Source organism: Streptomyces minutiscleroticus (assembly GCF_014650875.1).
Taxonomy (GTDB): Bacteria; Actinomycetota; Actinomycetes; order Streptomycetales; family Streptomycetaceae; genus Streptomyces; species Streptomyces minutiscleroticus.
Window position 1 is genome coordinate 56,894 of the sequence record NZ_BMVU01000008.1, and the last position, 55,268, is coordinate 112,161.

52 protein-coding genes and 10 pseudogenes (2 of these 62 running past the window's edge) are annotated in these 55,268 nt (G+C 71.0%); 33 read left to right on the plus strand and 29 right to left on the minus strand.

What is annotated here, in order from left to right:
* The 3 genes from IE271_RS11915 to IE271_RS11925 form a co-directional block, all read left to right on the plus strand.
* Positions 1 to 440 carry the 3' end of a hypothetical protein gene (locus IE271_RS11915; RefSeq protein ID WP_229919274.1) on the plus strand. Its footprint begins 889 nt before the window's first position, so only the last 440 of its 1,329 coding nucleotides appear in the window; the start codon falls outside the window, past its left edge; the stop codon is at positions 438 to 440.
* Between the two features lie 9 nt (positions 441 to 449).
* Positions 450 to 1,007, plus strand: a complete 558-nt coding sequence (locus tag IE271_RS11920; RefSeq protein WP_190190227.1) for a GNAT family N-acetyltransferase — start codon at positions 450 to 452, stop codon at positions 1,005 to 1,007.
* A 636-nt stretch (positions 1,008 to 1,643) separates the two neighbouring features.
* Positions 1,644 to 2,318 carry a GGDEF domain-containing protein gene (locus IE271_RS11925; protein ID WP_190190228.1) on the plus strand — a complete coding sequence of 225 codons (675 nt, stop codon included), beginning with the start codon at positions 1,644 to 1,646 and terminating at the stop codon, positions 2,316 to 2,318.
* A gap of 379 nt (positions 2,319 to 2,697) precedes the next feature.
* Here the strand turns inward: IE271_RS11925 and IE271_RS11930 are convergent, their stop codons facing one another.
* The 4 genes from IE271_RS11930 to IE271_RS11945 form a co-directional block, all read right to left on the minus strand.
* The gene (locus IE271_RS11930; RefSeq protein WP_190190229.1) at positions 2,698 to 3,330 is read right to left on the minus strand and encodes a DUF3618 domain-containing protein; all 633 of its coding nucleotides are present in this window, start codon (positions 3,328 to 3,330) and stop codon (positions 2,698 to 2,700) included.
* Positions 3,306 to 3,764, minus strand: coding sequence for a phage holin family protein (locus tag IE271_RS11935; RefSeq protein WP_229919275.1), 459 nt, complete (start codon positions 3,762 to 3,764; stop codon positions 3,306 to 3,308). The genes IE271_RS11930 and IE271_RS11935 overlap by 25 nt, the downstream gene beginning before the upstream one ends.
* 5 nt (positions 3,765 to 3,769) lie before the next feature.
* A complete protein-coding gene (locus IE271_RS11940) occupies positions 3,770 to 4,459 on the minus strand; it encodes a hypothetical protein (RefSeq protein ID WP_190190230.1) in 690 nt (229 codons plus the stop codon).
* An 873-nt stretch (positions 4,460 to 5,332) separates the two neighbouring features.
* Positions 5,333 to 6,499, minus strand: coding sequence for a hypothetical protein (locus IE271_RS11945; RefSeq protein ID WP_190190231.1), 1,167 nt, complete (start codon positions 6,497 to 6,499; stop codon positions 5,333 to 5,335).
* Positions 6,500 to 6,545: 46 nt separating this feature from the next.
* Between IE271_RS11945 and IE271_RS11950 the strand changes: the two genes are divergently transcribed.
* The gene (locus IE271_RS11950) at positions 6,546 to 6,752 is read left to right on the plus strand and encodes a hypothetical protein (RefSeq protein ID WP_190190232.1); all 207 of its coding nucleotides are present in this window, start codon (positions 6,546 to 6,548) and stop codon (positions 6,750 to 6,752) included.
* A gap of 372 nt (positions 6,753 to 7,124) precedes the next feature.
* Positions 7,125 to 9,437, plus strand: a complete 2,313-nt coding sequence (locus IE271_RS11955; RefSeq protein ID WP_190190233.1) for a 2OG-Fe(II) oxygenase — start codon at positions 7,125 to 7,127, stop codon at positions 9,435 to 9,437.
* Positions 9,438 to 10,118: 681 nt separating this feature from the next.
* Here IE271_RS11955 and IE271_RS11960 read toward each other — a convergent pair.
* From IE271_RS11960 to IE271_RS11975, 4 genes are all read right to left on the minus strand, one after another.
* Complete coding sequence (locus tag IE271_RS11960) at positions 10,119 to 10,604, minus strand: WapI family immunity protein (protein WP_190190234.1); 486 nt, start codon at positions 10,602 to 10,604, stop codon at positions 10,119 to 10,121.
* Positions 10,605 to 11,799: 1,195 nt separating this feature from the next.
* Complete coding sequence (locus tag IE271_RS11965; RefSeq protein WP_190190235.1) at positions 11,800 to 12,117, minus strand: hypothetical protein; 318 nt, start codon at positions 12,115 to 12,117, stop codon at positions 11,800 to 11,802.
* A gap of 422 nt (positions 12,118 to 12,539) precedes the next feature.
* On the minus strand, positions 12,540 to 12,797 hold the full coding sequence (locus tag IE271_RS11970) for a hypothetical protein (protein WP_190190236.1): 258 nt from the start codon (positions 12,795 to 12,797) through the stop codon (positions 12,540 to 12,542).
* The gene (locus tag IE271_RS11975) at positions 12,794 to 13,210 is read right to left on the minus strand and encodes a DUF1622 domain-containing protein (RefSeq protein WP_190190237.1); all 417 of its coding nucleotides are present in this window, start codon (positions 13,208 to 13,210) and stop codon (positions 12,794 to 12,796) included. The genes IE271_RS11970 and IE271_RS11975 overlap by 4 nt, the downstream gene beginning before the upstream one ends.
* A 203-nt stretch (positions 13,211 to 13,413) precedes the next feature.
* Between IE271_RS11975 and IE271_RS11980 the strand changes: the two genes are divergently transcribed.
* The 3 genes from IE271_RS11980 (at position 13,414) to IE271_RS11990 (ending at position 16,804) form a co-directional block, all read left to right on the plus strand.
* A complete protein-coding gene (locus IE271_RS11980; protein ID WP_190190238.1) occupies positions 13,414 to 13,824 on the plus strand; it encodes a four-helix bundle copper-binding protein in 411 nt (136 codons plus the stop codon).
* 395 nt (positions 13,825 to 14,219) lie between these two features.
* Positions 14,220 to 15,680 carry an aminotransferase class I/II-fold pyridoxal phosphate-dependent enzyme gene (locus IE271_RS11985; RefSeq protein ID WP_190190239.1) on the plus strand — a complete coding sequence of 487 codons (1,461 nt, stop codon included), beginning with the start codon at positions 14,220 to 14,222 and terminating at the stop codon, positions 15,678 to 15,680.
* A 260-nt stretch (positions 15,681 to 15,940) separates the two neighbouring features.
* Positions 15,941 to 16,804, plus strand: coding sequence for an S-methyl-5'-thioadenosine phosphorylase (locus IE271_RS11990; protein ID WP_229919276.1), 864 nt, complete (start codon positions 15,941 to 15,943; stop codon positions 16,802 to 16,804).
* 337 nt (positions 16,805 to 17,141) lie between these two features.
* Here the strand turns inward: IE271_RS11990 and IE271_RS11995 are convergent, their stop codons facing one another.
* From IE271_RS11995 to IE271_RS12010, 4 genes are all read right to left on the minus strand, one after another.
* Complete coding sequence (locus IE271_RS11995; protein ID WP_190190240.1) at positions 17,142 to 18,479, minus strand: hypothetical protein; 1,338 nt, start codon at positions 18,477 to 18,479, stop codon at positions 17,142 to 17,144.
* A gap of 176 nt (positions 18,480 to 18,655) precedes the next feature.
* Complete coding sequence (locus IE271_RS12000) at positions 18,656 to 19,528, minus strand: methyltransferase domain-containing protein (RefSeq protein ID WP_229919277.1); 873 nt, start codon at positions 19,526 to 19,528, stop codon at positions 18,656 to 18,658.
* 242 nt (positions 19,529 to 19,770) lie between these two features.
* Positions 19,771 to 20,388, minus strand: coding sequence for a TIGR04282 family arsenosugar biosynthesis glycosyltransferase (locus tag IE271_RS12005; protein WP_190190241.1), 618 nt, complete (start codon positions 20,386 to 20,388; stop codon positions 19,771 to 19,773).
* On the minus strand, positions 20,385 to 21,167 hold the full coding sequence (locus IE271_RS12010; protein ID WP_373308752.1) for a glycosyltransferase family 2 protein: 783 nt from the start codon (positions 21,165 to 21,167) through the stop codon (positions 20,385 to 20,387). Before IE271_RS12010 ends, IE271_RS12005 begins: the two co-directional genes overlap by 4 nt.
* Positions 21,168 to 21,270: 103 nt before the next feature.
* On the opposite strand from IE271_RS12010, the gene IE271_RS12015 reads away from it, so the two are divergent.
* Both IE271_RS12015 and IE271_RS12020 read left to right on the plus strand, forming a co-directional pair.
* Positions 21,271 to 22,116 (plus strand): response regulator, encoded by an 846-nt coding sequence (locus IE271_RS12015; RefSeq protein ID WP_190190243.1) that lies wholly within the window; start codon positions 21,271 to 21,273, stop codon positions 22,114 to 22,116.
* 1 nt (position 22,117) lies between these two features.
* Positions 22,118 to 23,230, plus strand: coding sequence for a sensor histidine kinase (locus tag IE271_RS12020; RefSeq protein ID WP_190190244.1), 1,113 nt, complete (start codon positions 22,118 to 22,120; stop codon positions 23,228 to 23,230).
* A gap of 192 nt (positions 23,231 to 23,422) precedes the next feature.
* Here the strand turns inward: IE271_RS12020 and IE271_RS12025 are convergent, their stop codons facing one another.
* The 3 genes from IE271_RS12025 to IE271_RS12035 are packed head-to-tail and all read right to left on the minus strand — an operon-like array spanning position 23,423 to position 26,253.
* Positions 23,423 to 24,424 carry an NAD-dependent epimerase/dehydratase family protein gene (locus IE271_RS12025; RefSeq protein ID WP_190190245.1) on the minus strand — a complete coding sequence of 334 codons (1,002 nt, stop codon included), beginning with the start codon at positions 24,422 to 24,424 and terminating at the stop codon, positions 23,423 to 23,425.
* Between the two features lie 9 nt (positions 24,425 to 24,433).
* Positions 24,434 to 24,970, minus strand: coding sequence for a hypothetical protein (locus IE271_RS12030; protein ID WP_229919279.1), 537 nt, complete (start codon positions 24,968 to 24,970; stop codon positions 24,434 to 24,436).
* Positions 24,967 to 26,253 (minus strand): molybdopterin-dependent oxidoreductase, encoded by a 1,287-nt coding sequence (locus IE271_RS12035; RefSeq protein WP_190190246.1) that lies wholly within the window; start codon positions 26,251 to 26,253, stop codon positions 24,967 to 24,969. Before IE271_RS12035 ends, IE271_RS12030 begins: the two co-directional genes overlap by 4 nt.
* Positions 26,254 to 26,337: 84 nt before the next feature.
* Here IE271_RS12035 and IE271_RS44325 point away from each other — a divergent pair.
* Positions 26,338 to 26,547 (plus strand): annotated as a pseudogene (locus IE271_RS44325) (hypothetical protein); the annotation flags it as partial.
* Here IE271_RS44325 and IE271_RS12040 read toward each other — a convergent pair.
* Complete coding sequence (locus IE271_RS12040) at positions 26,468 to 27,961, minus strand: glycosyltransferase family 39 protein (RefSeq protein WP_190190247.1); 1,494 nt, start codon at positions 27,959 to 27,961, stop codon at positions 26,468 to 26,470. The pseudogene IE271_RS44325 and the gene IE271_RS12040 sit on opposite strands and share 80 nt — an antisense overlap.
* Before the next feature lie 128 nt (positions 27,962 to 28,089).
* Between IE271_RS12040 and IE271_RS44450 the strand changes: the two genes are divergently transcribed.
* From IE271_RS44450 to IE271_RS12055, 4 genes and pseudogenes are all read left to right on the plus strand, one after another.
* Positions 28,090 to 28,383, plus strand: a complete 294-nt coding sequence (locus IE271_RS44450; protein ID WP_506005291.1) for a response regulator — start codon at positions 28,090 to 28,092, stop codon at positions 28,381 to 28,383.
* A gap of 174 nt (positions 28,384 to 28,557) precedes the next feature.
* Positions 28,558 to 28,770, plus strand: a complete 213-nt coding sequence (locus IE271_RS44455) for a winged helix-turn-helix domain-containing protein (RefSeq protein WP_506005290.1) — start codon at positions 28,558 to 28,560, stop codon at positions 28,768 to 28,770.
* On the plus strand, positions 28,757 to 30,232 hold the full coding sequence (locus IE271_RS12050; RefSeq protein ID WP_190190248.1) for a sensor histidine kinase: 1,476 nt from the start codon (positions 28,757 to 28,759) through the stop codon (positions 30,230 to 30,232). Before IE271_RS44455 ends, IE271_RS12050 begins: the two co-directional genes overlap by 14 nt.
* A gap of 48 nt (positions 30,233 to 30,280) precedes the next feature.
* Positions 30,281 to 30,571, plus strand: a pseudogene (locus tag IE271_RS12055) (sensor histidine kinase); the annotation flags it as partial.
* A 2-nt stretch (positions 30,572 to 30,573) separates the two neighbouring features.
* On the opposite strand, the gene IE271_RS12060 reads toward IE271_RS12055, so the two are convergent.
* Entirely contained in the window at positions 30,574 to 31,041 is a 468-nt protein-coding gene (locus IE271_RS12060) for an NUDIX hydrolase (RefSeq protein ID WP_190190249.1), read from the minus strand.
* A gap of 277 nt (positions 31,042 to 31,318) precedes the next feature.
* Between IE271_RS12060 and IE271_RS41915 the strand changes: the two are divergent.
* Positions 31,319 to 31,486: pseudogene (locus tag IE271_RS41915) on the plus strand (IS5/IS1182 family transposase); the annotation flags it as partial.
* Positions 31,487 to 31,557: 71 nt separating this feature from the next.
* On the opposite strand, the gene IE271_RS12065 reads toward IE271_RS41915, so the two are convergent.
* Both IE271_RS12065 and IE271_RS12070 read right to left on the minus strand, forming a co-directional pair.
* On the minus strand, positions 31,558 to 32,475 hold the full coding sequence (locus IE271_RS12065) for an NAD-dependent epimerase/dehydratase family protein (protein WP_229919280.1): 918 nt from the start codon (positions 32,473 to 32,475) through the stop codon (positions 31,558 to 31,560).
* Positions 32,476 to 32,502: 27 nt separating this feature from the next.
* Positions 32,503 to 33,372: an alpha/beta fold hydrolase gene (locus IE271_RS12070; protein WP_190190250.1), complete on the minus strand. Its 870-nt coding sequence runs from the start codon at positions 33,370 to 33,372 to the stop codon at positions 32,503 to 32,505.
* A 73-nt stretch (positions 33,373 to 33,445) separates the two neighbouring features.
* Here IE271_RS12070 and IE271_RS12075 point away from each other — a divergent pair, with 73 nt between their 5' ends.
* Positions 33,446 to 33,916 (plus strand): MarR family winged helix-turn-helix transcriptional regulator, encoded by a 471-nt coding sequence (locus IE271_RS12075; RefSeq protein ID WP_190190251.1) that lies wholly within the window; start codon positions 33,446 to 33,448, stop codon positions 33,914 to 33,916.
* A gap of 407 nt (positions 33,917 to 34,323) precedes the next feature.
* On the opposite strand, the gene IE271_RS12080 is transcribed toward IE271_RS12075, so the two are convergent.
* Both IE271_RS12080 and IE271_RS43910 read right to left on the minus strand, forming a co-directional pair.
* Positions 34,324 to 34,845, minus strand: a complete 522-nt coding sequence (locus IE271_RS12080) for a DinB family protein (RefSeq protein WP_229919281.1) — start codon at positions 34,843 to 34,845, stop codon at positions 34,324 to 34,326.
* A gap of 90 nt (positions 34,846 to 34,935) precedes the next feature.
* Positions 34,936 to 35,393: pseudogene (locus IE271_RS43910) on the minus strand (Tn3 family transposase); the annotation flags it as partial.
* Between the two features lie 368 nt (positions 35,394 to 35,761).
* Between IE271_RS43910 and IE271_RS44330 the strand changes: the two are divergent.
* Both IE271_RS44330 and IE271_RS43915 read left to right on the plus strand, forming a co-directional pair.
* Positions 35,762 to 35,974 (plus strand): annotated as a pseudogene (locus IE271_RS44330) (IS256 family transposase); the annotation flags it as partial.
* A pseudogene (locus tag IE271_RS43915) lies at positions 35,969 to 36,118 on the plus strand (IS256 family transposase); the annotation flags it as partial. The pseudogenes IE271_RS44330 and IE271_RS43915, both read left to right, overlap by 6 nt.
* Before the next feature lie 47 nt (positions 36,119 to 36,165).
* Here IE271_RS43915 and IE271_RS12095 read toward each other — a convergent pair.
* Positions 36,166 to 36,718, minus strand: a pseudogene (locus IE271_RS12095) (phosphotransferase); the annotation flags it as partial.
* Here IE271_RS12095 and IE271_RS43920 point away from each other — a divergent pair.
* From IE271_RS43920 to IE271_RS12140, 9 genes and pseudogenes are all read left to right on the plus strand, one after another.
* A complete protein-coding gene (locus IE271_RS43920) occupies positions 36,718 to 36,948 on the plus strand; it encodes a glycoside hydrolase family 97 C-terminal domain-containing protein (protein WP_373308754.1) in 231 nt (76 codons plus the stop codon). The pseudogene IE271_RS12095 and the gene IE271_RS43920 overlap by 1 nt on opposite strands.
* Before the next feature lie 1,051 nt (positions 36,949 to 37,999).
* Positions 38,000 to 40,246 (plus strand): MMPL family transporter, encoded by a 2,247-nt coding sequence (locus tag IE271_RS12105; RefSeq protein ID WP_190190254.1) that lies wholly within the window; start codon positions 38,000 to 38,002, stop codon positions 40,244 to 40,246.
* Positions 40,247 to 40,263: 17 nt separating this feature from the next.
* Positions 40,264 to 41,655 (plus strand): streptophobe family protein, encoded by a 1,392-nt coding sequence (locus IE271_RS12110; RefSeq protein ID WP_190190255.1) that lies wholly within the window; start codon positions 40,264 to 40,266, stop codon positions 41,653 to 41,655.
* Positions 41,656 to 41,710: 55 nt separating this feature from the next.
* Complete coding sequence (locus IE271_RS12115; protein WP_190190256.1) at positions 41,711 to 42,427, plus strand: response regulator transcription factor; 717 nt, start codon at positions 41,711 to 41,713, stop codon at positions 42,425 to 42,427.
* Positions 42,424 to 43,953, plus strand: a complete 1,530-nt coding sequence (locus IE271_RS12120; RefSeq protein WP_229919282.1) for a sensor histidine kinase — start codon at positions 42,424 to 42,426, stop codon at positions 43,951 to 43,953. Before IE271_RS12115 ends, IE271_RS12120 begins: the two co-directional genes overlap by 4 nt.
* 110 nt (positions 43,954 to 44,063) lie before the next feature.
* Positions 44,064 to 44,342 carry a hypothetical protein gene (locus IE271_RS12125; RefSeq protein WP_190190330.1) on the plus strand — a complete coding sequence of 93 codons (279 nt, stop codon included), beginning with the start codon at positions 44,064 to 44,066 and terminating at the stop codon, positions 44,340 to 44,342.
* A 402-nt stretch (positions 44,343 to 44,744) separates the two neighbouring features.
* Positions 44,745 to 45,617, plus strand: coding sequence for an esterase/lipase family protein (locus IE271_RS12130; protein WP_190190257.1), 873 nt, complete (start codon positions 44,745 to 44,747; stop codon positions 45,615 to 45,617).
* Positions 45,618 to 45,908: 291 nt separating this feature from the next.
* Positions 45,909 to 46,126: pseudogene (gene tpg, locus IE271_RS12135) on the plus strand (telomere-protecting terminal protein Tpg); the annotation flags it as partial.
* Positions 46,127 to 46,730: 604 nt separating this feature from the next.
* A complete protein-coding gene (locus IE271_RS12140; protein WP_190190258.1) occupies positions 46,731 to 47,105 on the plus strand; it encodes a hypothetical protein in 375 nt (124 codons plus the stop codon).
* Between the two features lie 350 nt (positions 47,106 to 47,455).
* Here IE271_RS12140 and IE271_RS12145 read toward each other — a convergent pair whose 3' ends face one another.
* Entirely contained in the window at positions 47,456 to 47,686 is a 231-nt protein-coding gene (locus IE271_RS12145) for a hypothetical protein (RefSeq protein WP_190190259.1), read from the minus strand.
* A 72-nt stretch (positions 47,687 to 47,758) separates the two neighbouring features.
* Positions 47,759 to 48,778 (minus strand): hypothetical protein, encoded by a 1,020-nt coding sequence (locus tag IE271_RS12150; protein ID WP_190190331.1) that lies wholly within the window; start codon positions 48,776 to 48,778, stop codon positions 47,759 to 47,761.
* A 102-nt stretch (positions 48,779 to 48,880) separates the two neighbouring features.
* On the opposite strand from IE271_RS12150, the gene IE271_RS12155 reads away from it, so the two are divergent.
* The gene (locus IE271_RS12155) at positions 48,881 to 49,537 is read left to right on the plus strand and encodes a TetR/AcrR family transcriptional regulator (protein WP_190190260.1); all 657 of its coding nucleotides are present in this window, start codon (positions 48,881 to 48,883) and stop codon (positions 49,535 to 49,537) included.
* 87 nt (positions 49,538 to 49,624) lie between these two features.
* On the opposite strand, the gene IE271_RS12160 is transcribed toward IE271_RS12155, so the two are convergent.
* Positions 49,625 to 49,960 carry an aldo/keto reductase gene (locus IE271_RS12160; protein ID WP_190190261.1) on the minus strand — a complete coding sequence of 112 codons (336 nt, stop codon included), beginning with the start codon at positions 49,958 to 49,960 and terminating at the stop codon, positions 49,625 to 49,627.
* 52 nt (positions 49,961 to 50,012) lie between these two features.
* Here IE271_RS12160 and IE271_RS12165 point away from each other — a divergent pair, with 52 nt between their 5' ends.
* A complete protein-coding gene (locus IE271_RS12165; RefSeq protein WP_190190262.1) occupies positions 50,013 to 50,417 on the plus strand; it encodes a hypothetical protein in 405 nt (134 codons plus the stop codon).
* Positions 50,418 to 50,664: 247 nt separating this feature from the next.
* Positions 50,665 to 51,326 (plus strand): annotated as a pseudogene (locus tag IE271_RS12170) (transposase family protein); the annotation flags it as partial.
* Positions 51,327 to 51,646: 320 nt separating this feature from the next.
* Here the strand turns inward: IE271_RS12170 and IE271_RS12175 are convergent.
* A complete protein-coding gene (locus IE271_RS12175; RefSeq protein WP_190190263.1) occupies positions 51,647 to 52,072 on the minus strand; it encodes a hypothetical protein in 426 nt (141 codons plus the stop codon).
* A gap of 156 nt (positions 52,073 to 52,228) precedes the next feature.
* On the opposite strand from IE271_RS12175, the pseudogene IE271_RS12180 reads away from it, so the two are divergent.
* Positions 52,229 to 52,659 (plus strand): annotated as a pseudogene (locus IE271_RS12180) (transposase); the annotation flags it as partial.
* 18 nt (positions 52,660 to 52,677) lie between these two features.
* On the opposite strand, the gene IE271_RS12185 reads toward IE271_RS12180, so the two are convergent.
* The 3 genes from IE271_RS12185 to IE271_RS12195 all read right to left on the minus strand — a co-directional run bounded on the left by IE271_RS12185 (position 52,678) and on the right by IE271_RS12195 (position 54,870).
* The gene (locus tag IE271_RS12185; protein WP_190190335.1) at positions 52,678 to 53,130 is read right to left on the minus strand and encodes a DUF5959 family protein; all 453 of its coding nucleotides are present in this window, start codon (positions 53,128 to 53,130) and stop codon (positions 52,678 to 52,680) included.
* A gap of 301 nt (positions 53,131 to 53,431) precedes the next feature.
* A complete protein-coding gene (locus IE271_RS12190) occupies positions 53,432 to 54,085 on the minus strand; it encodes a hypothetical protein (RefSeq protein WP_190190264.1) in 654 nt (217 codons plus the stop codon).
* A 560-nt stretch (positions 54,086 to 54,645) separates the two neighbouring features.
* Positions 54,646 to 54,870 carry a cold-shock protein gene (locus IE271_RS12195; RefSeq protein ID WP_190190265.1) on the minus strand — a complete coding sequence of 75 codons (225 nt, stop codon included), beginning with the start codon at positions 54,868 to 54,870 and terminating at the stop codon, positions 54,646 to 54,648.
* A gap of 177 nt (positions 54,871 to 55,047) precedes the next feature.
* Between IE271_RS12195 and IE271_RS12200 the strand changes: the two genes are divergently transcribed.
* A protein-coding gene (locus IE271_RS12200; protein ID WP_229919284.1) for a DUF6461 domain-containing protein crosses the window boundary here: on the plus strand, positions 55,048 to 55,268 show its 5' portion. 439 nt of this gene lie beyond the right edge of the window; the window shows 221 of its 660 coding nt (coding positions 1-221); it begins with the start codon at positions 55,048 to 55,050; its stop codon lies beyond the right edge, outside the window.

The following is a 55,268-nucleotide window of genomic DNA, read 5'->3' on the forward strand; positions in this document are numbered from 1 at the left end:
GCGAACGCGTCGTTCCCGACGATCTGGACCGTCTCGGCGGCCTGTTCACCTACGCCCCGGAGAAACAGCTCTACTACACCGTGGAATCCGAAGCGCTCCTCGGACACGGCAACCCGCAACTCGCCGCGCAGGCGGAACAAGCCGTACAGGACTTCAGCGACCCCAGCGCCCCCAACTGGGCCTTCGGCGACCTCGCGGGATCGCAGTGCGACCTGGCCCTCATCCGCCTCTTCAGCGGAGACGTGGACGGTGCGGCAGAAGCAATCCGCCCGGTCCTGGACCTGCCCACCTCCCATCGCAACAACGGCATCGTCGTCTCCGCGCTGCGCGTCCGGCACGCCCTGATGAGCAGCCCCGCCCACACCGCCGCCGCGGCCCGGGACCTTCGCGCAGAGATCGAGGCGTTCCCCGTCAGCCGACCTGCGCTGCCCCGTGGGTAGAGTCCGGGCATGTATCCGGTCAAACGGTCCACCGCACGCCTCGGTCTTCGCGAACTCACCACCGACGACGTAGAAGCGGTATTCGCCATCTACGGCAGCGCCAAGGCGACAGAACACCTGTCCTTCGAGCCACGCACCCGCGAACAAGTCGGCCAGATCGTGGCCCGCTCCATCGAATCAGCCACCGCGACACCGCGCACCGAGTACGCCCTGGCCGTCGTCGAGCGGGACACCGACGAACTGATCGGGTTCGGCCGCCTGGCCACCGACCCCCACCAGCAACGCGCGGCCACGATGGGCTTCGCACTGCACCCACACGTCTGGGGAGCCGGCTACGGCACCGAAACGGTGCGACTTCTGCTGGGCGTCGGATTCGAAGACCTGAAGCTCCACCGCATCTGGGGCGCCCGGTCACCCCTCAACGAAGCCTCCGCCAAGACCATGGCCGCCGCCGGCATGGTCGAAGAGGGCGTGATCCGCGAACACGTCCTGAAGGCCGGCCAGTGGCGCGACTCCGTCGTGCACGCCATCCTCGACCGGGAATGGCGGCCACCGACACCGCTGTAGAGGGAAAACGCGCCGCGTTCAGCAGACGCACAGAATCCTCCCGGGGCTCGGTCCGAGGTGGGCGGTGCAGTACGGGGCCGGACAACGGATGAGGCCACGGACGCGGGCGTCGCCGCTGGACATGGGCGCGGTGGTGAGGCCGAACCGTGCGGGTGTGGCTCACGAGTCCGTTCGTGGCTGCCGAGCGGCACCGGGCAGCTGTTTCCGTACTCGTGGTCGCCGGCGTGCCCGCACCGCGTTCCGGACGTACCGGGGGAGGGCGGGCGGGGACAGGATCCGCGTGTTCAGGACAGGTGACGGTCGTACCGCTCGCGTTCGCGTGCTGCCCGGTATCGCCGAGGTGAACTGCGTCCGGCCGCGCCGCGCGATCGAGCGGATTACGGCGCCCGCGACACGCTCACCCCCGAGCGGTCCCGGGCACCTGCGAACGCGGCGACGGGGCAGGGGTGAGCGGCGGCCCCGAGTACTGCCGCCTTTTCGCCACGTCGACCGCAGTGCCCAGTATGCTCCCGTGTCTCGGGGCACACTCGGACACTGGGCCACGACACAGCAAGAGGCGCACTCCACGGCCCTGGACAGGTGGGAGTGCGCCTCTCCCCTTTGCCCCGCCCACCGGACGAGAACGGAGAGTCCATCATGCCTGTCACCACCGGCTTACGACCCTACCCGCGCACGCTCGTCTTCACGGCGGCCGCCGTGCCGCTGGCTCTGGCCCTGCTCGCCGACGACATGCGCGTGCGCCGTCGGCTGGACGCCGCCCGCAAGGATCCGCTCACCGGACTGCTGCGGCGCGAGGCCTACACCGCCCGGGCCCGGCGGCTCCTGGCCCGCCACGGCGACGACGCCACCGTGGTCATGGTGGACGCCGATCACTTCAAACAGATCAACGACCAGCTCGGGCACGCGGCCGGAGACACCGTCCTCGCCGCCTTCGGCGCCAGGCTCACGGCGTGGGCAGGACCGCGCGCCGCCGTCGGCAGACTGGGCGGTGACGAGTTCGCCGTGGTTCTGGAGCTGCCCGCCGACCGCCGCGCGCACCGTCTGCGGCAGCTTGTCCGCATGCTGCACACCCCGGTCGTCCTGGACGACGGTCGCACCGTCGACGTCGCCGCCTCGGCCGGCGCCGCGGCCCCGGACACGGTGGCCGCCTACGACCTGGCCACGTTGCAACGAGCTGCCGACGCCGCCCTGTACGACGGCAAGCACACCGGCCGCGCGGTCCTCGCGACGGCACAGCACACCATCGTGCCGTCCATCAACAACCGCCGTGCGGGCAGGCCAGGCGCGACTGCGTGGCAGCGAGCCGCATGAGCATCGCGCCGCATGAGCATCGCGCGGCCTCCGTCGAAGGACACATGCTCAAGGGGATCAGGACTGCACAGGCCTCGACCGTCCCCGTCCCCACCCCGGAGTGGGATCGGCCGCGGCGAACGCGGTGCCGGGGCCGGTCGCCGCGCTCGCGGACCGAACCAGGGACACCGTGCGCAGGACCGTGGGGCGCGACTGGCGCTGTTCGGCAGTGGGTGCGTCTGCTCTTCGGCAGCAGAACATCACTGTGCTGCCGCGTCCGCCGTGGCCGTGCACGGCCACGGCGGACGCGGGTGGCCGCCGGACACGCTGTTCGGCGGCCACCCGGACACCACCGCTTCGACGGAAGGCGGGGCCGGTGCTCGCTCAGGAGTTCAGGAGCTCAGGAGCCCTTGGCTCGGTTCCGGGCCTCCTCGGCGGTGTGCTCGCCGGTGCGGCGCAGTTCCTGGGCCCCCTCCTGACCGGACTGGCGCGCCTGCCGGGTGGTGGACCGCGCGGCCTCCTGCGCGGTGTCCTTCACGGAGGAGGCGGCCTGCCGGGCGGGCTCGCGCAGTTCCTCCGTGATCTCCTGCGCGCTCTCGCGCAGCGTCTCCTTCGCGGGCTCGACAAGCTCCCCTGAGCGCTCCCGGACACGCTGTCCCATGCGCTCCTCGGCGGGGGTCGCCGGGAACAGCGATCCGACGAGCAGGCCGGTCCCGAACGCGATCAGCCCCGCGGCGAGGGGATTGCCCTCGGCCTGCCGGCGCAGCTGCTCGGGAGCCTGGCGCGCCTGCTGCCCGAGCTGCTCGGCGGTGTCGTGCACGGTGTCACCGAGCTGGGAAGGGGAGGGGGCGGCGGACTGGACGGTGCCCATCACCCGCTCCTTGATCGAGCCGAGGCGATGCCGTGCGGCGTGTGCCTGACGGCGTACCACCCGGGGCGGGCTGACCCGCTCGGCGAGCTGGTCCGCGGTCTGCGCCAGGTGCGCGCGGGTGGTGTCGGTGTCCTGCCTCAGCCGGTCGGGTGTCGTGCCCATTTGGCGTCCTCCTTCAACGAGTCCAGGGACCGTTCGGGCGTCAGCTGCACCGCGCGCATCCGCCGGCGGCCGGCGGCGTACAGTGCCGAGCCGATGACGGCCCACACCGCGGTGACGATCAAAGCCGCCCAGGCCAGGTCGATGAGGTGCCGCAGACCGTACACGGCCGCGAGACTGCCCAGCAGCAGTGCCAGCCCGGCGGCATAGCCCGCGCCGCCGTACAGCCCCGCGGCCTTGCCGGCTTTCCCGGCCTCCTCCTTCACCTCCGTCTTGGCCAGCTCCAGCTCGTTGCGCACGAGCCGCGACAGGTCACTGGTGATGTCACCGATCAGATCCCCGACGGACGCCTCCGCACGCTGCTCCGGCAGGGGTGCGGGTGCGTTCTCGGGCCGGTCCTGGGAAGGCTGGGACCGCTGGGCGGGCCGGGGTGCCACGGTCGTCACCTCCTCTCGGGCCGTTGGGGCACGGGCGGATGGGTCGGGTGCGTCGGGGGCGGTTCATGGGGCCGTGCGGACTGCTCGGCTTCCGGACCGTCCTGCGCTTCGGGCTGCGGCCCGGCCTCGGGCAGGGACTGCCGCGCGGCCCCGGCCCGCTCCTCGGCGCCGGACTCGTCGGGTGCGCCGTTGGCCGCGGTGACGCCCCGCCCCAGACGGGATACGGCGAAACCGGCCAGCGCCGCACCGGCGAGGAACAGCCCCGGACGCCGCCGTGCGAAGTCCCGCACGTCCTCGAGCAGTTCACCGGGCCCTTGCCGGTCGAGCCGGTCGGCGAGCACGTGCCCGCGCTCGGCCATCTGCTGCACCAACGAGGCGACGGGCGACTCCGGTTTGGCGCTCTCGCTCATGTGCTGCAGGTCCTCGACCAGGTGGCGGACGGTGGAGGACAACCGCCGCACCTGCGCGCCGGACTCCTCCGAGGCCTGCTCCACGAACCGCTTGTAGAGGTCCCGGCCCTGGTCGGTGGTCTCCTGGAGCACCTGCCCGGCGCCTTCCCGGACCGTGCCCGCGACGTCCTGTCCCTTCTCCCGGACGACGCTTGCGCCGTGCTGCACATCCTCTCGGGCGGTCCGGCCGACCGCGCTCTCCTTGCTCTCCTGGTGCGGCCGCTCGGGCCCCACGGTGCGGTCCATCGCTCTCCTCCTCCGCGTACTCCGCTCTCCGGTGAGGTCGGGTCTCCGGTGAGGTCGGGTTCGCGCGCCGCGTACCCACGCGCCTGATCGAAACACTGTTCGGTGAACCCGTTCGGCAGGCTCGTAACAACGACCGGAAAGCGCCGTTTCGACAGGGCGCCGAGCGCGCCGCTTCGAAGCGATTCGCGCCCGCAGGGCGCTCACCAGCCAATACGGGGCGATGCTCGGGCGGCCGGACCAGCGGCCTGCATCGTCTGAACGGACCGCGGCGCCACCCTCGATCAGGACGTCGACCGGCTCCGCCCGCCGACTGATGCAGGCCATGTACGGCATCGGTCCGCGCCGAGCCCCCCGGCTGATGCAGTCCCTGTACGGCATGCGTCCATACCGGGCTCGCCGACTGCGGAAGTACGACACCCATACCTTCGGCTGCCGCCACGGTTCCACTGCCGACCACGGGGCCGACGCTCACCACGGCTGCCTCCAAGCCCAGCACCGTGTGGAGTAGGGGAGGCTCAGATGGCCCTGGACGATCGTGAACAGACCGGGTTGCCCGTTCGCCTTCGCCGTAGGCATCGACGAGGGCCACGGCCCCCTGCACCTCGTCCGGTCGTCAACGCCCCACTGACCGCGGCAGGGCGATGACGGCACCCGGACGCCGACTCGGGGACGGCTGTCCCGGTATTTCGCACGCGAAGAGCGTCAGTGTCACAGCGGTACCGGGCTCGGCATCGGAGCAGTACCGCGCTCGGCGCGCCCCGCGGTGCTGTTGTCGCCGAGCGGTGCCACGTCCCCGCCACGGCCACTGTGAACGACAAGCTTCCTACGTGCCGCATGTGGCGGATCCGGCGGTTCGGAGCGTCGAGTGGAAGCTCAGGGGTTGGGCACGCCGATCGCGTCGAAGCGGCGCATCAGCGCGGGCTTCCCCCGATGGGCGATGCGCAGCTCGTCGGCCCGGCGCTCGAACTCGGAAAGGGTGCCGCGGCGGGCGTGGATCTCGCGCAGGTCGCGCAGCAGGGTGACGGCGGTGTCGTAGGAGGTGGGCTTCTTCCGGGCGATCAGGTCTTCGACGTCGCGCCAGGCTTTCTCCAGGTCGCGGGCGAGGCGGTCCAGGTGTTGCCGGTGGGCCTGCGCTGCGGCGCGGGCGCGTTCCGCTTCGGCCTCGCGGTGAGCCTCCTGCTCGCGCCGGGTGCGTTCGGTGCGGTGATGGTAGGCCGCGTCCAGGAGCTCGGCGGCGCTGCGGAGCGAGACGGACGGGGCGGTGGTGAGGGAAGCCCGGTACCGGGCCAGCAGTTCCGGTCCCGGCTGAGGAGCGGTGCCCAGTGCGGCGGCCAGGAGCATGGCGTCCTTGTCCTTGGCGGGCAGGCTCGCGACGAACGCCGCGAGGGCGCGCCGGTCCGCAGCCGGCGCGGGGTCGGGCCCGCTCGCCTGAGCGGCGGCGGTCAGCAGATCGGGGTCGACCTTGAGGAAGTCGGCCAGGGCTCGCTGCGGGCCAGTGAGCGCGGACAGTCCGGCGGGGACCGGCGGCTCCGTCTCGCGGGTGTATTCCTCCTCGTCGTCCTCGGCCAGTTCCCAGACGGTGAGAGCGGCCAGCCAGGCGAGGTAGAGGGGGCGCAGGTCGCCGGCGGCGAGTTCGGCGCGCAGGCCGATGAGGGAGGACAGCTCATAGGAGGTCTCGAAGTCCCATTCCCCGCCGTCCTCGCAGTCCAGGGAGAAGTCGAGCAGGGTGTACCCGGAGCGGGTCCACACGCTGAGGGACTCCTCCAGGGCGTATGCGGAGGCCTTCTTCGCCGGGAGCACGGTGGCGGGCAGACGCAGGACGAGGCGACGGCTGCCCCAGTTCGCGTAGTACAGGTGAGCGTCGTAGAACTGCTCGACCAGTGCGGTGGTGTCCCCGCGGAAGTCGCCCCAGTGGTATTCGTTGACGAAGCGGGTCGGTGAGATCGAGGCCCGGGTGGACAGGGCCCTCACCTGCTCCAACTGTTCGGAGTTCAAAGGCCGGTCGACGGCCAGGAACTCGTAGTACTGGTACTCGCTCACGGCTCGCCATCCTATCCGCGGCCGGGCGTGTGCCGGGGTGAGGAGCATGAGCAAGGAGACGGACCTGGGCGTGCTGGTGGACGGGCTGCGACGGGATCGCCGGCGCGGCCCGCACGCCGGGCATCGCGCGTATGCGGACACCGCCTGGAGTGTCCATGGGGCGGCCGAGGAGATGGTGGAGCGGGGTGAGGCGGGGGAGGCGGTCCGGCAGTTGCGCAAGGCGGTGGACCGCGGTACGCGGGCGCTGATGTAGTGGGCGCCGATGTATCTGGACGACTCCTCCGGCAGCGTCGGGGACGCGCTGCGGGCGCTGACCGCTCTGTACGCCCGCTGTCCGCCACCTCAAGACCCTGCGCGATGTGCGCCGTGACCTCGGTACCGAACCGGAGTTCACCGACTACCTGCACGCTCTGCGCGCCGAGCACCGGCGCAGGACCAGCTTCCTTGCCCGCCTGGACAAGGCCGCACCGGGCTGACAGCGATCGGCTTCCCGCGGCGAGGCCGTATCGGCGAATCGTCCGTTGTCAAGTCGATACGATGGGTGGCGAAAGCGAGGGCATGCCGTCGGCGTCCGTGACGAGCGCCGGGCGGCGGGGAGCCTGGGAACGGGGAGGGGGCGTGGGGCATGGGGCAGGCCGCGAGGGAACGACTGGCGCGAGTACTGGGGGCAGTCAAGCCGGCGGGGGCCTTCAGCGCGCAGTTGTCGGCGCCCGCCCACCTGCTGGAGCTGGAGGTGCACGGCGTCGGCGCGATCCGGCTGCCGCTGCGCGCACCTCAGGCGAAGCAGCTGATCCAGGTGGCGCGGCCGGCCCGGTTCGGCCGGGGCGAACAGACTCTGTCCGACCCGGCCGTCCGCGACACCTGGGAACTGACCCCGGAGCAGTTCGCCATGCGTGGCACCGGCTGGGAGGGGCTGCTGGACGGCGCCCTCGACCACTTCCGCGAGGAGCTCGGGCTGCCGCCCGGCACGCGGCTGCGGGCCGAACCGCACTCCTTCCTCGTCTACGGCAAGGGCCAGTTCTTCCTGCCGCACCAGGACTCGGAGAAGGACGACTCGATGGTGGGCACCCTGGTGGTGTCGTTGCCGTCTCCGCACACGGGCGGTGAACTGATCGTCGAGCACGCGGGTGAACGCGTCACCTACCGCGCCTCGAAGCAGGACCTCACCCTCGTCGCCTTCTACGCCGACTGCCGCCACCAGGTGACCCCGGTCCGCTCCGGGCACCGGCACACCCTCACCTTCAACCTCCTGGCCGAGACAACCGCACAGGAGGCGGGACAGGACGCGGCCCGTGGTCCCGTCACCGAAGCCGCCCGCCACCTCACCGAGCACTTCACCCGCCCGGCCGCCTCCCGTTACGGCGATGGCCTGCTCGATCCGCCGAACCGGCTGGTCTTCCTCCTCGACCACGAGTACACCCAACGCGGCCTGAGCTGGAGCCGCCTCAAGGGCGCCGACGCCACCTACGCCGCGACGCTGCGCGCCGCCGCACGGCAGGCAGGGTGTGAGGCGGTACTGGCCCTGGCCGAGGTGAAAGAGACCTGGGACGCCTATCCTGCCGACGAGGACCCCTGGGGTGACGACCACGACTACTACGACGAGGAGGAGAGCGAAGCCGAGGACGCGGAGGAGACTTCGGGCGACCTCGGCGACTACCAGCTCAACGAGCTGGTCGACGACGAGATCACGCTGAGCTGGTGGACCACCCCGGACGCGACCGCAGGCGAACCGGTCACCCTCCCCGTCTCCTGGCACGAAACCTGCTCCGCCACCCCGAACTCCCGCCTGACACCCCATCACTGGGAGTACGAGGGCTACATGGGCAATTACGGCAACACCCTCGACCGCTGGTACCACCGTGCCGCCATCGTCCTCTGGCCGCGCGAGCGCGCCTTCCCCGCCCGCGCCGAGGCCGACCCGTCGGCCGCGCTCACCGAGGTGCGCACCCGCGCCGAGAACGGCGATGTGCAGGGCGCCCGCGCGCTGGCCGCCTCGCTCGCACCGTTCTGGCCGACCGTGACCCACGACACCGACCTGTTCACCGCGGCTCTCGACACGGCAGCCGTCCTCGACGCCCCCGACACCGCGACGATGCTCCTGAGTCCGTTCGGCGTCGCCCAGCTCAGCGCCGCGCACGGCACGCCGATGGCCGCCGCGGCCAGGCGCTACGGCGAGCGGTGGACGAAAGGCATCGTCACCACATGGTTCGCCGCAGAACACCACAACTTTGACCGGATCGGGTGGACGCAAGGGACCCTGCGGCCGCTGTGCGAAACGCTGCACACCGCCCAAAGCCCCGGCACGGCACGGCTCCTCGCCGCCGGAATCTGGAAAGCCGTAGCGGACGAGCTGCACAGGTGGACCGCTGCGGGAGCGGCACGGCGCGAGTTCCGCCGCCCCGCCCTCGAGGCACTGGCCGCGCCGCTGGCCGACCTCGTCGCCGTCGCCGACGAGGCGCTGCACCAGACGATCACCGGCAGCCTGCGGTCGTACCCCGACACCGTCCTGGAGTGCCTCCTCCCGGCGCTGCGCTCGGCGCAAGCCTCCGGCACCACGGCCGGCTGGGACGCCATCGCCCAGGACTGTGCGCGGCGCCTGTCCCATATCGCTGCCCAGCCACCGCGTGACCCGGCGGACTGGTCCCTCCCGGCCGCCGGTGCCGGCTGCGGCTGCGACCTGTGCGACCTGCTCGACGAATTCCTCATCTCCCGTACACGGCGAAGCCTGGAATGGCCGCTCGCCCAGGCCGGACGCCGGCACATCCACTTCCGCATCGACGCCGCAGACCTGCCCGTGAACCATGAGACCCGCCGGCAGGGCCGCCCGTACACCCTGGTGCTGACCAAGACCGAGGAACTCTTCACCCGGGCCGCCCAGGCCCGCAGACAAGTGAGCACGGACTTGGCATGGCTCACGAAGGCGTACGGCCTGGCGTGACAACCGGAGTCTTCGGCAGGCGCGGGAGGGGGGCATGTGCGCGGTTCAGCCGCCCGTGGCGTGAACATGAACGCATGCTGTTCACGTGTCCGATGCCATGATCCGTGTGCCGGCAAGGGACGGAACCGTCTTGCGGTCCTCGCAGAGTCGCGGGGGACCGCGATCCGTTCCCTGGCACAGGAATGCGCGGAGACCACTTCGACCCAGGAGGAGCGCCGGGAGCGGGCCGAGTGGACCCGCACCTACGTGGCGGAACACTTCGGCGTCGAGGTGACGGACGAGGAGAGTGCCGGGGTGAGGACGCAGGCCGGGGGATGCGTTCGCCCGGCGGACAGGCGGGCGCTGCGTGATCCAGCAGCCTCTGGTGGTGGACGCTCCCACGCTGCTGACTCCCTGGGCGACCGGCGGGTGTCGGCGCTGATCCAGCGTGCCCACTTCGAGCCCGAGACGCGCCTGTGGGCGCCGGTGCTGTCGGTCCTGGAGGCGGACGCCGACCATCCGGGGCTCGCCGAGCACGTGGGTCGGCTCAAACGTCATTCACACCGTCGACCGGAGACTGTCCGGTGGTACCGGCTGTAGCGTCGGCCACAGAACATGCGGCACTTCGAAGGCACCGGTGCGCCCTGGCGCCTGCAGATCCGAGGCGTGTTCAAGTCGATGTCAGCGAAACAAAGACGACGATCAGCGAGGTGGGAGGGCGAGCAGAGCAAGATCCCACTCGTCAGCCGCGTGAAGCAGCGCAGCCTTGTCCATCCCTACCCTCACGACGTACTGGTGGATGTCAGCCCGCTCGTCGCCCTGCTGCCACGGGGGTGCTGCCTCCAAGGACAGATGAACGTGCATGACTGCCGTCCCGTCCTCACTCCGATCGGCGAGGCTGAAGGCCACGAGCGGCTCGATGAACGACAAGTCCGGGGACAGCTCACCTTCGGCATCGGACTCGGTCACGGCCACCGCCCCCGCGGCCACCGCGCGCAGCCACGCGGCGACCTGGCGAGCCTCGTCGGTGAGCAGACACGGATCGGTGAAGGACCAGCTGCCCTCGGGCGTCCTCACCGTGCCATCGATGACCAGCCAGTTGTCGTCGTACGGGTCGCCTTGGGCCGTGGCGAACTGATAGCGCACTGGACGGAGGTCGACACTGCCGGCGAGATCGTGCAAGAGCATCGCGCCAGGATGCCACCTGCACGCCCTCGGGCGGGCCGAGGACCGCGATCGTGGAGATCCTCGCCGCAGGAACGCCGAGCGCGAGCGCCGCTTCGGCTGCTTCCGTGCCGAACAGGTCGGCCGCCGCACCGGGGACCGTATTGAGTTCTGATCAAAGGGTGACTCGGGTGAGGTCCCTGAGTCAGATCATCGGGGCGCGTAGGTGGAGGGCGGCGAGGTGGCTGTCCGGGGCCTGCCCGGCGGCCGGGAGCGGTACCAGCGGGCGGCACTTGCGGCCGTCGGCGAGGTGGATCTCGCTGGTCTGCCTGCCCCTGAAGCGGCCCAGCAGGGCGGACTTCAGCCGCAGTGGACGCCGGCGCCGGATGCGGCGCCGCTCTGCCCGTCCGCGGTCGGTGTCGGTGCCCCGGCCGGTTCGTCCGTCGACGTCGCTCCCTTCGACCGGGACTTCTTCTCGGCCGCGGCCTTCAGGGTCCCTTGCCCGGTGGCGGGCACCGCCGTCGGATCACACGGACGACGCGTGCCTGCCCAAGGATGGCAACGGCCGCGACAAGAACGGCGGCGGTGCTGGGGGTCGGCGACGGCGAAGCCGGACTGCGAAAAGCGGTCCGTCTTCTGTCAGGTGGGGAAAGCGACCGCACGGTCATGCCCAGGTCCGGTCTCCCGCGTCTGGGAGGAGACCGCCCCTTATAGCGTGAGCAAAGGCGGTGGGCTCTGCGACCTGGGGAGGTGCGCAGGACCCACCGTCCCTCCCTGCCCCTCACGCCCACCCCTCACCCGGCTCGGTGAGCGCGGCACGCTGCGGGCCGCTGCCGGTCCGCCTTCTGGTCATCCACGACCATGGCGCGCGATGCGCCCGTACGCGGCACATTCCCGCTGCTGTACTGGGCGACGGACCGGAGGGGGAACGGGGACAATCCCTGGTCTCGTCCCGGCCGGCACCGGCCCACAGCCCCGGGTGGGCTGATTGACCTGTTCAGCGCGGTCGGGGCGTACTTCTCGGTGCGGCCGCTGTCCCGGCTGCACCATCCGTCGCGGCCCAGACCCCGCTGCGCCCCCACAGGGCCCCGACCACCGGCAAGTTTCCGGCAGGCGGGTCCAGCCCGTAGTGAGCAGTCATTTCGGGCCGGGCGTCAGTGGGTGCACCGCAGCGGGGACGGGATGCCGATACCCCGTCCCCGCCCGGGCGCCTTCGCGTTCAGCGTACGGTCAGTTTCAGTGTGCAGTTCGCCGAGTCCGCGGTCACCCGGATCGTCACCTGTCCCGCGGAGTCACCTGCGACGAGTGGAACGTCTGTCGTCGCGGTGCCGTCGATGGTGCTGGTGACCCGCACCGGAGAGCCGCCGTGGAAGTCCGTTCCGGTGCCCTGCGAGTCGTCGACGAAGTAACTGACCACCGCGCCGCCCACCGGGTTGCCGTCCTCCTCGGAGACGAGACGTACGACGAGGGGAGCGAACCGCTCACCCCTTTCGACCCCCTGACCGTTTCCGGACAGCGCCTCCATGGTGTAGGTCATGTCGCGCCTCCCCTTTCCGATCCTCCGGGACATCCAGGTATCCGTTCCTGGCCCGGCTGTCGGGTGTCATCGACGACGGCTCCCAAACTCCGCGGTCCTGTCCCTACGTGACTTCAGGTCAGTTCTGCCGGGGACCTCGGAGTCGTCGGGGTCGTTCGTCGGTGGCGCCTTGGAGCCCGGCCGAAGGGTGGGCCGACGGGTGGGATGCGGGGTGCGACAGGGGACTCCCGCTTGTCGGCGGATCGATCGAGCGTTTCCTCGGGGTCGCGGAGCAGCCGGGCGATTCCGAGGCGTGCGTGCCACAGGCCGGACGTCGCGGTCCGGTGTGCCGGAACGCTCCGGCACCGTGTCGTTCCCCGGCGCCGGACCGGCAGGCGTCCGCCCTGCGCGCCGGTGCACGAGAAGGCGAGTACCGGAGCGTGTCAGCCGCGCTCCGTGGGTTTTCCTCCTGCCCGCAGTCCGAACGCGGCGACCTTGCGGACGGTGAGGACCGCGGCGGCTCCGAGGATGCTGTGCCAGGAGACGTCCGCCGCCAGCCGGATCAGCCCGGCCGCGGTCAGGAAGTCCAGCAGTACGGGCAGCGCGTGGTCGAGCCGGCGTGTGGCCGCGCCGACCGCCAGGGCGATGAGGACGCCCGCCGCCGTGACCATGAGGGCGGCCGCGGTGAGGACCGGGGTCACGCGGTGCCCTCGGTCCCGTCCGTCCCCGCCTTGTGACGGGAGCGGTCCGCGGCAAGTTCCGCGCGTTCCTGGGCGATCTCCCTGCCCAGGAAGAAGTTCAGCGCCGTACGGATGGCGGCGATGGCGGCCAGCTGGCCGATCTCGGTGAAACTCGGGGCGACCGCGGTGCGCAGCACGTCACCGGCGAGCTGGAACTCAAGGCCCAGAGCGAGGAAGCGGCCCAGGGTCAGCCGGATCCGGTTGAAGCCGTCGGTCTTCCCCCGGCCGCGGACCAGCGCTGTCGCGAAGCGGGCGAAGGCCCAGAGCGCGCCGACGAAGATGACCAGTGCGCCCGCCGTCTCCACCAGCCGCACCAGTACGCCGATCGCGTCACTCAGCTCGGACTCGGGCAGCAGTTCCATGGAAACGGTCATGCGGGGCGATTACCCGGGGGCTGTTCCCCTACCCGGTAGGGCGGCCGAACGGCCCTCCAACAGCTCAATCGGTCCATGTCCATAGGGAGCGGCGCCCGGTTTCGGCGGTGGGCAAGGGTGAGACTCCTATGCGGAACCACCTCGCGCGCTGCGTGGCGCCCTTTCCGCCACCGTGCGCATCACGGACAAGGAGACGAGGGAGCATGACGACATTCGTCAAGGAGATGCTGGACGCCTACCCAGCCGATCTGGGTGGTGTTGACAGCGAGGCACTGGCGAAGTGCGTCGAGGAGTGCGTCGCCTGTGCCCAGGCGTGCACCGCGTGCGCGGACGCCTGTCTGTCCGAGGACATGGTCGGCCGGCTCACCAAGTGCATCCGCACCGATCTGGACTGCGCCGACGTCTGCACCGCCACCGCCGCGGTGCTCTCCCGCCACACCGGCTACGACGCCAATGTCACCCGGGCGGTCCTGACCGCCTGCGCCACCGCCTGCAAGGCCTGTGCGGACGAGTGCGACCGCCACGCCGGCATGCACGAGCACTGCCGCGTCTGCGCGCAGGCCTGCCGCGACTGTGAGCAGGCATGCAACGAACTCCTGGCCGAGCTCGGCTGAGGTCCGTCGGTACGTCGTGCCGTGGCCCGTGGCCCGTGGCCCAGCAGTGCGGTGCCGTCCCGGTGACCGCCCCGGGCACTGCATGCGTACGGGCCCTACCGGCCCGTCTCTGCGGACGGGCGTCACCGCGCCGGCCGTGAAGCCGGCCGGCGGTGCGGCAGCGGCGTCCGGCCGTTAGGTGGGACATGCCGTGACCGGCGGGCGGCCGCGGTCCGGCTTCTGCGGATGCGAAGTCGCAGAGGGCAGGGCGGTAGCCGGAGGGCGGGTCCCCCGCCGCCCTGCTGTTGTTTCGATCTCCGGGTCCGTGCAACCCGGTCGTAGCGGCGGACGCCGGACCCGTACGGGCTTCGGCGGTGATGAGGTGTGCCGTCGAAGAGACTTTCGAGGAGGGCGGTATGGATCACTCTCGTGTTCCTGTGCTGGAAGCGCTGCAGGAGTTCCGGCGCCGTGGTGACGTGGTCTACGGGCCTCCCGGTCACAAGCAGGGACGGGGAGCCGATCCCAGGGTGGTCGACATCGTCGGGGAGGGCGTGTTCGCCTCGGACGTGCTCTCCCTGAACGGACTCGACGACCGTCGTGAGTCGCAGGGGGTCCTGTCGCAGGCGCAGGAGCTGATGGCCGACGCGGTCGGTGCGGACCAGGCGTTCTTCTCCACCTGTGGCAGTTCGCTGTCGGTGAAGACGGCGATGCTGGCGGTGGCCGGGCCGGGTGAGAAGCTCCTCATCTCGCGCAACGCCCACAAGTCCGTGATCGCCGCGCTGATCGTCAACGGCGTGGAGCCGGTGTGGGTGCATCCGAAGTTCGACACCGAGCGTCATCTGGCGCATCCGCCGGAGCCCGACGACGTACGGCGCGCGCTCGGGCAGCATCCGGAGGCCAAGGGCATGCTGCTGATCACGCCGACGGACTGGGGCTCGTGCGCCGACATCCGCGGTGTCGCCCGGGTCTGCCACGACCACGACGTTCCGCTGATCGTCGACGAGGCATGGGGAGCCCACCTGCCCTTCCATCCCGGTCTGCCGTCCTGGGGCATGGACGCCGACGCGGATCTCGTCGTCACCAGCGTCCACAAGATGGGCGGCGCGATCGAGCAGAGCTCCGTCTTCCATCTGCAGGGCGACCGGATCTCACCCGAGGTGCTCAAGCAGCGTGAGGACCTGCTCGGTACCACCAGTTCCTCCTCCCTGGTGTACGCCACCCTCGACGGATGGCGCCGCCAGATGGTCGAGCAGGGGCACGACCTGCTGGACGCGGCACTGCACCGCGCGGCACGCATCCGGGAGGCCGTCACCGGCATGCCCGGCCTGCGCCTGATGGGCCCGGAAGTCGTCGACGCGGGTCTGACGGCGGAACTGGACCCATTGAAGATCACCATCGATGTGCGGGCGCTCGGCATCAGCGGTATGCAGGCGGCCGAGTGGCTGAGGGCACACTGTCACGTCGACATCGGGTCCTCCGACACCTGCCGGATCAGCGGACAGATCACCCACGCCGACGACGACCGGACCGAGAACCTGCTCATCGACTCCCTGCGCGCTCTCACCGAGCACGCCGACGCCATCGAGAAGCAGCCCGCGGTCCGGCTTCCCGAACCGCCCGCACTGCAGCTCGAACAGGCCATGCTCCCCCGCGAGGCCTTCTTCGCGCCCGCCGAGCACGTGCCGGCCCGCAAGGCCGTCGGACGCGTCGCCGCCGAAATGATCAGCCCCTACCCGCCGGGCGTACCCGTGGTGGCCCCCGGGGAGGTCATCACGGCGGCCGTCGTGGACTACCTCCGAAGCGGCGTGGCCGCCGGCATGCTGCTTCCCGACGCCGCCGACCCCACCGCCGAGACCCTGCGGGTGACGGCTCAGTAGAGGCGGCGCTGCCGCCGGCGCCGACCGTGCCGGCTGCTGACGGCACGGGAGAGGACGGCACGGGAGAGGAGGACAGCCGCGAGCGTGCGGAACGGCAAGGAGCGCGGGGTGCAGGAAGTCTTCCGGGTTCCTCGTGTCCGCCGGTGAGCCGGCGAAGAGAACCACAGCCGGACAAGCGGTCCGAGCGCAGATGTGACGGGCTTCTTACGTGCGTGCTCAAAAGCTCGTACGGGTGGCCGGGACTCCTAGAGTCACCGGTCATGATGCACAGTGACGAGCTTTCCCGGGCCGAGATAGGCGTCATCGGCGGTTCGGGGTTCTACTCCTTCCTCGACGACATGACGGAAGTCGAGGTCGACACTCCTTACGGCCGGCCGAGCGACTCGCTCCTCCTGGGCGAGGCAGCCGGACGGAAGGTGGCGTTCCTGCCCCGGCACGGCCGTGACCACCATCTGCCGCCGCACCGGATCAACTACCGTGCCAACCTCTGGGCGCTGGCCTCGGTCGGAGTCCGCCAGATCGTGGGACCATGCGCGGTCGGCGGTCTGCGGGCCGAGTTCGGGCCGGGCACTCTGCTGGTTCCGGACCAGTTGATGGACCGCACGAGGTCCCGGGCGCAGTCCTATTACGACGGGGAGGAGCGGGCGGACGGCCAGAGATCGAACGTCGTGCATGTGACGTTCGCCGACCCCTACTGTCCGGTCGGGCGCCGTACGGCGGTGCGGGCCGCCCGTGCGGCCGGCTGGGCCGCGGTGGACGGCGGGACGATGGTGGTGGTCGAGGGACCCCGGTTCTCGACCCGGGCGGAGTCCTTGTGGCATGCCGCCCAGGGCTGGTCGGTGGTGGGTATGACCGGGCACCCAGAAGCCGTCCTCGCCCGTGAACTGGGATTGTGCTACACGTCGTTGGCCCTGGTCACGGATCTGGATGCCGGAACGGACACCGGGGCGGGCGTGGCCCACAGCGAGGTGCTGGAGGTGTTCGCCGCCAACATCGGCAGAATGCGCGACGTGGTCCTCGACATGGTCCGCGCACTTCCCCTCGGCACGTACCGGGACTGCCTGTGCACACGGGCGCTGGGCGGCCAGGACCCGGGCATCGCGCCGCCGGGGACGACGCTCTGACCGGCGTGGTTCGCCTCGCTTCCTGGAGGGCGCGGCCGGCACGGGGGTCCCGTTCCCGGGCTCGGGCGGAAACCGATGGTCCGGTGCCTCACCCCGGGCAGGCTGAGACGGACCTGTCAGCGCGGTGCCTCCTGGGACTTCGGGAGGGGACCGCCGCTGTCACGGACCTTCGGTGCGATGGGGGGCCGTGCCCGGGAAGGAGGGCGGCGATGAGGGCCTGAGGCTGCGGTCGTGGGGCGCCCGGCAGGACCCCTGCCGGGGCGCCCCACGACCGGGCCGTACCCGTCCGGTGCACACGTGTGTCCCGGTGGCCGTGAAACGGTGGCGGTACCGTCCCTCACCAGCCGGTCAGCAGGAAGTGGTTGAGGGCGAGGGCGAGGGCGGCCTGGGCGCAGAGCCAGACACGGGGGCGGGGGAGCAGGGCGCACGCCGGGAGCAGCCACATGATGAACGGCAGCCAGATGCGCTCGGTCTCCGCTTTGCTCATCCCGGACAGGTCGGCGACGAGAAGGGCGAGAAGGGCTGCCAGCGTGAGAAGCCCGAGGCGTCGTTCCGGGGCCGTGAACCAGGAAGAGGGGCGGGGCGCGGAGGCGGACAGGACTGTGACCGTGCGGCGCAGGCCGGCCGCCGTCGCCGGGCCCGCCACCAAGGCGGTGCACGCCAGGTTGGCCCACACCCAGTACCCGTACGGCCTGATCCCCCCGGCCCCTTGGTAGTAGCGTTCGACGAGGAGGTGGTATGCCTCCCACCAGCTGAACCCTGCCAGGGTGAAGACGAGCGGGGCGACGGCGCAGCCGGCCAGGAGCCAGGGCAGGACCGGCAGGCGCCGGGAGCCGAGGAGCACCACGGCGGTCGCGATCAGGGCGATCAGTGTGAGCCCGTACGAGAGATAGGCGGTGAGTCCGCACAGCAGCCCGGAGGCGAGGGCGGTGACGCGTGGCCGGTGACCGGTCACGGCCAGGGCGAGGAACGCCAGCGCCCAGGCCGCCACTGCCGCGTAGTAGCCGTCCGCGGAGACGCCGGCCCACACCGCGGTCGGTGCCAGGACCAGGAAGGGTGCCGCCCGGCGGGCGAGCGTCTCGTCGGCCAGTGTCCGAAGGGCGATGAGGACGGCCACTGCCGCGGTCGTTCCGGCGACGAGGACCAGGGCGCCCGCCCAGGCGCCGCCGCCGAGTCCCGCCCGGTCCAGCAGGACGAAGGTGAGGGTCGCGGCCGGGGGATGTCCGGCGACGTGCGCGGGCCAGTGGTCCGGTGAGCCGATCAGGATGTGGTGGGTGAAGTCCCGCAGGGCGGCGGGGATGTCGTGGAAGCGGTCGACGGCGCGGAGGTACTCGTACTTGGTCGTCAGCCGGCCGGCGACACCGTGTTCCCAGCCGTCGACCAGGGCGAGGGAGACCGTCCAGGCCAGCGCGGCCGCCCACACGGTGGCGAGCAGGCCGCGCCAGGGTAGCCGGGCGGCGAGCGGGGGACCGTAGGCCATGATCAGGACCGCCACGACGACGGCGGCCGGGGTGCCCGCGCCGATGTGGGGTTCCCAGGTGGCGTACAGGGGAGGCCAGCCGACGTGCAGGGTGCCGTCCCGGTGCTCGACGGCGGTGCCGACGACCGCGGCCACCAGGACGAGCAGTGCGGCGGCGACGACCGGGATCAGGTCGTGCGGCAGAACACGGTTCACCGCGTGGGCGCCGTGTCGCACCGGGCGGGTGCCGGTCCGTGCGGGCGTGCCCGGCTGAGTCCGGTCATGGTCTGCGCCTCGTGCCCGTCCGCCCGGCGGCGGCGAGGGTGTGTGCTGCCGCCGGTCGGTGGGGTGCTCTTCGCGCCGGCCTGCGATGTGCCCGGCGTCCGGCTCCGTCATGTCCTCTCCGTTCTGCGTGCAAGCGGACTGTCACCGGACGGCCGCTGAGGAACCACCGGGGGACGGTCGCGCGGACCTGCGACCGCCGGTCCCGGGATGTCGGCCGGCGGTGGTATGCGGTCGGCGCCGCGGCGGCTGCGCAGCGCCACGAAACACCGTCCGCCGGATGCCCACTGTCCGGCCGGATGCCAGCCTCCCGTGCGGGCGGCGTACCGCAGCAGCGCCTGCGCGCCGAGCCGGGCCCAGCGGAACGGAGCGCCTGGGGCGTCGAGGTCCGCCGTGTCCCCGCTCGCGTCGGCGCTCCGTACGATGCGTACGCGCAGGCGCTCGTCCGTGTCGGGGACGGGAGCCGTCTCCGCGATCAGCAGACCGCCGGGGCGCAGGAGTCCGCTCATGCGCGCGAGAAGGGCGAGCGGGTCACCGCCTATACCGACGTTGCCGTCGATCAGGAGCGCTGTGCCCCAACGGCCTTCATCGGGCAGCGGTGTGAACACCGAGCGGTGCAGCGCGCGACCGCCGAGCCGCCGGGTGCGGTCGACGGCCGCCTCGCTGACGTCGACGCCGAGCGCCGGCCGGCCCTGGGCGGACAGTTCGGTCACCAGCCGCCCCGGTCCGCAGCCCACGTCGAGCACCGGGCCCTCGCAGCGCCGCAGCACCTCGTGGTCGGCCGCGTCGGCCGCCGCACACCAGCGTTCCACGTCCAGTGGCAGCATTCGGCCGCCGGCGCAGCGCAGGAAGAGGGGACCACGGCCGGTACGCAGGGCGTCCGCGTAGGGGTCGGCGCTCCACGACGACGGCGTCGTGCCGGCGGGTGCGAGCGGCGAGGGGAGGGGAGGGGACGAGGAGCGGACCCGGCCGGCCGCCGTCACCCGGGCTTCCTCCCGACCGGCGGCGTCCGGTGGTCTCCTCGTCGAGGACGTCGTCCTGCGTCCGCCGGCCGTCGTGGCGCCCGCCGTCGGTGTGTCCTCCCGAGGGGGTCCTGTCGGGGTTCCCCTCTCGTACGTGGTGCTCGTGGCCGGTCCCACCGATGGGCCCTCCTTGCATGTGGTGCTCACCGGTGACGCCTTTCTCCGCATCGTGGTCGGTGGTCGTGTCGCCTCGCGTGCGGTGGTCATCGGGCACCGACTTCCCCCAAGGCGCGGAACCTGGCACCGAAGCGGCCCCGGGGCGTCGCCGTGGCGACGGCTGCCGCGTCGGCCGCCGTGTCCACGTCCCGCAGTCGGGGAAGCCCGCGCACGCGCAGGCCCGCGGCCAGCAGCCGTTCGTGCTGCAGGGCGCCGGTGCGCGCCGTCGACATCGGTACACCGCGCAGCAGCGCGGGGTCGGGGTCGGCGAGTCCCAGCGCCCAGAATCCGCCGTCCTCGGCCGGGCCGAGATACGCGTCGCAGTCCTCGAAGTCCACGGTCAGGAGTGACGGGGTGATCTGCGGGGTGTCCATCCCGACGAGCAGCGCCGGTTCCCCACAGGCCGCGAAGGCGGCGGCGAGCCGTTCGTCCAGGCCGCCCCCGCACTGCGGGACGACGTCGAAACCGGGGGGCAGCCAGGGGCCCGGCCGTCCGTCGAGGACCAGCACGCGCCGGGTCGCGGGGGCCGCCGCCACGGCGTCCAGGGTGTCCGCGAGCGCGGCCTCGGCCAGTGCGGCCGCCTCCTGAGGGGTGTAGGGCGGTGTCAGCCGTGTCTTCACCCGTCCCGGCCGTGGCTCCTTGGCGACGACGAGCAGTGTGGTCATCGGCGGGCTCCTTCTCGCGCGGCGCGGCCACCGGGTCCGTGTGCGGATGTCGCGGTCGGTGTGGTGGACGCGGGTGGTTCGAGGAGCACGCGGCGCATGTCGCGGACGGTCTGCCAGGTACCGCGCCAGGTGCCGGTGACCTTGGAGGTGCCGGTGCGCGGCAGATACGGCACGTCGTGTTCGGTGACGCGCCAGCCGGCGTCCGCGGCGCGGACCACCATCTGCAGGGGATAGCCGTTGCGCCGGTCGGTGAGGGCGAGTTCGAGCAGCTTCCCGCGGCGTGCGGCGCGCAGCGGTCCGAGGTCGTTCAGGCGCAGGCCGGTGCGTCGGCGCAGCATCCGGGACAGCGCCAGGTTGCCGAGGCGGGCGTGCGCGGGCCAGGCACGCCGATGGTGCGGCCGGCGCCGTCCGAGCACCAGGTCGGCCCGGTCCTCCTGGATCTCGCGGACGAAGGGGACGAGCAGGGCGGGGTCCAGTGAGGCGTCGCAGTCGCAGAAGCAGACGACGTCGGCGACGGCCGCGGCCAGCCCGGTGTGGCAGGCGGCGCCGAATCCGCGGCGCGGCTCGTGCACGACGGTGGCGCCGAGGGCGCGGGCGATGTCCCCGGAGCCGTCCGTGGAGTCGTTGTCCACGACGACGGCGCGCCAGCCGGGCGGGATGCGTTCGAGGACCCAGGGGAGGGCAGCCGCCTCGTTCAGACAGGGCAGCACCACATCGGCCGTCGGGGCGGGGAGTCGTGATGCGGGAGAGTGCGGGGAAGGGATCGTCACGGGTTTCACCCTACGAATCCGAATAGGGCATTTCGGGCGTTCGCTCCTTACGAAACACGGACGTCGGGGCATGTGCTCCACACGGTCCGGGCGGGGATGGGAGGCTGCCGGCATGGAACAGCCGAACGAGTCCGAGAGCTCGACAGCAGGGTCACCGGGCGTCGCCGGTGCCCGTGTCCTGGTCGTGGACGACGACCCCACCGTCGCCGAGGTCGTCTGCGGATATTTGGACCGGGCGGGATACGTCGTCGACCGCGCCGGTGACGGTGCGGCCGCGCTCGCCCGCGCCGCCGACAACTGGCCGGATCTGGTGATCCTGGATGTGATGCTGCCCGGCACGAACGGCCTGGAGGTGTGCCGCCGCATGCGGGACCACGCACCCGTGCCGGTGATCATGCTGACCGCGCGCGGCGACGAGGACGACCGTATCCTCGGCCTCGAGGTCGGTGCGGACGACTACGTGACCAAGCCGTTCAGCCCGCGTGAGCTGGTCCTGCGCGTGCAGTCGGTCCTGCGCCGGGCCTGGCCCGGTGTGGGGACGCGGCCGCTGCGGGCGGCGGGCCTGGCCGTCGACCCGGCCGCCCGCCGTGCGACCAAGCACAGCACCGAACTGGCGCTCACGCTTCGGGAGTTCGACCTTCTTGCGTTTCTCCTCGCGCACCCGGGGCGGGTCTACAGCCGTGAGGAGCTGATGCGCGAGGTGTGGGGCTGGGACTTCGGCGACCTGTCGACGGTCACCGTCCACATACGGCGTCTGCGCAGCAAGGTCGAGGACGACCCGGCCCGGCCCCGGCTGATCCAGACGGTGTGGGGGGTGGGCTACCGCTTCGAGCCGGCGGGGACGGAACCGGACGGGGCGGACGCCGGCGCCGGTCCGGCGGACCGGGACCCCCGTGCTGTCGCGCCGGGCCCGAGGAACATCCCCGGGCCAGTGGCACCGGACAGCGAAGGGGCCTGAGGTGCGGGACACGCTTCTCATCGCCCTGTTCGCCTTCCTCGGCGCCGCCGCGGCCGGACTGCTCGGCGCGGGCGCGCTGTGGCTGCTGCGCCGCCGCTCCCTGACCGCCTCCTTGACGGTGGTCGCCGCCGTCGCCGTCACGGCGATGCTCGCGGGCACTCTGGCCGTCGCGCAGGCGATGTTCCTGTCCCGGCACGACTTGAGCGTGGTCACCACGGTCGTCGCCATGGCGGCCGTCGTCTCCCTGATCACCGCGCTCCTGCTGGGCCGCTGGGTGGTGGCACGCAGCCGGGACCTCGCCCTGGCCACGCGCTCCTTCGGGGAGCGCGGCGACTTCGCCGCGCCTGCCCTGCCGGCCACCGCCGAACTCGCCGCACTGGGCCGGGAGCTGGCGGCGACCAGCGCCAGACTCGCCCGGTCGAGGGAGAGGGAGCGCGCCCTGGAGTCCTCGCGACGCGAGCTGGTCGCCTGGATCTCGCACGACCTGCGTACCCCGCTCGCCGGACTGCGCGCCATGGCCGAGGCGCTGGAGGACGGCGTGGCCGCCGATCCCGACCGCTATCTGCGCCAGATCCGTACCGAGGTCGAGCGCCTGAACGACATGGTCGGCGACCTCTTCGAGCTCTCCCGCATCCATGCCGGAGCGCTGGCCCTGTCCCCGTCGCGGATGTCGGTGTACGACCTGATCGGTGACGCCCTCGCCGGGGCGGATCCGCTCGCACGCGAGCACGGGGTACGGCTGGTGGGCGACCGGATCGAGGCGGTGCCGGTGGAGGTGGACGGCAAGGAGATGAGCCGGGTGCTGGGCAACCTGCTCGTCAACGCGATCCGGCAGACGCCCTCGGACGGGACGGTCGCCGTCACCGTGCAACGCGAGACGGACAGGGTGGTGCTGTCCGTCACCGACGAATGCGGGGGCATTCCCGAAGAGGATCTGCCGCGGGTCTTCGACACGGCCTGGCGAGGGTCGCACGCGCGGACGCCGCCGGGTGGCGCGGGACTGGGGCTGGCGATCGTCCAGGGCATCGTGGAGGCGCACCGGGGACGGGCAGCGGTGCGCAATGTTCCCGGAGGATGCCGGTTCGAGGTGTCCTTGCCCGTGGCCGGCGCGTAGAGGAAGCGGCCGTCCGCTCTCCCTCCACCCGCGGTGTCCCGTCCTCCCCGGCCCCCTGAGGGCCCCTTCACCGGGTCCTCGGAAGCCGGCGCAGAGGCGAGGGCGAAGGCGAAGCGGGGCGCAGGTGGTGCGAGCGCCTTTCGCCGGTGCACGCCTTTCCACCGCTGTTCCGTACCCGGAGGACGGGAGGGCTCATGGGCGCGTGTCGTGCATCTCGGCCCGGGCGAACTCCCGCATTCCCTCGTCGAACCCGGTCTCCGGCTTCCAGCCCAGCTCACCGCGCAGGCGGGAGGAGTCCGCGGTCACGTGGCGGACGTCGCCGAGGCGGTACTCCCCGGTGACGACCGGCTCGGGGCCGCCGCACGCGTCGGCCAGCGCCCGCGCCATCTCGCCGACCGTGCGCGGGTCGCCGCTGCCCGTGTTGTACACGGTCAGCTTGCCCGCGGCGGCTTCCGCTTCCAGCGCCACCGCATTGGCCCTCGCCACGTCCCCGACGTGCACGAAGTCCCGACGCTGCCGGCCGTCCTCGAACACGGCCGGGGCTTCGCCGCGTGCCAGGGCCGAGCGGAAGAACGAGGCGACGCCCGCGTACGGGGTGTCACGGGGCATCCGGGGGCCGTACACGTTGTGGTAGCGCAGCGATACCGCCGAGCCGCCGGTCGCGCGTGCCCAGGCCGCCGCCAGATGCTCCTGGGCCAGTTTGGTCGTGGCGTACACGTTCCGGGGATCGGCCGGCGCGTCCTCGGTGACCAGCCCAGGTGCGAGTGGCTGTCCGCACTGGGGGCAGGGCGGTTCGAAGCGGCCCGCGTCGAGGTCGGCGACGGCCCGTGGACCGGGGCGTACCGTCCCGTGTCGCGCGCACGTGTACGCTCCTTCGCCGTACACCACCATCGACCCGGCCAGTACCAGATGCCGCACCCCGGCCTCCGCCATACCGGCCAGCAGTACGGCGGTGCCGAGATCGTTACGGGAGACGTACTCCACCGCGTCCGTGAGACCGGTGCCGAGCCCGACCATCGCCGCCTGGTGGCACACCGCGTCCGCGCCGCGCAGCCGGGACGAGACCGCCTCGGCGTCTCGCACGTCGGCGCCCTCGCGCAGATCCAGAGTGACGGTCTCGTGCCCGCGAGCGGTGAGGGCGTCGACGACATGGGACCCGATGAACCCGGCCGAGCCGGTGACCAGTACGCGCATGGCCCCACGCTAGGACCGGTGGCGAGCCGGACGCCCGGTTCCGACCGGCACGTCAGCACTTGGTAAGACCTCGGCGGACCCCGGCCGCCGACGGGCCCGCCACGTGCGCAGCGCCAAGAGCAGACCCGACACCGTGAAGAGGACGGCAGTGATCAGCAGCCACCGCCCGAGGAACACGTCCGGAGCGAGCAGCGTCGCCGCCCGGTAACGCCGCCCGGCGGCCTGGGAGATCAGCGGCCAGTGGACCAGCAGCAGCAACAGGGAGACGAACGCCGGGACGCGAACGTGAAGGACGAGAGCGGTCCGCGCCCGCGACCGGGGCCGACGTCCGCACACCACCCTGTGGAACAGCCAGTCCGCCCCCGCGTACAGCGGAACCAGCACCAAGTCGTGGACGAGCGCCGCGCCGACGAGCCACTGCAGCACCGCCCACCAGTCGCCGGCCAGCAACCGCGCAAGGGCGTAGCCGCACAGGACGAAGGAGGTCAGCAGGACCGTCAGGTGCAGGGGCGGTTCTCCGTACAGGGTGCGGAGCAGGCGTTTCACGTGCGCTCCCCGACATCCGTGGACCCGAAGGTGAGCCGGCGCACCCATTTGGTGTTCATCACGCCGGGCGCGTTGGGCACGATGACGCGCGCGGGCCGGCCGTGGTCGAGGGAGAGGTCGGCCCCTCCCACGCGCAGGGCGAGCAGGGATCGCGGGTCGCCGACCTGGTTGGCGCGCAGCGCCACCGCGCGGAAGGAGCCGGCCGGTTGGACCGACTCCACGAACACATCCGGTGCATCGGCGTGATGGCCGACCAGTGCCGCGAGGTCGCGCAGCCGCACTCCCTCCCAGTACTGGTCGCCGGTGGACCAGCCCTCCACACAGGCGATGGGCAGTGACGATCCGTGCTGGGGGAGTCGGCGCAGCTCGTCCAGCGTCAGCCGGACGGTGTGTCCGTTGCCCCGGACGGTGAGCCGCCAGCCTGCACCGGTGTCCCGGAGCCCCACACGGGCGGCCGCTGCCGTCTTGTTCACCGGAAAGCCGTTCGGCCCGGAACCGGGGGCACGTCCGTGCGGTGCCAGCAGGGCGGTGCGGCGCAGCGGTCCGCCGACGCTCTGGCCCGCCGTGACCAGGAACAGCGCCGCGGAGCCGAGCCCGACCATGCCCAGCGCGCCGCGCCGTGACATGGTCGGCTCCGCCGGACGGCCGGGCACCAGTCCGCCGGCGTCGGCGGGTTCGGGCCGGGTGCGTACGGTCGGCGTGCGCAGTTCGGCGCGCAGATCGAGGGTGCGGATCGCACGCAGGGCGGCGGGCAGCCGCAGTGCGACATGGGCGAGGACGGCACCGAGGAACACCCACGCGCCGTAGAAGTGCAGCGGATAGAACGAGCCCGGGAAGACGTAGTCCAACTGGACGTTCAGCAGGCCGGTGGTGAACTCGAACAGGCCCCCGCCGACCAGCAGCAGCAGGGAGAGCCGTTCCAGTGCATGGCCCACCGAGCGGAGGGGCGGCAGCGCGAAGAGCTTGGGGACCACCGACCACAGCTTGGCCAGCAGCACCGGCACCAGCATGATGCCGAAGGTGACGTGTATGCCCTGGGTGAGTCGGTAGAGCCAGTACGGGTGGGTCGGCCACGAGAAGAGGTAGAGACCCAGTAAGCCTTTGTCCGGGGTTTTGTCGTTGACGGGGGACAGGTCCGGGTTGTACGCGGCGTACGACAGCAGACCGGTGACGAACAGCACGGGGATGCCGACCAGCAGCACCATCCCCAGGACCGAGGTCAGCCACGGACCGCGCAGCGGACTGCGCCAGGGACCGGCGGACGAAGGGGGGAGAACTCTCATGGGCGACGACCCTAGGCGCGCCGGGCATCATTCCGTCCGGTCTGTCCATGACGAAAGTCTGACGTCCCGACTCGCACGAACAGAGAACGCACCCGGCTGTACCTGCAACGACGCACCGCACAGGGCAGGACCAAGTGCGAAGTCGTACGGTGCCTCAAGCGCTACGTGGCCCGCGAGACCTATCGGGCCGGCACCAGTCGTGGTCGTCACCCCGTCACTTGCCGCTCGCTCCCCGTCCGTCGGATCCAGGAGTGGCCTTCGGAGACGGGTCGTGGTCCCGGACATAGACGGTGACTCGCGCTCCATTGACATGGGTTGTTCCGTGCTCACGGAAGTGGCGCCGCAAGCTGCTTGTTTTCGCTTGCTCCCGCGGGTCGGCCGGCGAGTGGGCACCCGCCGCGCGGACCGCGACGATCCGGTCGAACTCCAGCATGCGTGTCGCGATGTCCTGGGCGGGAAGCTCGATACCCGCAAGCGTGTTCGATGAAACGGGGTCCTGTGCCAGGGCCAGATCCGTCAGAAAACGGGTGTCCTCGGGATCGGCCGCGGTCAAGATCCGTTGCTGACCGGAGAGATAGAGCAGCCCGTCGCCGGGACGGCCTTCCTTGCGTACGGTGGGGCCGATGGCGGTGACGTCATTGCTCCGGCTCTGGGGCGTCCTCAGCGCAAGGCTCGGCGGGACGAGCGCGGCCAGTACGGCGACGGCCGCGATCCACGCGTTGCGGCGAGACTGCCGCAGCCGGTGGAAGTAATCCATCCAGGCGCCCAGCAGCAACGCACCTCCGATACTGCCGTAGAGCACGTACCGGTCGACGAAAATGGGCTTGACCAGTGAGGTGACCAGCAGCAGAAGAGTCGGAAGCACAAGAATCGGCACGGCCGGCACGGAGAGCCGCACGGGTCCCCTCGCGCCCAGGGGCGCCACGACCAGGACACCAGGAAGCCGCACCGGTCCGCCGATCCAGGACACCTGTTCCGACTGCCCCGCACTGCAGATCGCCAGCGGCAGCAGTCCGGCCACAACGCCCGAGGCAGCCGCACTCCACATCCTCAGCACCGCTCGTGGAACACGGGAGACGGCCAGTGTGACGCCGTGCGCGACCAGGGCGAGGACCGCGAACTCATGGAGCAGACGGGCCAGCAGCATGAGGGAGCCGTAGACCGCCCACCGCCATCGGGTGCGATGCGGGACGCTGACCACGAGCGCGTAGGTGGCCCAGGTGACCAGGGCGCAGACCATGGCATACGAGCGGCCTTCCTGCGTGTACTTCTGTACCTGGGGAAGGAGCGGGAACACCAGCCCGGCCAGCAGCCCGGCACGGGGTCCCGCCAGGCGTAGCCCCAGAAGCCCGACTCCGCCCGCCGCGACGGACATGGCCAGCACGGACGGCAGCCGCAACGTCAGCAGTCCTGCGCGGAAGAGGCCGAAGACCTCATGTATTACGGCGTAATAGGGGGCATGGACCAGATCGACGTTCTGGGCGGTGAGCCATATCTGCGAAAGATCGCGGTGTGCGAGCTGACAGGTGACGGACTCGTCCCCCCACATGGTGTTCTTCCTGCGGACACCCCAGAGTCCCAGAGCGATGGTCAGCGACAAGGGCGCGATGACGGCAACGGCTTCGGCCGGGCTCGGTGATCGTCGACGGGTGGGCGCGGGAGGGGGAACCGACCCGGCCACGGCGGGGGTACGTTCATCGAGGGACATCGGAGGCAGGGCCTTTCAGCAGCGGCGAGGACACTCCGCCAAGGTGCCCGAACCCCGTTGACCGGTTGCTGACCCCACCTGACCGGCCGATCAGGAAGGCGGGCCGGCACTGTGCGAGGCTGCACCACATGCGCATACTGGTGGTCGAAGACGAGGTGGACCTTGCCCACACCCTGCACACCGGTCTGACCGCCGAGGGCTACAGCGTCGACCTCGCCCATGACGGCCAGCAGGGACAGTGGATGACCCGGACCGGCGACTACGCCCTCGTCGTACTGGACTTGACGCTGCCCGGACTCAACGGCTACAAGGTCTGCGCCCAACTGCGCCGGGAGGGCAACGCAACCCCCATCCTGGTACTCACCGCCAAGGACGGGGAGTGGGACCAGGCGGAGGCCCTGGACACGGGCGCCGACGACTAGCTGGCCAAACCCTTCTCCTACCTGGTGCTCGTCGCACGGCTGCGGGCCCTGGCCAGACGAGCCGCCGCGGTCGCCCCGCCCGTCCTCGCCGGGAGCGACCTCTCGTTGGACGTCGCCGGCCGGGTCTGCCGCCGGGCCGGGGCCCGGGTGGAACTCACACCCCGGGAGTTCGCCGTGCTGGAGCTGCTGGCCCGCCGGGCGGGACAGGCGGTCTCCAAAACGGATCTGCTCTATCACGCGTGGCCCGACGAAGCGGTCGATCCCAACCTGGTGGAGGCGCACGTCAGCGCCCTGCGCAAGAAGGTGGACGCAGCGTTCCACCGGAAGTCCCTGCAGACCGTACGAGGTATCGGCTACCGGCTGGTGGACGACCGTGAACGCGACTGAGCCGCGACGCCGCTGGCGGCCGCGTTCGGTACGAGCCCGCGCGGCCCTGGCCGCCGCCTCGGCCACCGCCGTCGTCCTGGTCGGCACCGGCTGGTGGGTGCACCGCGACGTCTACCGCGAGAGCACGCGGATCGCCGAAGAACAAGCGGAGACGCAGCTCTGGACCCTTGCCGACCAGCTGAACGAGGGTGTGGTTCCCGTCCACAGAAGCGCCGTGCCGTACGAGGTCGTCGCGACCGGACGACGCACCGCTGTCGCCCACGGCGGAGGCATGCACGACTTCGGTCCCGGAACCCGTCACGTGCTGCCCGCCCCGACGGAGGCCAAGGAGTCCGGGTACTTGACGATCCGCCCCGTCCGCATACCTGGGCGCCGCGACGGCAATCCCGGGGACGGATTCGATCCGGCCAACGGGACCTACATGGTCATGTCCACCGATATCAGCGCCGATGAACTCGGCGGTGACAAGGCTGCCGCTCTGGGCGTCGCCGCCGACGCCAGGCTGCGGGTCTACGTGGTGGTGCTCCCGGACACGGCCGAGACGATCACCAAGACCACCGACCGCCTGCTGCTGCCCGCCGGGCTCGTCACCCTCGTACTGATCGCCGCCGTCGCCTACTCCGCCGTCCGGATCGCGCTGCGGCCGGTCGAAGCCATCCGCGTCCTCACCGCCTCGGTCACCGCGAGCGACCCCCGCGAACGCGTCACCGTCCCCGCCACAGGACACGAGATCACCGCCCTGGCCACCACCATCAACACCACCCTCCAACGCCTCGACAACGCCGCCGCCCGGCAACGCCGCTTCGTCGCGGACGCCGCCCACGAACTGCGCAGCCCCCTCACCACACCGCTGGCCAGCCTGGAAGTCGCGCTCGCCTACCCGGAACGCACCGACTGGCCCGCCGCGGCCACCACCGCCGCACGGCAGACCCGCCGCCTCCAGGCCCTCGCCGAAGACCTGCTGCTCCTCGCCCGCCTCGACACCCGCACCCCCGCGGCCGGCCCCGAAACCGTCGACCTGGCAGCCCTCGCCTCCCGGCTGGCCGAGCAGTACCCCCTCACCGAACGGCCGTTGACCCTCACCTGCGACGGCACCGCCCCCGCACACGTACACGGAAACCCCGACGAATTCGAACGGCTGCTGCGCAACCTCATCGACAACGCCGTCCGCCACGCCGCACACCGCATTCAGATCACCGTCCGGAACCAGGACGCCTGGGTGGTCCTCACGGTGCACGACGACGGACCGGGCGTGCCCACCGAGGACGCCGAGCACGTCTTCGAACGCTTCGTCCGGCTCGACGACGCCCGCTCCCGCGACCACGGCGGCACCGGCCTGGGCCTCGCCATCGCCCGTGACCTGGCCCACCGCCACCGAGGCACCCTCACCCTCGCTCCCCGGACCCTCGGAGCGTGCTTCCAGCTACGCCTCCCCCGAGTCCCCGCCCCGGCCGAGAAATGACGCGCTCGACCGCGGCGGCCCTTCGGGACCGGAACACCACCGGATGACCACGCCCACCGCCACTGCCGCAGGAACGGCCGCGTCACCCTCCGCGCCCGCCGCGTGGCAGGCGCCGTCGCCATCGAGGTGAAGGACACGGGCAGCGGCATCAGCCACGAGGACCTGCCCCGGGTGTTCGACCGCTTCTGGCGGGCCGAACAGTCCCGCAGCAGGCGGACGGGAGGCAGCGGACCGGGCCTGTCCATCGTCGGACAGCTGGTGCAGGCACACGGCGGAGACGTCTGCGTGACGAGCCGACCGCATGTGGAGACGGTGTTCCTGGTGCGGTTGCCGTGCTGATCTCAGTGCTGGATCAGGCCGCCGACCGGGACAGGAGCGACATGGCCGGTTGCTGGCAGGGTTTGTGCCAGGGCGAGGCCGATGTCGACCAGCGATGACCGACGCAGGCCGGCCACGTGGGCGAACGGAGTCCAGGCCGACTCGGCGACGTCGCCGTTCGGCTCAGGCCGGGGCCGACCGCCGGTGATACGGACCCGGTAGAAGACGCCGACATTCTGGTGCTCGACCCCCGCACGCGCGACGGCCGCGGGGATCACCCGTGAGTCCACTCCCAGCAGGCGATCCACCACCGCAGCGCATCCGGTCTCCTCGGCGACCTCCCGGATCACCGCGTCGAACGGATCCTCCCCGTGCTCGACTCTGCCGCCCGGAAGCGTCCAGTTGCTCTCGCCCTCCGTCGGCACGTGACGAGCGAGCAGCACCCGCCCGTCCTCGATGCACACGGCGTACGCCGCCAATCGGAAACTCATCCCGCACCTCCCACCGGAGATCAGCCAACCTCCAAGATCCGCGCATCGTTACGCGGAGTGGAGCCGGATCGACTTCTCACGCCTGGAGCCACGGGGGGATGCGCAGGTTCCCTACCGTACCGGCCGCCTCACTCCCCGTGCGCACGGGGAGTGCCCGCGCCAAGGGAGCGTGTCCTGCCCGCCTGCGATGAGGAGCAGACCCTTCGAGGCCCGACCCCTCGCCCTCCACCGCCCGGCGCTGCCGCCCCTGCGGCATCCCCGGGGGCCGACCTGAGCGGGCAGGACCCGCTGGGTCGTCGAGCGCACCTCTGCCTGGCCCCACCAGTCCGAGCGCCTGCGCATCCGCTGTGAGATACGCGCCGACCTCCACCAGGCCCTGCTCCGACTCGCCTGTGGCGTCGTCTGCTTCAGGCGCCTCCGCGCCTCATTCCGAAGCGATCAGTGAACAGCAGTGCTGCGCTGACCACTTGAGCTCGCCATCGTCTGACGACAGGCAGCCGCGGTCTGAGGGCCGGGTCAGGAGGTGGGCTGGGCGGCCTTCCATGCCCGGTAGTGGAGCTCGGGGTTGTCGGTGAAGGCGGTGTGGCGCGGGTGCCAGCCGAGCAGGCGGTGGGCCTTGGCGCTGGTGACGAGTTCGTCCTGGTCGGCGGCCATCTGCATCATGCCGCCCGCCTCCGCGCTCTCCAGTGTGATCTCGCCGGTGAAACCGGCCGCCCGCACGGCCGCGCGCTGCATGTCCAGGGCGCTGAGGCGTTGGTCGTCGGCGATGACGAACGTCTCCTTGTCGACCGCCGCCGGGTTGTCGAGGATGCGGACGTAGGCGTCGGCGAGGTCGTCGACGTGGACCCAGCTCCACCGCTTGGCGGTGTCGCCGTAGAAGACGGGGGTGCCTGCCTCGGCCGCGGCGAACCACTGCCCGGTCATCGAGGTGCCGGCCGGGCCGCCGTACATGAAGCCGGGCCGCACGACGGTGTGGGCGAGTCCGGAGGCGGCCAGGTCCTTCTCCAGGGCGAAGCGGAAGCCGATGGGACTGTCGGGGTTGCCGGGGGTGTTCTCGTCCATCAGCGCAAGGCCGGTGCGTCCGTAGGAGGAGATACCGGTGGTGAACACCAGGTGGCGGCGGCGTCCGTCGCGTTCCTGGGCGGCGAGGAGTTCGGCGAACAGGCGCCGGTCGCTGCCGACGGGGTCGCTCATGTCCATGAGGAGGTGGACGACGGCGTCGGTTCCTTCCAGGTGACCTCGCCACGTCTCGGGCCGTGAGAAGTCGCCCGGGACCGGGGTGACTTCGTCAGCGACGAGCGCACGGGCGGCGGGGGAGGCGGTGTCGCGCGCGAGTCCGAGGACGGTGTGTCCGGCGCGGGCCAGGGCGGTGGAGACGCGGCGGCCGGCGTAGCCGGTGGCTCCGATGACGAGGATCTGCACGGTGTGCTCCATTTTCGGTGTGGTACGGAGGGCCGAGTGTCAGACGGCGGGGGTGGTGGTGAAGAAGCGGGCGAGCCGGTCGGCCGTCCACGTGGGGTTGTCGGCGGCGAAGGTGTGGGCCGCGTCCGGGACGATGTCGGCGCGCACGTCGGCCGCGGCGTCGCGGACGCCGTCCAGCAGGACGTTCTGGGGCAGCCCGTACTCGCCGTTCAGGACCAGGACGGGCATGGTCAGGCGGGGCCCGGTCCGGGCCTGCCGCCCGTCCTGGACGAGGGTGGCGTAGTGCTCGAAGCCGCCGCGCATCGCGTCGGGGCGGGTGTAGACGCGCAGCAGGTCCGCGCGGTCGGCGTCGGTGATGCCGCCGCGGTTCATCACCGACCAGAACCCGGAGAGGTACTGCTCCTCCCTGCCGGCCGTGAGCAGGGCCGCCAGCTCGCTCTGTGCGTGGAATCCGAAGTGCCACGAGCCGCCGGTGGCGGGGTTCATGTGCTCCTCGAGGCCGAAGCCGGGCAGGAACGCCTCGCTGAGCACGAGCCGTTCCACGTCCGTGGGGTGGTGCTGGGCCCAGGCGTGCACGGTCATCGTGCCGACGTCGGTGCCGACCACGAAGGCGCGGTCGTGGCCGAGGTGCGTCAGCAGCCGGTGGAGGTCCTCGGCCTCCTCACGTTTGGTCCAGTGTCCGGCCGGGATCTGCGAGTCGCCCGAGCCGCGCAGGTCGGGGGCGATGACGGTGAAGCCGCGCCCGGCCAGCAGTGGCATGGCCGCACGCCATTCGATCCAGCTGAACGGCCAGCCGTGCACCAGGACCACGGCGGGGCCCGTTCCGCCCTTCACGTAGTGGATGCGGATGCCGTCGAGGTCGGCCCGCGCGTGCTCGAACCCTGCCGGGGCCGGTGCCGGGGCAGTCATGGCCCACCTCCTTAGTTGCTTGCTTCAGCAATAATCACTCTACTTGCTTGCTTCGTCAAATAGAGTAGGAGGCATGGACGACACCGCACCCGCGACCGATCACCTCACCGGCGACGAACTTCTGCTGTGGCAGAGCCTGGGCCGCCTGGTGCACTCCCTGCCGCGCCTACTGGAGGAGGACATGTCCCGCACCGGCGTGACCATGACCGAATTCGCCGTCCTCCTGCTGCTGAGCGAAGCACCCGACCGCCGCATGCGCATGTCCGCGCTCGCCGCGGCCTCCGGTCTGACGCCCTCGCGCATCACACGCATCATCGACGGCCTCTCCCGCCACGACATGGTGCACAAGGAACGCCACGGCCAGGACGCCCGCGGCAGCGAAGCCGTCCTCACCGATTCCGGTCTCCGCGCCATGCGGGCCGCCCGGCCCGCTCACGTCGCCAGCGCCCGGCGCCGCGTCCTCGACCACATCCCGGCCGACGTCCTGCCGGGTATGGCCGCAGCACTCGCCGGGCTCGCCGAGATCCAGCAACGCTCCCGGTAGTCCGCGTCTCGACGGGACCATCACCGCCGTCGGGTCCGTCTGCTCAGCCGCATCCACGACGGCGTCCCACACGGGTCCGGCCTGCCGGAGACGGGGACGGCCCGGCACCTTCCTGGCCGCCCCGATCGGTCCTGCCGGTTCCCGTCGCCGTCCTCGTCCGGCTCCGGCGCGTCGCGATCACGCAGCGGGCGCAGGGCGCCGGCGGCCGGAACGCCGGCGGTGAAGCTGTGGCGGCCGAGCGGGTTCAGGTCACGGTGCTTGAGCGGGGAGAGCCGGGCGGCGTCCCTGTCACGGCTCGCGGCCGCCGAGCGATCTGCGTCGGTCCGCACACCCTTCGGTGATCACGCGGTGGTCGTTCGTCCCGCAGGCGGCTTCGGCACGAGGAGCGCGAAGCCGCACCCGGATTTCTAGGTCAGGACCAGCCAGCGGCGGCCGTCGATCAGCTCTCGGGCCGCGTCGAGATGGCCGGCGTGGCACGCGGTTTCGGCGATGACATGCAGCAGGACGTCGCGCACGGTGTGCAGGTGCGGTTCACCGAACAGGTCGCGGGGCCACCAGGCCAATGCGGCGTCGGCGGGGGTGGCGGTGATGACGGCGTCGGCGAGTTCTGTCTCCTGCCGGTATCGGTCGAGCACGTCGGTGGCCGGCACTTCCGGGGCCACCTTCCACGCTTCGTCGCCGCTCGTCAGGCCGCGGACGACCGCTTCGTCCCCGGCTACGACCGCGCGGAACCAGAACCGCTCCACATCCAGCGCGAGGTGCTGGACCAGTCCCAAGAAGTGCCATCCGGAAGGCAGCACGGGCCGTCGCAGATCCTTCGCGTCGAGTCCGTCGAGGATGCCGAGAACGTGACGCCGCTGTCCGTCCAGAACCCGCAGGAGCGCCCTGACCTCACTGCTTGGAGTCGTTTCGCTCAAATTCTCGGTCATGGCCACCATGATCCCCGAATCTCCGTGGCCGCACAGGGAGTTGCCCGATATACGCAGCCGGTTGAAGGCAGTGGAACCGTGAGGGGGCGACAGGTGCCCGGTCTTGACGATCTGTCCGTACGCTGCGCACGCCGCGCCCAGCGGAGTCGTCGCCCCTCGTGTTCGAACATGCATAGCAGTTCGTAGGCCCGGCCCTGGTCGGTGACCAGGGAACCGGCGACCTTCGGCATGTCCGGCCAGTGCGTGATCACCTTGTTCAGGTTCACGCGGGTGGGGGCCGGGTCCTCCACCGCGCCGTATGGACCCGTCTCGGCCCCGGGCGTCGTGGCCCACCAGAACCGCTGGTCGTCCGGGCCGCGGAACCTCGGGCCGAGGTTGTGGCCGAGGGTCTTGAACGGGCCGGACACCATGTCGGAGTAGGAGGCGTTGTCGGTGGTCGCCGTCTCCGGCTCGACCCCGCCGTCGAGGTTCGGCAGCGCGTCCAGGATGTGCAGGGAGTCGTGCGGGGCTTTGGGTACGACCACCTGCCCGATACCCGCGACCTGCCTGGAGTGCGTCTCGACAATGATCACCTCTCGGCGGTGGAGGCCCGTGTCTCGAACTTGCCGCATAGCCCTACGAGGCGTCACAGAAGTCAGCATGGAGTCGGCATCGGTCTGACCAGAGCTGCCGACAGCCGGGCGAAACCGGCGATGTGAGGGCGCCGCGAGCACGGCTGAGCACGGCAAGGCCGCCGTCATGGAGGCCCTGAACATGTGCGGACCGGTACTCGAGGGACGGTCGCAGGAATCGAAGAGCCGTGCCCAAGACCTGTGGACCGAACTCGGGAAGCACGCAAAGGGCGTACTTTCCCGAGTGATCGACTGATGGTCATCGATAGGCCGGTGTTCGCAGCACCGGCCGGGAAGGGACGCCCGTGCTCCGCGTAGTCAACGACGACGGCACCACCGCCAACGGCTTCCTGATCGACGAGATCGTCCGCGAGGGAGCGAGGAGTATGCTCGCCGCCGCCCCGGAGGCCGAAGTCAACGCGTGTATGGCCGAGTTGGCCGATCAGCGGGACGAGACCGGCCGTCGGCTCGTGGTCCGCAACGGCTGTCACCAGCCCCGGCAGGTCACCACCGCGGCCCTGGCCATGGTCTTCAAACTGGTCGAGTCCGCCCGGGCCCGGTGGCGGGCCGTGAACGCGCCCCACCTCGTCGCTCTCGTCCGCGCCGGAGCCCGCTTCGAACGCGGCCGGCTCGTCGAACGCCTCGAACAACTCGCAGCCTGACGGGCCCGCTGGCCAGGGCCTCCTGTTCGCAGACCGTCGATCCGGTTTCAGGCGTAGCGCGCGAAGAGGGCCTGGAGGTATCCCTCCAGCCGCCTGGTCAGCCGGGTGGGAGTCAGATCGGCACGGCCCACCTCGCGCTACGGGACGGCGACCTTCTCGGCGTCCGGAGCGAAGGCCAAGGCATCCAGCAGACGCCAGTAGAGATGGGCGGCGCGATCTTCGGCCAGCGTCCCTCCCGCCGCAACGTAGCGGTCGGCGAAGTCCATGCCCGCGGAAACGCCGTGCAGCAGAGCCAGGGCCGTCGAGCAGTGGGCCACGTCCAGGTCGGCCGGCCCCCAGGAGGTCTCCACCCAGTCGACGACGCCGCTGACCCGCAGACCGTCGCCGTCGCCCGTGAAGAGGACGTTGCCGGCAGAATTCCGGTGTCCGACGCTGCGGAGCTGGCGCTCTCGGTGGTCTACGAGTCCGGCCTCCAGAACTTCGCGGGCTCGCTCGACGAGTACCGCAAGCGCCCGGAGCTGGAGAAGTTCCTCGAGGACGTGCCCACGGCCTGGGACGAGACTCGGCTCGTGGCCGGCGAACCCGGCAAGAGGACCACCATGGCCCGCCGCGACGGCGACCGATGGTTCCTGGGCAACGTGACCGCCGGCAAGGCCCACACCGAGAAGGTGCCCCTCCGTTTCCTGGGGCACGGTACGTACACCGTCGACGTCGTCAGGGACGGCCCGGACGGACTCGTACGGGAGAGCCACGAGGTGAGGGCCCATGACACCTTGAGAGTGCATGTCCCGGCCGACGGCGGGTTCGCCGCTGTGGCCCACAGGTCCTGACGCCTGACGTGACGCGTCACGTGCGGCCGGCCGTCGTCGGTAGGGTGCCGCACGTGGCCTTCGCACGTGGAGACCGTGACCGGAAGGACAGTGGGGGTCATCGCGTCCAAGAACCGCCTCTGCGACGCGGAGTTCCGCGAGGGGGCGGTACGGATCGTGACGGAGACCGGGAAGCCGCGATCCCGGAGGTGGCTGCGGATCTGGGCAGCCCTTCCGGGACACCGCACAGCTGGGTGTCTCGGGCCCGGCGCAACGGGTCACCGTCGTCGGACCGGCCGGCAGCCGAGCCGTCGGGTGACCGACCGCGGGGGAGCGAGCGAGCGAGCGGGCGGAACTCGAGCGGCTGCGGGCCGGGGCCAGGGAGAAGGACCAGCGCATCTGCGAGCTGGAGACGGAGCGTGACGTGGGCAGGCGGTTCGTGGCCTTGTGGAGGGAATGGCTGACGCGGACCCGGCCGTCGCGGTCGGGGTGATCAGCAGCTGCAACGCCAGGCGGCTGCACAGCGTATGCGGATTCACGGGCCCGATCTACTGCGAACGTGACTACCGAGCCACCCTCGCCGAGGGACCGGCCGCATAGATCGTCTCCACGCTGCGAGGGGATCGACATCCGTCGGATCACCACGCCCCACAGGGACTGGTCATTCACGACCGAGATCCACTTTCGCGACAGGTCTCGGGTCCGCCGGCATGGCCACCGGCCGGTCCGCGCACAGCAGCGCCTCGGTCGGCTCGAACAACGTGCCCCCGTGCGTGAGCAGGCAGGGGAAGGAGTCGTCCCGGAAGGCCGTGTTCACGTCCTCGGAGGCTTCGTACGAGCGCTCACGTTCGGAGCATCGTCGGAGGTCGGACCACACACAAGCTGGGAGTATCCCGGGAATCGGCCCCGGCGGACGAGAGGCCGCTTCCCGGCTGCCCGGTGCTCCGGCGGCCGGGCCCCGCACGGACAGCGGAACTCTCAGGAAGCTCCCAGAAACTCACCGGGAACGGTCAGCGGCGGCTGCCACGCTCGCGGTTCCGATCGCGTACCGACCTTAGTTGGAGCTGCCGCTGTGGCCACATTCCTCTTCACCATCGGCCGGTTCTCCTTCCGCCGTCGCTGGTTCGTTGCGGTGTTCTGGGTCGGCCTGCTGGTCCTGGCGGGCCTGCTCGCCGCCCAGGCACCTGCCGCGCCACCCAATGACGACTCCATGCCCGGCACCGAGGCGCAGCAGGCGTACGACCTGCTCGACGAACGCTTCCCCGGCAGCGCCGCCGACGGCGCCACCGCCCGCGTCGTCTTCCACACCGAGCACGGCAAGGTGACCGACGCCGCGGTCAAGGAGACCGTCACCCGCACCGTCGGGGAACTGGGCACCGGCTCCCAGGTGGCGCGGGTCACCGACCCGTACGCCACCGGCACGGTCAGCGCCGACGGCACCACCGCCTACACCCAGGTCACCTACGAGGTCCCCGCCAACGAGGTGAAGGACTCCGCCCGCTCGGCCCTGCTGGACACCGTGGACGACGCCCGCTCCGACGGACTCACGGTCGAGGCGGGCGGCAACGCGGTCAGCGAGTCGATGCAGGCCGGCCACAGCTCCGAGGCGATCGGCCTGGCCGTCGCGGCCCTCGTGCTCGTCGTCACCTTCGGCTCACTGGTGACGGCCGGGCTGCCGCTGCTCACCGCGCTGCTGGGCGTCGCCATCGGCGTCTGCGCCATCCGGGTGCTGTCCGAGCCGCTCGGCCTGGGCTCGACGACCTCGGTGCTCGCATCGATGCTCGGCCTGGCGGTCGGCATCGACTACGCGCTGTTCGTCGTCTCCCGATACCGCTCCGAGCTCGCCCGGGGCCGCGAACGCGCCGACGCCGCCGGACACGCGGTCGGCACGGCAGGCTCTGCGGTGGTCTTCGCCGGTCTGACGGTGATGATCGCGCTGGCCGGGCTGAGCGTCGTCGGCATTCCGATGCTGACGCAGATGGGCCTGGCCGCGGCCGGCACGGTGCTGCTGGCCGTCCTGGTCGCCGTCACCCTGGTGCCCGCGCTCCTCGCCGTCGCCGGGCGCCGGATCGAGCCGGCCGCCGACCGCGCCTCCCGCCGTACGAACCGTGGAACCACGGATCGCGGGGAGGAGAGCCGCGAACGCGAACCGGCCGGTGTGCGCTGGGCCGGCTTCGTGATGCGGCGCCCGCGTCGGGTCCTGCTGGCCGGGGTCGTCGTGCTGGGGGTGCTGGCCATCCCCGTCGGCTCCCTGGAGCTGGCTCTCGGAGGCGACGAGAGCAAGCCCGCCTCGACCACCCAGCGCCGCGCCTACGACCTGGTCGCCGAGGGGTTCGGGCCCGGCTGCAACGGCCCGCTGACGGTGGTGCTGGACGCCGGGCGGAACGGCGATGCGAAGGTCTCGGCCGAAACGGCCGGCGGCCGTATCCGCGGCATGGACGGTGTCGCCTCCGTCGGACAGCCCCGCTTCGACGAGGCCGGCACCACCGCCGTGCTGACCGTCGTCCCCGACAGCACCCCTTCCGGAACGGAGACCACCGCGTTGGTCGACGCCCTGCGCGAGTCCGCGCTGGAGCAGGCGACCGATGCGAAGGTGCTGGTCACCGGGGTGACCGCGATGAACGCCGATGTCTCCCAGAAGCTCTCCGACGCCCTGGTCCCCTACCTCGTGCTCGTCGTCGGCCTGGCCTTCCTGCTGCTGATCGCCGTCTTCCGGTCGGTGCTCGTACCGCTCAAGGCCGCACTGGGCTTCCTCCTGACGATCCTGGCCGGGCTGGGCGTGGTGGTCGCGGTCTTCCAGTGGGGCCGGCTCGCCCCGCTGGCCGGGGTCGAGGTGCCGGGGCCGGTCGTCTCGATGATGCCGATCTTCATGGTGGGCGTGGTGTTCGGCCTGGCCATGGACTACGAGGTGTTCCTCGTGACGCGGATGCGCGAGTCGTACGTCCACGGCCGTTCGCCGCGCGAGGCGATCGCGGACGGCTTCCGGCACAACGCGCGCGTCGTCACCGCCGCCGCCGTCATCATGATCTCGGTGTTCGCGGCCTTCACCGGCTCGGACGAACAGATGGTGAAGACCATCGGCCTCGGCCTCGCGGTCGCCGTGCTCCTGGACGCTTTCGTGGTCCGCATGACATTGGTGCCGGCCGTCCTGGCGCTGCTCGGTGACCGTGCCTGGCGGCTGCCCCGCTGGCTGGACCGGCTGGTGCCCGACGTCGACGTGGAGGGCGAGAAGCTCGTCGCGCGCGACCGCCGGGAGCCGGTAGCGGCGGCCGCGTCTTCGGCCGTCGAGCCGGCCCGCACCGACCGGGCGGGCTCGTGATCCGCCGCCAGGAGCCCGTGCGCTGCGCCGGTGCCCTACGCAACGCCGCCGAAGGCGCGCTGGCCGTGCTGGCCGCACTCGCCGTGATGGCCGTCGCCGCGCTCGCCGGTCTGCTCGCCCTGGATGCCGGCGACCGTGCCTTTCCGCCCCGGCTGCTGCCGGCCGTGCTGAGCATGGCCGTCGGCGGACCTGTCGGCCTCGTGTCGGACGCCGCGGGCGGCGGGTGGCCGGGCGGACGCCTGGGCATCGGCCTGGAGGGACGGGTGGCGGCTGTGCCGCTGACACTGACGTTTCTCGGCGCGGTGGTGCTCGGCACCGGGTTCTTCCGCCCGCTGCGCCGCCGCGGCCGGCCCGGCGGCGAACTGCTGCTGGCCCGCGCCGCGGGGGCGCTGACCGCCGTCCTGCTGTCGGTCCCGGCGCTGGCCGCGCTCGGCCACGGCACCGCCGAACTCCCCGTGGGCGTGACCGGCCGGCTGCGGGGCGGGGACACCGGCACCGCGCTCGGCCGGCCGGGCGGCGGGGGCGCGCTGTCCTCGATCGGCTTCCGTACCGAGGTGCTGCCGACGACCTGCACCGCCCTGCTCGGCGTCGTCGTACTGCTGCTGCTCGGCTGTGTCGTGGCCCGGCGCACCTCCTTGCCGAAGCCGCTCGCCCTCGGCCGGGGGCGCCTGCAGTGGCTCCCTGCCGCCTCCGCCCTGATCGGGGTCCTGACCGCCGTCGGCTGCTTGTCGCTGGTGTTCGGCGTGCTCGCCGCGGCGATCGCGCTGACCGGCCAGGAGGAGCCGGCCCGGGTCGCGGGGGTACTGCTGCTGGCAGGCCCGAACCTGATCGTCGTACTGCTCAGCTCCGGGCTCGGCGCGTCCTGGACGGCCGGGACGCAGCGCGAGCAAGCGGACGGCGGCGGGCTGATCGGCGCGCTCCTCGGAGCCCGGGGAAGCGGCGGGACGACCGACCGCGTCCTCCCGCTGGACGACCGTACGGTGGCCGGCGCTCCGCTGTGGCTGCTCGGCCTGCTGGTCCTGCTGGGTGTGCTGCTGCTCACCGGCTACCTGACCGCCGCGCGCACCCCGGCCCGTACCGCCCGCGAGGCAACCGACGCCCTGCTCGGCCGGCACCTCGCGTGCGCCCTGCGCACCGGCGCGGTCTTCGCGGCCGCGCTGCTGCCGCTGGTGTGGCTGGCCGAAGCGGACGCGTGGCTCACCGTCAGCGCCATGGGCAGCGACCTGGCCCGCGTCACGGCCGAGCTGGACGGCACGGCGGGGATCTGTGCGCTCACCGGCTTCCTGCTGGCCCTGGGCGCGGGCTACTGCGGCAGCCGGCTGCACGGACTGCGGGCGACCCGGCGCAGCGGGGCGTCCATATGGTCTGCTGAACCGCGGCAGGTCTCCAGGACGCGACCTGGCCGCTGATCCACGACCGGCTCCCGCGCACCCGGGCGGCCTCTTGAGAGGGCGACGACACACCATGGCGACAGCACCGCAGGACCACCTCCTCGTCGTCGACGACGAGCCCACCGTCCGCGAACTGCTGCGTGCCGCGCTGCGGTACGCAGGCTTCGAGGTCGACGCCGCCGCGACCGGGAGGGAGGCACTCGAACTGGCCGCCCACCGCATGCCGGACCTGGTACTGCTCGACGTGATGCTGCCCGACCTCGACGGCTTGGAGGTGATCCGGCGGCTGCGCGCCCGGCCCCGCTCGGCCCGGCGCGGCGCGGGCGGCGACGTCCCGGTGCTGTTCGTCACCGCCCGCGACGGCCGGCAGGACCGGCTCAGCGGGCTCCGGCTCGGCGGCGACGACTACGTCACCAAGCCCTTCGACCTGGAGGAGCTGATCGCCCGCATCCGCGCCGTGCTGCGCCGCACCCGCGGCGACGACCCGGACCGGCTCGCCGTCGCCGACCTGGAACTGGACCCCGGCGGGCACCACGTCACCCGGGCCGGGGAGACCGTGCGGCTGTCCCCGACGGAGTTCCGGCTGCTGCACTTCCTGATGACCAACGCCGGCCGCACCATGTCCAAGAACCAGATCCTCGACAGCGTCTGGGACTACGACTTCGGCGGCGACACCGGCATCGTCGACACCTACATCAGTTATCTGCGGCGCAAAATCGACCGGCGCGAACCCAAGCTCGTCCACACCGTGCGGGGCGTGGGCTACGTGGTGCGGGGGCCGCGGCCGTGAAGCGGTACGCACACGCCCCGCGGCGGCTGCTCGCCCGGATGTCGCTGCGGGGGCGGCTGCTGTGCCTGTCCATAGCGCTGGTGCTGGTCGGGCTGGTCTCCTCGGGCGTGGTGATGAGCATGTCGCTGCACGGCTACCTGGAGGACCGCACCGACGAACGGCTGCTGCTGACCGGGCAGGTGGCGGCGCGTCTGTCACCGCCGTCCGTCGCCTCCGACGCCTCCCGGTCGCTGCGCGCGATCGGCCTCGGCGGCGACACGGTGGTGACCTACGTCGACGACACCGGCGCGGTCCGCCGGACGTTCGACGCCAGCACGGCGCCGCCCGGAGGCGGCCCTGACCTGCCCGCACTGGACCGGGACGCGGTCGTGGCCCGGCAGGGACGGCCGTTCACCGTGCCCGCCCACGACAGCGGCCACCAGTGGCGGATCGTCGCCCTGGTCCAACCGGACCAGCGGCTGATGCCCGCCTCCGACGCCGAGGAACCCGGCAGCGTCATCGTGGCGACCTCCCTGGACGACGTGGCCGGCATCATGCGCAAGACCCGGAACGTCTCCACCGCGGCGGGCCTGGTGCTGCTCGGCGTGCTCACCGTGGCGGGCTGGTTCGCGGTACGCTCCGGGCTGCGCCCGCTGACCCGGATCGAGGAGACGACCTCGGCGATCACCGAGGGCAGCTTCTCCCACCGGGTCCCCGAACTCGCGGGCCCGCGGACCGAGGTGGGACGGCTGACCGCCTGTCTGAACGAGATGCTGGCCCAGATCGACACCGCGTTCACCGCGCGGGCCGAGGCGGAGGCACGGATGCGGCGCTTCTTCGCCGACGCCAGTCACGAACTGCGCACACCCCTGGCCGGTATCAAGGGCTACACCGACCTGTACCGGATGGGCGCGCTGCCCGAACGCCGGGACGTCGATCACACCATGACCCGGATCGCCGCGGAGTCCGAGCGGCTGACCCGGCTGGTGGAGAGCATGCTGCTGCTGGCCCGCCTCGACGAGGACGCGCACCGTCCCGCGGACTCGGACGCCGACCTCGCCTTTCCGCTCGACGCCGCCCCGATGGACCTGCGCACCCTGGCCGCCGACGCCCTGCGCGACGTCCGGGCGCTGGACGCCGGCCGTCCGGTCACCCTCACCGGGCCCGGCGGCGGCCGGCCGGCGGGGGCGCCGGCGCTGGCCGACGAGGCGCGGCTGCGGCAGGTCGTCACCAACCTGGTCGGCAACGCCGTTACGCACACCCCGCCCGGCACCCCTGTCCGCATCGGCGTCGGCGTCATCGACGGCCATGCGGTCCTGGAGGTCGCGGATCACGGTTCCGGACTGCCGCCCGAGGAGCACGCCCTAGTCTTCGACCGCTTCCACCGCGCAGACGCCGCCCGTACCCACCACCCCGACTCCGGCTCCGGCCTGGGCCTGTCCATCGCCCGCTCGCTGACCGAAGCCCAGGGCGGCCGACTCGCTCTGATTCCGACTCCGGGCGGAGGCTGCACGTTCCGCGTGCTGCTACCGGTGCACCACACCTGACGGAGTCCGGGGATGTCCCGTGATCGATCCACGGTATGCCCGGTGATCTGGCCTTCTTCGCCACCCAGTGAGGGTCGGGCCGCTACCCGTCGCCGCCGGGACGCGGACGGATCGACACCCTGCGCGAACGCGACCTGGATGTGCGGGTGACAGCCGCCCGGCTCGGCCGGTCACCCCCGACCGTCAGCCGTGGACTGCGCCGCAACAGCCTCCCGCACGACAACGGCGTCTACGACACCGACCTCCCCCACCACCGCTTACTCGAACGCAACGGACGGCCGCGCCGCGTCGAACTCTCCGCGGACCCCGAGCCGGGAGCGGAGGTCCAGGCCGAGCTCGCCCTGGAGCGGAGCCCGGAACAGGTCGCCGCCCACCTGCGTACTCCGTGACCCGACCGCCCCGAGCGGCACCTGTGCCACGAGACGATCCACCGAGCCCTCCACCAGAACGCCAGAGGCGGCCTGAGCAGGACGGCGACGGGAAACTGCGCACACCGCCGTGTGCGCCGAACGCCGGGCGGCTGCGGTCGGCGTCCGAGCGGGCAGGGCCCACCCTTTGATTTCGCGGCTCCCTTCGGCGGCCTTGGCGGCCGGGTCAGCACGGTCGTGCCGCGAGGGGAGGGGTGCACATGCCACCGCCCGGGGCGGGCGGAGTGGGGCGTACGGGTGAGGTGGAAGCGAAATGAGGGGCATACGCGAGCACGATCGGAGTGGCGTGGAGCGGCGTGGGGTGCCGTCGGGAACTGTTGCGTCGAACCTGCCCGTGTTCCGCCCGTACCACAAGGAGCCCTGATGACCGGTCGGGCACCGTCTGCTGCTCTGCGCGCTCTGCGTGCGCTGTTCGCCGCCACCGTGCTGGCCGGCGCCTCCCTCACCACCGGCATGGCCCACGCCGCTCCGTCGGCGGCCCGAAGCGGAGGATGGAACGACTACGCCTGCAAGCCCTCCGCGGCCCATCCGCGACCGGTCGTGCTGATCCACGGCACGGGGGCGAACTCGGTCGTCAACTGGCCCGTGCTCGGTCCGGATCTGGTGCGGCGCGGTTACTGCGTCTTCGCTCTCGACTACGGCCATGTGGGCCTGCCCCTGAACCACGGTCTGGGGCCGATCGAGAGATCCGCCCGGCAACTCGACGCTTTCGTCGACCGAGTGCGCGCGGCGACCGGGGCCCGCGAGGTGGACCTGGTCGGCCACTCACAGGGTGGTCTGATGCCTCGTTACTACCTCACTTACCTCGACGGCGCGGACGAGGTGCACCATCTCATCGCCATCGCCCCACCCAACCACGGCACCACTGTGCAGGGACTGGCCCATGTGGTGCGCGCGGCCGGGCTCGAGCCGGCGCTCATGCGCACGTTTCCGGCCATCCCCCAGCAGCTCGCCGGCTCGGCCTTCCTGACCGGCCTCAATGCCGACGGCGACACCGTTCCCGGCGTCCGCTACACCGTGATCGCCACCCGCCACGACCGCCTGGTCACCCCCTACACCTCCGCCTTCCTGCGCGGCCCCAACGTGCGCAACATTCTCGTCCAGGATCTGTGCCCGGCCGACCTCGCCACCCACGCGTCCCTCGGCGTCAGCGACCGCATCGCCCATCATGAGATCCGCAACATCCTCGACCCCGCTCACGCCACCCCCACCACCTGCGCCTCCGCCCTCTCCTGAGTACCGCGGACCCGCTCGGCCCGCACCCGGCGGGGGCGGCTGCGTCTCCGTGGCGTGGCCGCGCTCCGGGCGGCTGCCATAACCGTGACCGTGCCGAGGACCGGTCAGCCGGCCGCCCCGGCCCGGGCCGGCGGTGTCGGCGGCTGCCTCTCCCCGGCGTTGGGCACCAGTTGCCTCATCCCCTCATACACCCACGTGGCCGGGGCACTGCCTCCGGGGCCGGAGCGGAACTCCTCACCGCGTGGTGGCCTGCTGCCCGCAGGGCGGAGGACGGGCCGGCCGTCGCAAGCGGCCACCGACCAGGACCGCATCCGGCACCTGACCGTTGCCCTGCCGCAGTACGCCGCCCGTCTCTTCGGCGCCCAGCAGAGGCCGGCGCCGGTGACCAGCAGATCGAGGAGATCACCGCCGAGGCGCTCAAGGACGTGTACTTCCAGGACGGCGGCCGCCGCGCGGACCGGTTGGAGGAGATCCGCTTCACCGACGTCGAGCACCTGGAGATCGAGCTGCAGGAACCGAAGAGGTGCGGCGCCGGGGCTCTGAGAGGGGACCGCGTCATCGACCAATGCTGTGACCTGACGCTCGGCTGTCGGCTGTCGGCTGTCGGCTGTCGGCTGTCGGTGGTCGTCAGCGTGGGCGTCGAGCGCCCCGTACGGCCCAGGGACGGCCCAGCGGTAGCGAGAGGCACTGCACGGGTCTGTTGTGTGGATCACGCATGAGGTGACCGGCCGTATGAGCTGCTTCATGTACGACGTCATGGGAGGAACGGTTGACGATCCCGCCCCGGAGACCATGCGCCGGGTCCTGGACGTCCTGGCGGACGCCGATGGCGAGCATCCCGACGCATGGCAAAAGGGAGCCGATATCAGTCATCGGACGCTGGCGAAGCTCGTGCGACAGGGTCCGAATCATGATGGAGCCCCATGCGGCCGCTTTCCTGCAGCACTGGAGCTTGTACGCTACAGCTGCACAGAACCCGTCGAACGCGCTGGGTGTGAAGATCATGGTGCAAACGGAAAGAGTGTGGGCCAAGCCCAACGGTGTACTTGGAGCGCCTCCAAAGCCGTACGGGAAGGCTGGTGAGTGGAAAGATTTCAGACCGGGAGGAGATTGGTGACAGTAAAGCTCAAGCCGGTCGGATTCTATAGCGACACCGAGGTCGGAGAACGCGGTCAGCCGACGCTCGAGAGCTCGCGGGGGAAATTTACCGGCCCTGTCGATAAGCTTGTCCCGTACCTTCGGAGTGCCCATTTCGTCGCGGTTTCCGGGAGCGGGGTGCATGATGACCTGGCACCGGACAAACCCCTGATCGGCGCACTGAGCATCCATACGGACGGCGTCTGGGTCTGGCCGAGTTCCTACCCGTACTACGTGGAGACGTATCAGGCGGACGTTCCTGTAGAGCTTTTGGAGCTTGCAAGCTCGTATAGGTGGGTCCCTCCCAAGATCCCGGACGATGCTGACTTCGACGAACGGATGCCTTTCTAGGACTGGTCCCTCAACTCTCGAAAAGATCCACTTGGCCCCGCCCTGCAAGCAGGGCGGGGCCAAGTGGATCTACTGAAAGGCCATTTCACGTACAAGGGCATCGCCGCTGACCTGGGCATCAACCGGACCACCCTGCGCGAGGCAGGTGTGGCACATAGTCGATGCCCGCGCCAGGAACTCGCGCAATCTCCGGTTGCGTCCGTATGCCTCGTCTCCGGTTGTCCATAGCGGTCTGATCCCGGCGGCCGGCGCTCGTTCCGCCTGCGCGCGGGCGAGTGCCGGCGTGGTGGCGCATGCGTGGTTCTCACGTCGGCGCCGAGTCGCCGGATCAGACACGTGCGCGTCACCTCTTACGTGACATCCTGCTCCCGGTCGGCGCGTTCGAGCAGGTGATGCAGGTGATGCAGGTGATGCAGGTGATGCAGGCGATACGGCCGGTCCGGGCCGACTGTCTCCGTGATCGACCGGCAGTCGCCCGCAACGCCCGGTATCAGCAGCCCGCGCAGGTACAACACGCCGTCGGCCCGCGGGTCGCGGCGGCGGCAGACCGGCACGAGGTCTGCGGTGAGTTCGGCGAACACCGTTTCATCCGCTCAGAGTCTGCACTGCGCCGCAGTGCCAATTCCGAGCCGTGGTCACCGTGCCGGGGCTTGTCACCTCCGATACCGCTGCGCCACTGCCTCGAAGGCGGCCTTGGGTTCCCATTCCATGTCGGGGTAGGTCTGCCCCCGGCGCCCTTCGAGGAGTTTGACGATGCCCAGGCCGGCCCGGTCCAGGTCGTCCCTGGGGTCGCCGTCCGGGCGGTGCGGATAGCCGGGCAGGGCGAACAGGAACACGAACGCGCTGTCCACGCCCTCGGTCTCGAAGACCTCCAATAGTTCGCTCAGATAGGCGGCCTGGCCGGCCTGGCCGGCCTCGTCGCGCTCGTATACGCCGTTCAGCCGCACCGGGGTCTTGGTCTTCGGGTCGTGTTCGACCACGTCCAGCACCCGCCCACCGCGGTCTCCCGCGCCGCGGTAGGCCGCGGTGCCGAACCCGGTGACGGCGAGCGGTTTCGTGTCCTGGGCCAGGATGCGCACCGCTTCCCGGAACCAGTCGGCGATCTCGGCGGAGCGGATCAGTTCGAACGTCACGATGTCGAAGGGGGCCCAGTCGACCTGCTCGAACTGGATGGATGCGTAGGTGAGCCTGCCGTGGAAGCGCTCGCGGACCGTGGCCGCGGCCTCGCCGAGGAATGCGTTGATGCGCACGCCGAGCCCGCGCATCGCCTCGGCCCGCCGCTCGGGGTGGCTCACCAGCTGCTCGACCCGCTCCTCGGGACTCTCTCCGGGCAGGAACCCGCGGTTCATCACGCTCAGCTCGACCCCTGCGACGAACACGACGGTGGCTCCCTGCCGTCGGAGCCGCTCCGCTCGCGTGGCGCAGTCGCGGAAGAGCGTGAGGATCTGCTCCGGATCCAGCTCCAGCGGATAGGGCGAGAACCAGACCTCCAGGCCGAGCTCGGCGGCGGCCCCGGCGGCCAGCTCCAGTCGATGCGGGTCGCCGCCGATGATCTGAACCGCGTTGCAGTGCAGGTCGTCGCGGATGACGGCGAGCTCACGCCGGACCACCGCGGGGTCGAAGTGCTCGCGGGATGTCTGGCCGTGCACGACGAATCCGGTGTCGTAGGTCATTCCTCGTGCTCGCACGATGGCGTCCTCTCCGCCGGTCTCGGGTGGGTCGAGACTGACAGGAAACTTTCGTGCACGCGCAGCTCTGTGTGGAACGCTGGCACCGTGACGACACCACCCCCAGGGCTGCGGCAGCGGAAGAAGCAGGCCACGCGCGAGGCGCTACGCGAGGCGGCCCTGCGCCTGGCCGTGGAGCACGGACCCGACCAGGTGCGGGTCGAGGACATCGCCGAGGCGGCCGGAGTCTCACCGCGCACCTACAACAACTACTTCGCCAGCCGCGAGCAGGCGATCGTCTCCGCCGTGACCGCGGACCGGGAGGCACGCGTCGCGGCGGCGGTCGCAACCCGGCCCGCAGCAGTGCGCCTGGCCGACGCCGTCACCCAAGCAGTGGTCGAGCAGTACACGAACACCGGCGAGCACGGCCCCGAGGCGCTGCTGCTGATCACCACCCGGACCCCGCTGCGCGACGCGTTCCTCGATACCACCGCCGGCATCGAACCTGCTCTCACGGCGGTGATCGCCGAACGCCTGGGTGACACCGAGGCGCACACCGCCCGCGTCCTTGCGGCAAGCGTCGCCGCGGCGGTGCGCATCGCGCTGGAAGGCTGGCTCCGGCCGGCCGGAAGCGCAGAGGCCGCCGGGACTTCCGGCGCCGAAGGACTGGTCGTGCCCTCCGACCCACTGGCCGACCACCTCCGCGCGGCGCTGGCCCCGCTCGCGCCCGCGTTCGACGCCGCCGAGCGGCGCACCCAGCCATGAAACCAACCCGACCAGTAGTGCTTCGTCAGGTCCGGACACGAGGTGCCGAGGACGGCGGTCGAGCCGTCCTCGGCGTTCGCCCGGACATCAGCGGTGAGTCGGGATCCTCATCTCGCTCCTGGTCACCTTGCGGATGTGGTCGCCGGCGAGCAGATCGTGCGGGTAGCCGAGGCTGATCGCGCCGGCCTCGTCGAGGCGGGCCACCTGCGAGGCGTCGAAGTCCACGTCCAGTGCGCCCAGGTTGTCCTCCAACTGCGCGGGCGTGCGGGCGCCGATGACGGGCGCTGTCACGCCGGGGTTCCGCAGAGTCCAGGCCGGTGCGACCTGGGCGGGGGTACGGCCCAGCCCCCAGGCGACCTCCCCGACGGCGACGTTCCGTACGGTGACCGTGCCGAGGGCGACGTTGACGGAGTAAGGGAGCATGGGCCTGGACCGTGGGCGATGACCGCCGTCAGACCTATGTGGAGAAGGGGCTATGAGCGTGCTGTGGTGGGCAGCGACGTCGCCGCAATCGGGACTGTTCGACCCGGTTGAGAGACGTTCAGAGGTGAAGGATCTGTCAGACCGCTTCAACGACCTGCGTTCCTGTGGTCAGGGATACATCGAGGTTCGATCGCCGAACAGGGAGTTTCCGGTACTGATTCTGGCTTTCCGGGACGAGCACGCGGTCCTTCATCTGATGAGCGACACCGAGCGGATGTCTCTGCTCGTAGGAGATGGCACCGTGCCCTTGGACACCGGGGTAGAAGTCCCGATCGTGGACGACCTCGCCGCCTTCATGGGCGACTTCGTCCTGAATGTCGAGCGGGCGTGGGACTTGGTGCACGACTTCACCCGGACGGGGGCAGTCGGCCCTCCGGGTGAGTGGTGTGCGTTGTAGCTCAAGCTCGTGACGCGATCATGATCAGTTCCTCTTCGGCCGCCTCCAGCAGATGAGGCCGCAGTCCGATGAGACGAAGGCGTCATGGGGTTCGGTGCGGTGTTCCCAGCGAACTGCGAGACGTTTGAAGTGGTGGAGCAGGGCGGAGGTCCGCCCCACCACGTACATGTTCGGCGCTGTTACTTCAGTGGTTCGGCATTTTGTTTTCGGTGAGCATTTTCCAACTGCCGGGCGAACTCGGCAGGTGCGGCGTCTGAGCCCTGGCCTGCAGGCCCTGCTCACCTCCCACCTCCGCAACGGCCACCCGTATGGCCAGCTCGCTACCGGGTCCGGAATCGGAGCCACGACCGCCTGCCGGTACATCGCCGGGGCCGTCGAACTCCTGGCCGTCCTCGCCCCGACCCTTGCGGAGGCCGTCCGGACGGCATCGACGAAGGCACGCGTGCTGCTGGACGCCGCCCTGCTCCCCATCGACCGCATCGCCGCGGACCGGCCCTATCGCTCCGGTGCGCACAAGAAACACGGGGTGAATGTGCAGGTCCTGGCTGATCCGTCCGACCGGTTGCTGTGGGCCTCGCCGACTCTGCCCGGCGCCGTCCACGACACCCGGGCCGCCCGTGAGCACGGCATCATCAGCACTCTCGCGGACGCCGACATCAGGTGCTGGGCCGACGAGGGACATCGCGGTGTCAAGGGTACGGTCCGCGTCCCATGCCGGGGCCGCCGGTAGACGCTCTCCGCAGGGCAGAAGACCGTCAACCGATCTCATGCAAAGATCCGATCCCTGGCCGAGCGGGCCGTCGCCGCCCTCAAGTCCGGCGGCTCCTCCGCAGACTGCGGTGCCCGATCACCTGTATCACGAGCCTCGTCCCGGTCGTTCTCCGCTTACATCTGGCCGGCTCGGAGTGAGGTGGAAAGAGCGCCAGTGCCCGGGGGACGGATGAGGTGCTCAAGCTGCTGCCTGAGGCGCAGTCCGTGGTGTCGGTGGAAGATGTCGGAGCCGGCACAGGACGACGTCACGCTGACCGGCTGAGAAAAGATGTACATCATGCCCGTGCACCGGCGCGCGGGCAGGCGCCTACGGCCACGCCCGAGCCCTGCGCTCGGGACTGGTTCGACACCAGAGTGCTCCCCGGTGCTCAGGTCCGGTGCAGGGGGCGTGGGCGATGCGCAGGCCGGGCCGGGCCAGCTGTACAGGCGCGAGCCCACCGAGTTGTCGCCTTTCGCATCTACCCGTACGTCTCCGACTCGGGTCCTTCAGGAAGGAGGTACAGCCCCAAGTGCTGGCGGAGAAAGCCCTCCAACCGTTGAAGGTCGATCGCATCGGCTGGGAGATCACTGGAACGGGGACGGTGGAGCTCAATCAGCTGGGCCATCAGCTCTTCGTCAAGCAACGGTGCCTGATAGCGCTCGATCGTCCCTAGGTAGAAGAGCCAGCTGTGCAGCCGGTTGGCAGGGCAGCGGCCTTGGCTCGCATGCAGATTCTCCGGCTCGTGCTCATCCCGCCAGGAACCGACGTAGAGATAGGAGGCATGACACAACCCCGCGTCCAGAACCGGGGTCGGATCGGCCTTGCAGTTCCAATAGATCCGAGCCTCGTCCTCAGGTATGGGGCTCGGCACGGCCGCCAACCACAGTCGGTAGATCTCCTCCATGGCCGCAGTCTGGCATGCCGAGCCAAGGCGAAGCCTGACAGGGGGCAGTCCTGGGACCGCCCCGAGGCCACTGAAGGGCACCTACCGACGACCAACGCTCACGACCGCCGTCGGCCAAGACATCGTCTCATTTGGGTTGCTCGGTGGTCCGGTGCTATGGGGATCGTCGAGCGCTTGGTTCCGGATGAGCTGTGGGAGTTGTTCCAGCGGGTGGTGGCGCCGGCTCCGACTCGGCGGCAGGGTGGCGGTCGGCGCCGGTACGGGGACCGGGAGGTCCTGGCGGCGATTGTGTTCGTGGCGGCCTCGGGCTGCACGTGGCGGCAGCTTCCGCCGTCGTTCGGCTCTTCCGGGCCGACGGCCCACCGGCGGTTCACCGAGTGGACCGAGGCCCTGGTGTGGGCCGGGCTGCACCGCCTGGTGCTGGACGAGCTCGGCGCGCGCGGCGAGCTGAACTGGTCGCGGTGTGCGATCGACTCGGTGACCATGCGGGCCCTGAAAGGGGGAAGCTGACAGGTCCGAATCCGCTGGGAGATACGCGACGACATCCACGAAGCCTTCCTCGCCCTGGGATGCGCACTCATCTGCTGGCGACGTCTGGCAGCAGTTCAGCGCCGCCACTCATAGACGTCCGGCGAAGACTCAAAGACCTCGCTCGGCCACTGCTTCAGCACTCGCCCAAGCAGCCTCCGCTGCTCGTCGATCCAACCCTCTTCAAGGTTCATGGGAAGAAACACGGAGACGCACGAACTGCTCGGATCCTCGACGTGGACGGCGGGAGTCTCATGCTCTTCGTTGTGCGGCTGGATCCTGATCGCAGGGCTGTGGACTTCGTCCCTCCACCAGATGTCCTGTCCTGCGGCAAGTAGATCCAGAGCCCGGGACCATGTCTCCAGGTCGGAAGGGGACAGAGACATGGTCAGACGACCACTGACGAAGCTGCTTGTGATCAGGACCTCTGCGTCGAGCCAGTCGTGAAGACGCAGCAAGCCCGGCGACCGACGCCCCAACACGCGCACCTGGAAGGCGTTGTCACCATCCGAGAGACTGATCAGTTCCACCGTGTATCACCCTGTTCTGCCGCCATCACCCGTCAAGGCTCATGGTGATGAGGCTCGTTGAATTTCCCCACCTGGTGCTCACGCGTTCCCCAGACCTGCTCAGCTTGTTTCCCCACCCGGGCGCGCTGGTGCGGGCGGGTGGTCTGGTCGGCGAATACCGAGAGCAGGTGTCGCTCAGCGGCGAGAGCGTCCGGTGACCCCCTGAGGATCGATGTCGCCGAGTCTCGAGAGCACTCCGGCGCTTGTATCGGGGGCGCAGTGGTGTCTGCCGTTGAACGCGGGCGAGATGCCGGCTGACCGGTCACGCCCGCTCTACCGCGGCTGGCCTGTCGCGCTGCAGCCACGCGATGGCTTGGGCGCGACGATCGCGTGGCACGTCTGCCCCGGTTGCCTCCCAGTCGATCAGGCGGCGTACGGGCTCAGTGTCGCCCGGGTTGGGCACGGCCAGGGAGCCGATACCGTCCTGCCAGGTTGTTCCGACCACGGCGACAGTGCTGTCGAGCGAGAGCATCGCGAATTCCGGACGTCCGGATCGCGAACCGAGCAGACAGTCGTCGTATCCGAGTACGGATCTTCCCCTGCGAATCGCGCACGCCGCGCCCATGACGTCCCAGGCGTCGAGCAGACGTACCCGGCGCCATATACGAGGCTGGTACAGGTCTACCCGCGGGTTGTAGCGATGGGCAGGGAGGGCGAGCAGGAACTCGCGGCTGGCGTCGAACAGGCCGAAGGAGGTCGCCAATGCGTACCAGCCTCGGTTGGCCTGCTCGATGAGTTGCTGGTCGTCGAAGCCGACGAAAGCATCCTGTCGGCCCGTCTCCTCGTGGGTGCAACTGGCCATCGCGCTCATTACGGACACTGGCAAGGCAGTGCATGGCACGCCGCCTTCGAGCACCTCCAGGCCCGCCCGCTTCAGCGGGGCATGCACTTTCCGGTGCATCTCCTGCCTGCCCATGTCCTCCCCCGTTGCCGCGCGTCCGTTCAGCGCCTACGAGACGATACGAGCTTACCGATCGGCAACGACCAGGGGCCGGGCAGTCCAGCGAGCGGAGAGCGCACACGTGCTCTCGGATTCCAAGGAGAACCGCTGTCAGCGCCTAAACAGCCAGACGGGCGCCACTCGGGAGGGGCCGCCCGATAACCAGCCAGGTCCAGGGCCGGGGCGGACTGTCCAGGGTGGCCGCAGGCCAGCGCGGAGCGCCGCCGTAGGCGCCCTTGACCGGCCGGGCACGGCCCGCACACTGCACGGTCGGGCGGCCCGGCCCGTTGCCGACAGCACCGAGTGGGGAACGAAGAGCAGCACTGGCTGATTTCACAGAGCCTCATCAATGGTGTGGAACCAGAGCCTCAACCACAACCGGATTCCCTCCGCCTCATTCCGTGAGGAGTTCTCAGCGCCCGGGCCACTCCCCACTGCACCGGACGACCACTGCAACCCGTGTCGCGCAGCGCGAAGCCGTAGCGCGCTGTGCCGGGCTGTCCCCGTGTGCCTTCGTTGATGTCCGCCCGTGGATGTCAGGCACGTTGCGGCACGATGTTCACCGCGCGGTAGACGTAGCCGTCCTGTTTGAAGCCCGGTGTTTCCCACGTGAGGTCGACCCGTTGGCCGGGTGCCAGCGTTCGGAACCCGGCCATCTGGATGGCGGAGTAGTGGCCCCAGCAGCCGCCTGGAGTCTCCGGGGAGTCGAGCACGCCCCAGCCTTCCTCGTCGTGCCACTCGCGGACAGTCGCAGTCACCATGGACCGAAACCCTACGACGCCTGTCTGCGTCGGGGTAGCCGGTTCCTCGGCTCGGAAGGCCGCGGGTCACGCCCTGGCCTTTGATCGGGTACATCTGGCCAGGTCAGCAGCGGTGAAGCAGTTTTGACGCGCTACGGGTCGAGTCACCCCGGTCCTTGCGCCTCCATCGCTGGCCTGGTGTCGAAGACGGTTGTGCAGGAGTGTCGTATCGTCGTGGCCGACTCGGTGGGAGGGCGCGCGAGGGGATGGGTTGTTTCCGTGGGCAGCTTGTCCGGGGTGCTGGGCAGTGAGGAATTCTGTGTGACGGCGGTCTGCGGGCTGACGCGGGAGGATGTGCTGAGTCGGCTCGGCGTCGTCCATCAGGAGAGCTTGCCCGCGTACCGGATGGACAACGCGGT

Bases quoted from the DNA above. Each gene is read 5' to 3' on its own strand.
- IE271_RS11925 (WP_190190228.1), top strand. From the start codon at position 1,644: ATGCCTGTCACCACCGGCTTACGACCCTACCCGCGCACGCTCGTCTTC.
- IE271_RS12065 (WP_229919280.1), bottom strand. From the start codon at position 32,475: ATGGAGCACACCGTGCAGATCCTCGTCATCGGAGCCACCGGCTACGCC.
- IE271_RS11960 (WP_190190234.1), bottom strand. From the start codon at position 10,604: ATGCTCTTGCACGATCTCGCCGGCAGTGTCGACCTCCGTCCAGTGCGC.
- IE271_RS12130 (WP_190190257.1), top strand. From the start codon at position 44,745: ATGACCGGTCGGGCACCGTCTGCTGCTCTGCGCGCTCTGCGTGCGCTG.
- IE271_RS12115 (WP_190190256.1), top strand. From the start codon at position 41,711: ATGGCGACAGCACCGCAGGACCACCTCCTCGTCGTCGACGACGAGCCC.
- IE271_RS11950 (WP_190190232.1), top strand. From the start codon at position 6,546: ATGAGCAAGGAGACGGACCTGGGCGTGCTGGTGGACGGGCTGCGACGG.
- IE271_RS12040 (WP_190190247.1), bottom strand. From the start codon at position 27,961: ATGTCCCTCGATGAACGTACCCCCGCCGTGGCCGGGTCGGTTCCCCCT.
- IE271_RS12025 (WP_190190245.1), bottom strand. From the start codon at position 24,424: ATGCGCGTACTGGTCACCGGCTCGGCCGGGTTCATCGGGTCCCATGTC.
- IE271_RS12015 (WP_190190243.1), top strand. From the start codon at position 21,271: ATGGAACAGCCGAACGAGTCCGAGAGCTCGACAGCAGGGTCACCGGGC.
- IE271_RS11965 (WP_190190235.1), bottom strand. From the start codon at position 12,117: ATGACCTACACCATGGAGGCGCTGTCCGGAAACGGTCAGGGGGTCGAA.
- IE271_RS12150 (WP_190190331.1), bottom strand. From the start codon at position 48,778: ATGACCTACGACACCGGATTCGTCGTGCACGGCCAGACATCCCGCGAG.
- IE271_RS11980 (WP_190190238.1), top strand. From the start codon at position 13,414: ATGACGACATTCGTCAAGGAGATGCTGGACGCCTACCCAGCCGATCTG.
- IE271_RS12005 (WP_190190241.1), bottom strand. From the start codon at position 20,388: ATGACCACACTGCTCGTCGTCGCCAAGGAGCCACGGCCGGGACGGGTG.
- IE271_RS12165 (WP_190190262.1), top strand. From the start codon at position 50,013: ATGAGCGTGCTGTGGTGGGCAGCGACGTCGCCGCAATCGGGACTGTTC.
- IE271_RS12175 (WP_190190263.1), bottom strand. From the start codon at position 52,072: ATGGAGGAGATCTACCGACTGTGGTTGGCGGCCGTGCCGAGCCCCATA.
- IE271_RS44450 (WP_506005291.1), top strand. From the start codon at position 28,090: ATGCGCATACTGGTGGTCGAAGACGAGGTGGACCTTGCCCACACCCTG.
- IE271_RS11940 (WP_190190230.1), bottom strand. From the start codon at position 4,459: ATGGACCGCACCGTGGGGCCCGAGCGGCCGCACCAGGAGAGCAAGGAG.
- IE271_RS12190 (WP_190190264.1), bottom strand. From the start codon at position 54,085: ATGGGCAGGCAGGAGATGCACCGGAAAGTGCATGCCCCGCTGAAGCGG.
- IE271_RS43920 (WP_373308754.1), top strand. From the start codon at position 36,718: ATGGCCCGCCGCGACGGCGACCGATGGTTCCTGGGCAACGTGACCGCC.
- IE271_RS11985 (WP_190190239.1), top strand. From the start codon at position 14,220: ATGGATCACTCTCGTGTTCCTGTGCTGGAAGCGCTGCAGGAGTTCCGG.
- IE271_RS12070 (WP_190190250.1), bottom strand. From the start codon at position 33,372: ATGACTGCCCCGGCACCGGCCCCGGCAGGGTTCGAGCACGCGCGGGCC.
- IE271_RS11930 (WP_190190229.1), bottom strand. From the start codon at position 3,330: ATGGGCACGACACCCGACCGGCTGAGGCAGGACACCGACACCACCCGC.
- IE271_RS11920 (WP_190190227.1), top strand. From the start codon at position 450: ATGTATCCGGTCAAACGGTCCACCGCACGCCTCGGTCTTCGCGAACTC.
- IE271_RS12080 (WP_229919281.1), bottom strand. From the start codon at position 34,845: ATGACCGAGAATTTGAGCGAAACGACTCCAAGCAGTGAGGTCAGGGCG.
- IE271_RS11975 (WP_190190237.1), bottom strand. From the start codon at position 13,210: ATGACCGTTTCCATGGAACTGCTGCCCGAGTCCGAGCTGAGTGACGCG.
- IE271_RS12035 (WP_190190246.1), bottom strand. From the start codon at position 26,253: ATGAGAGTTCTCCCCCCTTCGTCCGCCGGTCCCTGGCGCAGTCCGCTG.
- IE271_RS12060 (WP_190190249.1), bottom strand. From the start codon at position 31,041: ATGAGTTTCCGATTGGCGGCGTACGCCGTGTGCATCGAGGACGGGCGG.
- IE271_RS12160 (WP_190190261.1), bottom strand. From the start codon at position 49,960: ATGCTCCCTTACTCCGTCAACGTCGCCCTCGGCACGGTCACCGTACGG.
- IE271_RS12195 (WP_190190265.1), bottom strand. From the start codon at position 54,870: ATGGTGACTGCGACTGTCCGCGAGTGGCACGACGAGGAAGGCTGGGGC.
- IE271_RS11955 (WP_190190233.1), top strand. From the start codon at position 7,125: ATGGGGCAGGCCGCGAGGGAACGACTGGCGCGAGTACTGGGGGCAGTC.
- IE271_RS11990 (WP_229919276.1), top strand. From the start codon at position 15,941: ATGATGCACAGTGACGAGCTTTCCCGGGCCGAGATAGGCGTCATCGGC.
- IE271_RS12075 (WP_190190251.1), top strand. From the start codon at position 33,446: ATGGACGACACCGCACCCGCGACCGATCACCTCACCGGCGACGAACTT.